The organism is Pseudomonas sp. Van50, assembly GCF_055390755.1.
Window position 1 is genome coordinate 6,351,394 of the sequence record NZ_AP024343.1, and the last position, 56,101, is coordinate 6,407,494.

A 56,101-nucleotide genomic window follows, 5' to 3' on the forward strand; every position below is an offset into this window, starting at 1 on the left:
ACTACGGTCAACGCAGTGAAAGTGAAGATACGGCCGCCTTTAACGGTTTTGGCTACGCGGTTAACTTGAACCAGCTTCTCGATGTAGCCTTCGTCGCGCTTTTGGTCGTTATTTGACATAACTTAGAACTCCAGCCCAGCTTCACGAGCAGCATCAGCCAGCGCCTTGACGCGGCCGTGGTACTTGAAGCCAGAGCGGTCGAAAGCCACCTGCGAGACGCCAGCGGCTTTAGCACGCGTAGCGACCAGCTGGCCAACCTTAGTGGCCGCGTCGATGTTGCCAGTGGCGCCATCACGCAGTTCTTTATCCAAAGTCGAGGCACTTGCCAGGACTTTGTTGCCGTCGGCCGAAATGACCTGGGCGTAGATGTGCTGCGACGAGCGGAACACGCAGAGACGCACGACTTCGAGTTCGTGCATTTTCAGGCGTGCTTTGCGAGCGCGACGCAGTCGAGTAACTTTTTTGTCGGTCATTTGCTATGCCCTACTTCTTCTTGGCTTCTTTACGACGGACGACTTCGTCCGCGTAGCGCACACCTTTGCCTTTGTACGGCTCTGGTGGACGGAAGTCGCGGATCTCGGCGGCCACTTGACCTACCAGCTGCTTGTCGATGCCCTTGATCAGGATATCGGTCTGGCTAGGAGTCTCAGCGGTGATGCCTTCCGGCAGTTCATAATCCACTGGGTGCGAGAAGCCAAGAGCCAGGTTCAGCACTGTGCCTTTTGCTTGCGCTTTGTAACCAACACCGACCAGCTGGAGCTTGCGCTCGAAGCCTTGGCTTACGCCTTGGACCATGTTGTTTACCAACGCACGAGTGGTACCAGCCATTGCGCGAGTCTGTTGATCGCCATTGCGAGCAGCGAAACGCAGCTCACCAGCTTCTTCAACGATCTCAACGGACGAATGGATGTTCAGTTGCAGAGTGCCCTTGGCACCCTTCACCGAAAGCTGTTGGCCTGCGAATTTGACTTCGACACCGGCTGGCAGCTTAACGGGGTTCTTAGCGACGCGTGACATGCTTATCCCCCCTTAGAACACAGTGCAAAGAACTTCGCCGCCGACACCGGCAGCGCGCGCAGCACGATCCGTCATCACACCTTTGTTGGTGGAGACGATAGACACGCCCAGGCCGCCACGAACTTTTGGCAGATCCTCGACGGACTTGTACTGACGCAGGCCAGGACGGCTAACGCGCTTCACTTCCTCGATGACCGGACGGCCTTCGAAGTACTTCAGCTCGATGGACAGCAGAGGCTTGATTTCGCTGCTGATCTGATAACCCGCAATGTAACCTTCGTCCTTCAGGACTTTGGCAACAGCTACCTTCAACGTAGAAGATGGCATGCTTACGACGGACTTTTCAGCCATCTGGGCATTACGGATACGAGTTAGCATGTCCGCTAACGGGTCCTGCATACTCATGGGCTAGACGCTCCTAATACACAAAAAATTAGCCTTTCGGCTAGTACGTGTCGCCGAGCACATCCGCGCAATAAAAACACGGGCTCAGGCGAGCCGGGTATTCTAGACACACCCCACAAATGAATCAAGCCCCAATAGGGGCTTGATTCAAGTTCAAGGTCACCGACGGTCAGGATCTTGCGATCCCGAACGCCGCGACTTTGACAGTGCTTACCAGCTGGCTTTAACCAGACCTGGAACGTCACCACGCATTGCAGCTTGACGCAGCATGTTACGGCCAAGGCCGAACTTGCGGTACACGCCGTGCGGACGACCAGTCAGGCGGCAGCGGTTACGCATGCGCGAGGCGCTTGCGTCACGTGGCTGCTTCTGCAGGGCTACGGTAGCTTCCCAACGTGCTTCTGGACTTGCGTTCAGATCAACGATGATAGCTTTCAGCGCTGCACGCTTGGTGGCGTACTTGGCAACGGTGAGCTGACGCTTCAGCTCACGGTTCTTCATGCTCTTCTTGGCCATTTTCCTACTCCAATCAGTTGCGGAACGGGAATTTGAAAGCGCGCAGCAGTGCGCGACCTTCGTCATCCGTCCGAGCAGTGGTGGTCAGGGTAATGTCCAGACCGCGGAGAGCGTCGATCTTGTCGTAATCGATTTCCGGGAAAATGATCTGCTCTTTAACGCCCATGCTGTAGTTGCCACGACCATCGAAGGACTTGGCATTCAGGCCGCGGAAGTCGCGAACCCGAGGCAGGGAGATCGACAGCAGACGATCCAGGAACTCGTACATACGCTCACGGCGCAGGGTCACTTTGACGCCGATCGGCCAACCTTCACGGACTTTAAAGCCAGCGATGGATTTCCGAGCGTAAGTCACGACGACTTTCTGACCGGTGATCTTTTCCAGGTCAGCAACAGCGTGCTCGATGACTTTTTTGTCGCCGATCGCTTCGCCCAGACCCATGTTCAGGGTGATTTTGGTAACGCGCGGAACTTCCATCACGTTCGAAAGCTTAAGTTCTTCCTTAAGTTTCGGTGCGATTTCCTTCCGGTAAATCTCTTTTAGTCGTGCCATGGTCTTCTACCTAGCAGTGTTCAAGCATCAACCGCTTTTTGGGTCGACTTGAAGACACGAATTTTCTTACCGTCTTCTACTTTGAAACCAACGCGGTCAGCCTTGTTGGTTTCGCCGTTGAAGATGGCGACGTTGGAAGCGTGCAGTGGCGCTTCTTTCTCGACGATACCGCCCTGTACGCCCGACATCGGGTTAGGCTTGGTATGACGCTTGACCAGGTTCAGACCACCAACAACCAGACGGTTGTCAGCAAGAACCTTCAGCACCTTACCGCGCTTACCTTTGTCTTTGCCGGCGATCACGATGATCTCGTCGTCACGACGAATCTTTTGCATGTCGGATCTCCTTACAGCACTTCTGGGGCGAGCGAGACGATCTTCATGAACTTCTCAGTACGAAGTTCACGGGTCACTGGCCCAAAGATACGGGTGCCGATCGGCTCTTGCTTGTTGTTCAACAGAACAGCAGCGTTGCCATCAAAGCGGATGATGGAGCCGTCAGCACGACGAACGCCATGGCGAGTGCGGACTACGACAGCAGTCATCACTTGGCCTTTTTTCACCTTACCGCGAGGAATTGCTTCCTTGACGGTAACTTTGATGATGTCACCGATACCAGCGTAACGACGATGGGAGCCACCCAGCACCTTGATGCACATAACACGGCGAGCGCCGCTGTTATCGGCCACATCGAGCATGGATTGAGTCTGAATCATATAATTTCTCCGACCCCTAGCCCTTAGACTTCCACAGCGCGTTCGAGAACATCAACCAGCGCCCAAGACTTGGTCTTGGCCATCGGACGAGTTTCACGAATAGTGACTTTGTCGCCGATGTGGCACTGATTGGTTTCGTCGTGCGCGTGCAGCTTAGTCGAACGCTTAACGTATTTACCGTAGATCGGGTGCTTAACGCGACGCTCGATCAGAACGGTGATGGTTTTGTCCATCTTGTCGCTGACAACACGGCCAGTCAGCGTACGGACAGTTTTTTCGGCTTCAGCCATGATTACTTACCTGCCTGCTGGTTGAGCACAGTTTTCACGCGAGCGATATCACGCTTAACTTGCGAGAGCAGATGAGACTGCCCCAACTGGCCAGTTGCTTTCTGCATACGCAGATTGAACTGGTCGCGCAGCAGGCCGAGCAGTTGCTCGTTCAGCTGCTGTGCTGATTTTTCACGAAGTTCATTCGCTTTCATCACATCACCGTCCGTTTAACAAAGGCGGTGGCGAGCGGCAGCTTTGCAGCAGCCAGGGCAAAAGCCTCACGCGCCAGCTCTTCAGTTACACCCTCGATTTCATACAGGACTTTGCCTGGCTGAATCTGGGCAACCCAGTATTCGACGTTACCCTTACCTTTACCCATCCGAACTTCGAGTGGCTTCTTGGAAATAGGCTTGTCCGGGAATACACGGATCCAGATCTTGCCGCCACGTTTTACGTGACGGGTCAGAGCACGACGCGCTGACTCGATCTGACGAGCGGTGAGACGACCACGAGCAACAGACTTCAGCGCGAACTCGCCGAAGCTGACTTTGCTACCGCGCAATGCCAGGCCACGGTTGTGACCGGTCATTTGCTTGCGGAACTTCGTACGCTTTGGTTGCAACATTTGGCGTACCCCTTACTTAGCAGCTTTTTTACGAGGCGCTGGTGCTTGTGGCTTCAGTTCTTCTTGGCGACCACCAATTACTTCGCCTTTGAAGATCCAAACCTTTACACCGATCACACCGTAGGTGGTGTGAGCTTCGTAGTTGGCATAGTCGATGTCGGCACGCAGGGTGTGCAGTGGCACACGACCTTCGCGATACCATTCAGTACGTGCGATTTCAGCACCGCCGAGACGACCGCTCACTTGGATTTTGATGCCTTTGGCACCAATGCGCATGGCGTTCTGTACAGCGCGCTTCATAGCGCGACGGAACATTACGCGACGCTCCAGCTGCTGAGCTACGCTCTGCGCAACCAGCATACCGTCGAGCTCCGGCTTGCGGATCTCTTCGATATTGATGTGCACAGGCACACCCATTTGCTTGGTCAGGTCCTGACGCAGTTTCTCAACATCTTCACCTTTCTTCCCGATAACGATACCTGGACGAGCGGTGTGGATGGTGATACGTGCAGTCTGCGCCGGACGATGGATATCGATACGGCTTACGGACGCGCTTTTTAGTTTGTCTTGGAGATACTCACGCACCTTCAGATCAGCGAACAAGTAGTCCGCATAAGTCCGACCGTCTGCGTACCAGACGGAGGTGTGCTCCTTGACGATTCCCAGGCGAATGCCAATGGGATGTACTTTCTGACCCATCTCTTCGACTCCGTTACTTGTCAGCAACCTTGACAGTGATATGGCAAGACCGCTTGACGATGCGATCAGCACGGCCTTTGGCACGTGGCATGATGCGCTTCAGCGAACGCCCTTCGTTGACGAAAACGGTGCTGACCTTCAGGTCATCAACGTCTGCGCCTTCGTTATGCTCGGCGTTGGCTACGGCCGACTCCAGCACTTTCTTCATGATCTCGGCGGCTTTCTTACTGCTGAAAGCCAACAGGTTGAGCGCTTCGCCCACCTTCTTCCCGCGGATCTGGTCGGCGACCAAGCGGGCTTTCTGGGCGGAGATTCGAGCGCCCGACAACTTAGCGGCTACTTCCATTTCCTTACCCCTTAACGCTTGGCTTTCTTGTCAGCCACGTGCCCACGGTATGTGCGGGTACCGGCAAACTCGCCCAGTTTGTGGCCGACCATGTCTTCGTTCACGAGAACTGGGACGTGTTGGCGACCGTTGTGTACTGCGATGGTCAGACCGACCATTTGTGGCAGGATCATCGAACGACGCGACCAGGTCTTAACTGGTTTGCGATCGTTCTTTTCCGCCGCCACTTCGATCTTCTTCAGTAGGTGAAGATCAATAAAAGGACCTTTTTTCAGAGAACGTGGCACTGTCGTATCCCTCTATTTACTTGCGACGACGGACGATCATTTTGTCGGTACGCTTATTACCACGAGTCTTCGCGCCCTTAGTCGGGAAGCCCCATGGCGATACCGGATGACGACCACCAGAGGTACGACCTTCACCACCACCATGTGGGTGGTCAACCGGGTTCATGGCAACACCACGAACGGTTGGGCGAACGCCACGCCAGCGCTTGGCACCAGCTTTACCCAACGAACGCAGGCTGTGCTCGGAGTTCGAGACTTCGCCCAGGGTCGCACGGCATTCAGCCAGTACTTTACGCATCTCACCAGAACGCAGACGCAGGGTCACGTAGACACCTTCACGAGCGATCAGCTGAGCCGAAGCACCAGCGGAACGAGCGATCTGTGCGCCTTTACCTGGCTTCAATTCGATGCCGTGTACGGTGCTACCAACTGGAATGTTACGCAGTTGCAGAGCGTTGCCCGGCTTGATCGGTGCCAGGGCACCTGCGATCAGCTGGTCGCCAGCACTCACGCCTTTAGGGGCGATGATGTAGCGACGCTCGCCATCTGCGTACAGCAGCAGAGCGATGTGAGCAGTACGGTTTGGATCGTATTCGATACGCTCGACAGTGGCAGCGATGCCATCCTTGTCGTTGCGACGGAAGTCGACCAGACGATAATGCTGCTTATGACCACCACCGATGTGACGAGTGGTAATACGGCCATTGTTGTTACGACCACCAGACTTCGATTTTTTCTCGAGCAGCGGTGCGTGAGGAGCGCCTTTATGCAGCTCCTGGTTGACCACCTTGACCACAAAACGGCGGCCAGGGGAAGTCGGTTTGCATTTAACGATTGCCATGATGCACCCCTTCCTTACTCAGCACTGCTGCTGAAATCGAGATCTTGGCCTGGCTGAAGGGAGATAACTGCCTTCTTCCAGTCATTACGCTTGCCCAGACCGCGAGCAGTGCGCTTGCTTTTACCCAGAACGTTCAGGGTAGTCACGCGCTCTACTTTCACGCTGAACAGGCTTTCGACGGCCTTCTTGATTTCCAGCTTGGTTGCGTCGGTAGCAACCTTGAAAACGAACTGGCCTTTCTTGTCTGCCAGAACCGTAGCCTTCTCGGAAACGTGCGGGCCAAGCAGAACTTTAAATACGCGTTCCTGGTTCATCCCAGCAGCTCCTCGAATTTCTTCACGGCCGACACGGTGATCAACACCTTGTCGTATGCGATCAGACTGACCGGATCGGAACCCTGCACGTCACGAACGTCGACGTGTGGCAGGTTGCGAGCAGCCAGGTACAGGTTCTGATCAACAGCGTCAGACACGATCAGGACGTCAGTCAGGCCCATGCCGTTCAGCTTGTTCAGCAGATCTTTGGTTTTCGGTGCTTCAACAGCGAAGTCCTGAACCACGACCAGACGATCAGTACGCACCAGCTCAGCAAGGATGGAACGCATTGCTGCGCGATACATCTTCTTGTTCAGCTTCTGGGAGTGATCCTGAGGACGAGCTGCGAAAGTGGTACCGCCGCCACGCCAGATTGGGCTACGGATAGTACCGGCACGAGCACGGCCAGTACCTTTCTGACGCCATGGGCGCTTGCCGCCACCGGAAACGTCGGAACGGGTCTTTTGCTGCTTGCTACCTTGACGGCCGCCGGCCATGTAGGCCACGACTGCTTGGTGAACCAGCGTCTCGTTGAATTCGCCGCCAAATGTCAGTTCGGAAACTTCGATCGCTTGAGCGTCATTTACATTTAATTGCATGTCAGCTTCCCCTTAACCGCGAGCCTTGGCTGCTGGACGTACAACCAAGTTGCCGCCAGTAGCGCCAGGAACAGCGCCCTTGACCAACAACAGATTGCGTTCAGCGTCCACGCGCACTACTTCGAGGGACTGCACGGTCACGCGCTCAGCGCCCATATGACCGGACATTTTTTTGCCCTTGAATACACGACCAGGAGTCTGGCACTGGCCGATAGAGCCTGGAACGCGGTGGGATACGGAGTTACCGTGGGTGTTATCTTGCCCGCGGAAGTTCCAACGCTTGATCGTACCCTGGAAGCCTTTACCCTTGGACTGACCGGTTACATCAACCAGTTGGCCAGCGGCGAAGATTTCAGCGTTGATCAGATCGCCGGCCTGGTACTCGCCTTCTTCAAGGCGGAATTCCATTACGGTACGACCAGCGGCAACGTTCGCCTTGGCGAAGTGGCCAGCCTGAGCTGCTGTTACACGCGAAGCACGACGCTCGCCGACAGTGACTTGCACTGCACGATAGCCATCGGTCTCTTCAGTTTTGAACTGGGTGACGCGATTCGGCTCGATCTCAATGACCGTGACCGGAATGGAGACACCTTCTTCGGTGAAAATACGGGTCATACCGCATTTACGACCGACTACACCAATAGTCATGTTGTAAACCTCATGAGTGTACGGGGCTTTCACCCGCTATGGCCGCCCATTTCAGAGCGTTACACGACTAAGACCGAGTCTTAGCCGAGGCTGATCTGCACTTCCACACCGGCCGCAAGATCAAGCTTCATAAGAGCATCAACGGTTTTATCCGTTGGCTGGACGATGTCCAGAACGCGCTTATGAGTACGGATCTCGTACTGGTCACGCGCGTCTTTGTTGACGTGCGGGGAGACCAGAACGGTGAACCGCTCTTTACGGGTAGGCAGTGGAATTGGACCACGCACTTGAGCACCAGTACGTTTCGCGGTTTCCACGATTTCCTGGGTGGATTGGTCGATCAGGCGATGGTCAAAAGCCTTCAACCTGATACGGATTTGCTGATTTTGCATTGGATTTCAGACTCCGGCTGCTATTCCCACCGGGCGCAATACGCCCGTTAAAAGGAGGCGCAATTCTATAGACGCCCCTGATAGGTGTCAACCCAATAAAAAAGCCCCCGCTAGGCGGGGGCTTTTCAACTCATCAAGCTGACTCTAAAAGAGACTTACTCGATGACTTTAGCTACGACGCCAGCGCCGACGGTACGACCGCCTTCACGGATAGCGAAACGCAGACCGTCTTCCATCGCGATGGTCTTGATCAGGGTAACAGTCATCTGAATGTTGTCACCTGGCATTACCATTTCAACGCCTTCTGGCAGCTCGCAGTTACCAGTCACGTCAGTTGTACGGAAGTAGAACTGTGGACGGTAGCCTTTGAAGAACGGAGTGTGACGGCCGCCTTCCTCCTTGCTCAGAACGTAGACTTCTGCGGTGAACTTGGTGTGCGGCTTGACGGTGCCTGGCTTGACCAGAACCTGGCCACGCTCAACGTCGTCACGCTTGGTGCCGCGCAGCAGTACGCCGCAGTTCTCGCCAGCACGACCTTCGTCGAGCAGCTTGCGGAACATTTCAACGCCGGTGCAGGTAGTTTTCTGAGTGTCGCGCAGACCGACGATCTCAACTTCTTCCTGGATACGGACGATGCCACGCTCAACACGACCAGTCACAACAGTACCGCGACCGGAGATCGAGAATACGTCTTCGATTGGCATCAGGAACGGCTTGTCGATAGCGCGCTCTGGCTCTGGGATGTAGCTGTCCAGAGTTTCCACCAGCTTCTTGACGGCAGTGGTGCCCATTTCGTTGTCGTCTTGGCCGTTCAGAGCCATCAGAGCCGAACCGATGATGATTGGAGTGTCATCACCTGGGAAGTCGTAAGTGCTCAGCAGGTCGCGCACTTCCATCTCAACCAGTTCCAGCAGCTCAGCGTCGTCAACCATGTCAGCCTTGTTCAGGAAGACAACGATGTACGGAACGCCTACCTGACGGGACAGCAGGATGTGCTCACGGGTTTGCGGCATCGGACCATCAGCGGCCGAGCAAACCAGGATCGCGCCGTCCATCTGGGCAGCACCGGTGATCATGTTTTTTACGTAGTCGGCGTGACCTGGGCAGTCAACGTGTGCGTAGTGACGCACGGCCGAATCGTATTCAACGTGAGCGGTGTTGATGGTAATACCGCGAGCTTTCTCTTCCGGGGCGCTGTCGATCTTGTCGAAGTCAACCTTGGCCGAACCGAAAACTTCGGAGCAGACACGGGTCAGAGCAGCGGTCAGCGTGGTTTTACCGTGGTCAACGTGACCGATGGTGCCAACGTTGACGTGCGGTTTGTTCCGTTCAAATTTTTCTTTAGCCACGACAATTAACTCCTAGCTTAAAGGGGCTGAATCAGCCTTGCTTTTTGGTAACAGTCTCGACGATATGCGACGGAGCTGTATTGTATTTTTTGAATTCCATAGAGTAGCTTGCGCGACCCTGAGACATGGAACGAACGTCGGTTGCGTAACCGAACATCTCGCCCAACGGCACCTCGGCACGAATCACTTTGCCGGAAACCGTATCTTCCATACCCAGAATCATGCCACGACGACGGTTAAGGTCGCCCATGACATCACCCATGTAGTCTTCAGGCGTAACGACTTCCACCGCCATGATCGGCTCAAGCAACTCACCGCCACCCTTCTGGGCCAGCTGCTTGGTTGCCATGGAGGCAGCCACCTTAAACGCCATCTCGTTGGAGTCGACGTCATGGTAAGAACCATCGAACACAGTCGCCTTCAGGCCGATCAGCGGATAGCCGGCGACAACGCCGTTCTTCATCTGCTCTTCGATACCCTTCTGGATCGCCGGGATGTATTCCTTAGGAACCACACCACCTACGACTTCGTTCAGGAATTGCAGACCTTCCTGACCTTCGTCAGCCGGTGCAAAACGAATCCAGCAGTGACCGAACTGGCCACGACCGCCGGACTGGCGAACGAACTTGCCTTCGATTTCACAGCTCTTCGTGATGCGCTCACGATAGGAAACCTGAGGCTTACCGATGTTGGCTTCGACGTTGAACTCACGGCGCATCCGGTCAACCAGGATGTCCAGGTGCAACTCGCCCATGCCGGAGATGATCGTTTGACCAGTCTCTTCATCGGTCTTGACGCGGAAAGACGGGTCTTCCTGAGCAAGCTTGCCCAGAGCGATACCCATTTTTTCCTGGTCATCCTTGGTCTTAGGCTCAACGGCAACCGAAATAACCGGCTCCGGGAAGTCCATGCGAACCAGGATGATTGGCTTGTCAGCGTTGCACAAAGTTTCACCGGTGGTGACGTCCTTCATGCCGATCAAGGCCGCGATGTCGCCAGCGCGTACTTCCTTGATTTCTTCACGGGCGTTTGCGTGCATCTGCACCATACGACCCACACGCTCTTTCTTGCCTTTTACCGAGTTGATCACGCCGTCGCCGGAGGCCAACACGCCCGAGTAAACTCGAACAAAGGTCAAGGTACCCACGAATGGGTCGGTAGCGATCTTGAACGCCAAAGCCGCGAACGGCTCGTCGTCACTTGCGTGACGCTCCATTTCCTCTTCCTCGTTATCCGGGTTGGAACCCTTGATAGCAGGAATGTCGGTTGGAGCAGGCAGGAAGTCGATAACGGCGTCGAGAACCAGGGGAACACCCTTGTTCTTGAAGGAAGAACCGCAAACAGCCAGAACGATCTCACCAGCGATAGTACGCTGACGCAGAGCGGCCTTGATTTCCTCGTTGGTGAGCTCTTCACCTTCGAGGTACTTGTTCATCAGCTCTTCGCTGGCTTCGGCCGCAGCCTCAACCATGTTGCTGCGCCATTGCTCGGCTTCTTCCAACAGCTCGGCAGGAATGTCCTTGCGAACAGGGACCATGCCCTTGTCGGAATCGTTCCAGTAGACAGCTTGCATGTTGATCAGATCGATCTGACCCTGGAAGTTGTCTTCGGAACCGATAGCCAGCTGGATCGGCACCGGAGTGTGACCCAGGCGCTGCTTGATCTGAGCGATCACGCGCAGGAAGTTGGCACCAGCACGGTCCATCTTGTTTACGTAAACAAGACGTGGAACGCCGTATTTGTTGGCCTGACGCCATACGGTTTCCGACTGAGGCTCAACACCCGAAGTACCACAGAACACAACGACAGCGCCGTCGAGTACGCGCAGGGAACGTTCAACTTCGATGGTGAAGTCTACGTGGCCCGGGGTATCGATAACGTTGAAGCGGTGCTCGTGCGGGTACTGCTTCTCGGAACCTTTCCAGAAGGCGGTGATAGCAGCAGAAGTAATGGTAATACCACGCTCCTGCTCCTGCACCATCCAGTCTGTGGTCGCGGCGCCGTCATGCACCTCGCCCATTTTGTGACTCTTGCCGGTGTAAAAAAGGACGCGCTCGGTGGTGGTGGTTTTACCAGCATCCACGTGAGCAACGATACCGATGTTACGGTAGCGGTTAATCGGTGTAGTACGAGCCATAAAGCCCTCGCAAATTGAGTGACGCTAAAATTAGAAGCGGTAGTGCGAGAAAGCCTTGTTGGCTTCAGCCATACGGTGCACGTCTTCACGCTTCTTAACTGCAGCACCTTTACCTTCAGCAGCGTCCAACAGTTCACCAGCCAAACGCAGAGCCATGGACTTCTCGCCGCGCTTGCGGGCGAAGTCTACCAGCCAGCGCATTGCCAGGGCGTTACGACGGGACGGACGAACTTCGACCGGAACCTGGTAAGTAGCACCGCCTACACGGCGCGACTTCACTTCGACCAGCGGAGCGATGGCGTCGAGAGCTTTCTCGAAGATTTCCAGGGGATCGCTGTTCTTGCGTTCCTTAACTTTGTCCAGTGCGCCATAAACAATACGCTCGGCAACGGCTTTCTTGCCGCTTTCCATTACGTGGTTCATGAACTTGGCGAGAATCTGGCTTCCGTATTTCGGATCGTCCAGAATCTCACGTTTGGCTGCTACGCGACGTCTTGGCATTGATAAGCCCTCAAACGGTCTTCAGGTTAGCCCGGGACAGCGGATGCGTGCCCGACCTTACTCTTATCGACTCAATAAAATTAAAAACTGCTAAACGGCCGATTATTTCGGACGCTTGGTACCGTACTTCGAACGACCTTGGTTACGACCTTTAACGCCGGAAGTATCCAAAGAGCCGCGAACGGTGTGGTAACGAACACCTGGCAAGTCTTTTACACGACCGCCGCGGATCAGGACCACGCTGTGTTCTTGCAGGTTGTGGCCTTCACCGCCGATGTACGAGGAAACCTCGAAACCGTTGGTCAGACGCACACGACATACTTTACGCAGTGCCGAGTTAGGTTTTTTCGGCGTGGTGGTATACACACGGGTGCATACGCCACGACGTTGCGGGCAGTTCTGCAGCGCAGGCACGTCGGATTTCTCGACGATACGCTTACGCGGCTGACGTACCAGCTGGTTGATAGTTGCCATCTACTAGCTCCACTGTTGTCTTGCGACGCTATTGTCTTACAAGAAAAGCAAAATGGCAGGAACGAATTCCCGCCAAATTTAGGGGATCAAGAGTCTAAAGAGGATCTTGTCCCCAGTCAAGGCAAGGCCCCGACCTCCCCGCCCGCCGGATCTCGACAATTTGTCTCGATCCGCCGAACGGGGCGACCAGGGCCAGGCACTCAATTACCGCAGAACTCAGTTACCACTCGAGTTCAGTGCTTCGGTCAGTGCAGCTTCCACTTCACTGGCGCTTACGCGCAACGGCTTGTCGGCATCACGGCGACGCTTGCGCTCGCTGTGATAGGCCAAACCGGTACCGGCCGGGATCAGACGACCCACGACCACGTTTTCTTTCAGGCCGCGCAGGTAATCGCGCTTGCCGGTTACCGCCGCTTCGGTCAGTACACGGGTGGTTTCCTGGAAGGAAGCCGCCGAGATGAACGATTCGGTGGACAACGACGCCTTGGTGATACCCAGCAGCACGCGAGTGAACTTGGAGACAAACTTGTCTTCGGTCGCCAGGCGCTCGTTTTCCACCAGTACGTGAGTCAGTTCCATCTGGTCGCCCTTGATGAAACTCGAGTCGCCGGATTCAGCGATCTCGACCTTACGCAGCATCTGACGCAGGATGGTCTCGATGTGCTTGTCGTTGATCTTCACGCCTTGCAGACGGTAAACGTCCTGGATCTCGTTCACGATGTACTTGGCCAGCGCACTCACACCCAGCAGACGCAGGATGTCGTGTGGATCGCTCGGGCCGTCCGAGATAACTTCGCCGCGGTTTACCTGTTCGCCTTCGAAGACGTTCAGGTGACGCCACTTCGGAATCAGCTCTTCGTACGGATCGCTACCGTCGTTCGGTGTAATGACCAGGCGGCGCTTGCCCTTGGTCTCTTTACCGAACGCGATGGTGCCGCTGACTTCAGCCAGAATCGAGGCTTCTTTCGGACGACGGGCTTCGAACAAGTCGGCAACACGCGGCAGACCACCGGTGATGTCGCGGGTTTTCGAAGTTTCCTGCGGGATACGGGCGATAACATCACCGATCGCGATCCGCGCACCGTCCGCTACACCGACCAGGGCGTTGGCTGGCAGGAAGTACTGAGCGATTACGTCAGTGCCTGGCAGCAACAGATCCTTGCCGTTGTCGTCGACCATCTTCACGGCCGGACGGATGTCCTTGCCGGCAGCTGGACGGTCTTTCGCGTCGAGTACTTCAATGTTGGTCATACCGGTCAATTCGTCGGTCTGACGCTTGATCGTGATGCCTTCTTCCATGCCCACGTAGGTCACGGTACCTTTCATCTCGGTCACGATCGGGTGGGTGTGCGGATCCCACTTGGCCACGATGGCGCCAGCGTCGACCTTGTCACCTTCCTTGACCGAAATCACAGCACCGTAAGGCAGCTTGTAGCGCTCGCGCTCGCGACCGAAGTCGTCAGCGATGGCCAGCTCACCGGAACGGGATACAGCCACCAGGTGACCGTCCACGCGCTCTACGTGCTTGAGGTTGTGCAGACGGACAGTACCGCCATTCTTCACCTGGACGCTGTCGGCAGCGGAGGTCCGGCTTGCCGCACCACCGATGTGGAACGTACGCATCGTCAGCTGGGTACCCGGCTCACCGATGGACTGGGCAGCGATAACGCCGACCGCTTCACCGATGTTCACCTGGTGACCACGTGCCAGGTCGCGACCGTAGCACTTGGCGCAGATGCCATAGCGGGTTTCGCAGCTGATCGGCGAACGTACGATCACTTCGTCGATGCTGTTGAGTTCGATGAACTCGACCCACTTCTCGTCAACCAGGGTGCCGGCAGGAACGATCACGTCCTCGGTACCCGGCTTGAATACGTCACGGGCGATGACACGACCCAATACGCGCTCACCCAACGGCTCTACAACGTCACCGCCTTCAATGTGCGGCGTCATGACCAGGCCATGTTCGGTGCCGCAATCGATCTCGGTCACGACCAGATCCTGCGCGACGTCTACCAGACGACGAGTCAGGTAACCGGAGTTCGCGGTTTTCAACGCGGTATCCGCAAGACCCTTACGAGCACCGTGAGTGGAGATGAAGTACTGGAGTACGCTCAAGCCTTCACGGAAGTTCGCCGTAATCGGGGTCTCGATGATGGAGCCGTCCGGCTTGGCCATCAGGCCACGCATACCGGCGAGCTGACGGATCTGCGCAGCAGAACCCCGTGCGCCCGAGTCGGCCATCATGTACATCGAGTTGAACGACTCCTGGTCGACTTCGTTGCCATGACGGTCGATGACTTTCTCTTTCGAGAGGTTGGCCATCATCGCCTTGGAGACTTCGTCGTTCGCCTTGGACCAGAGGTCGATTACCTTGTTGTACTTCTCGCCCTGGGTTACCAGGCCGGAGGCGTACTGGCTTTCGATCTCTTTCACTTCCTCGGTGGCAGCACCGATGATGCGGGCTTTTTCATCCGGGATAACGAAGTCGTTAACGCCGATGGAAACGCCGGAAATGGTCGAATAGGCAAAACCGGTGTACATCAACTGGTCAGCGAAGATCACGGTCTCTTTCAGACCAACCACGCGGTAGCACTGGTTGATCAGCTTGGAGATCGCCTTCTTCTTCATCGGCAGGTTGACGACGTCGAAGGACAGGCCTTTTGGCACAACCTGGAACAACAGCGCACGGCCGACGGTGGTGTCGACGATACGGGTGTTGGTCACGCTGCCGCCATCACGGTCGTTCACGGTTTCGTTGATCCGCACCTTGACCTTGGCATGCAGTGCGGCTTCGCCGGCACGGAACACACGGTCAACTTCCTGCAGATCCGCGAACACACGACCTTCGCCCTTGGCGTTGATCGCCTCACGAGTCATGTAGTACAGACCCAATACAACGTCCTGCGACGGAACGATGATTGGCTCACCGTTGGCTGGCGACAGGATGTTGTTGGTCGACATCATCAACGCGCGCGCTTCGAGCTGGGCTTCCAGCGTCAGCGGCACGTGCACGGCCATTTGGTCGCCGTCGAAGTCGGCGTTGTACGCAGCACAGACCAGCGGGTGCAGCTGGATAGCCTTACCTTCGATCAGTACCGGTTCAAACGCCTGGATACCCAGACGGTGAAGGGTCGGTGCACGGTTGAGCAACACTGGGTGTTCGCGAATCACTTCAGCGAGAACGTCCCAGACTTCTGGCAGCTCGCGCTCGACCATTTTCTTGGCCGCTTTGATGGTGGTAGCGAGACCACGCATTTCCAGCTTGCCGAAAATGAACGGCTTGAACAGTTCCAAGGCCATTTTCTTAGGCAGACCGCACTGGTGCAGACGCAGGGTCGGGCCTACGGTAATAACCGAACGACCGGAGTAGTCAACACGCTTACCGAGCAAGTTCTGACGGAAACGACCCTGCTTACCCTTGATCATGTCAGCCAGGGATTTCAGAGGACGCTTGTTGGAACCGGTGATAGCGCGGCCACGACGACCGTTGTCGAGCAATGCGTCGACCGCTTCCTGCAACATACGCTTTTCGTTGCGCACGATGATGTCCGGAGCGGACAGATCGAGCAGGCGCTTCAAGCGGTTGTTACGGTTGATCACTCGACGATACAGATCGTTGAGGTCGGAAGTCGCGAAGCGACCGCCATCGAGCGGAACCAGTGGACGCAGGTCTGGCGGCAGTACCGGCAGAACGGTCAGCACCATCCACTCTGGCAGGTTGCCGGAACCCTGGAAGGCTTCCATCAACTTCAGACGCTTGGACAGCTTCTTGATCTTGGTTTCGGAGTTGGTTTGCGGAATTTCTTCGCGCAGGCGGCCAATCTCGTGTTCCAGGTCGATAGCGTGCAGCAGTTCGCGGACAGCTTCGGCACCCATGCGGGCATCGAAATCGTCGCCGAATTCTTCCAGCGCTTCGAAGTACTGCTCGTCGTTCAGCAACTGACCTTTTTCAAGGGTGGTCATGCCTGGATCGATAACGACGTAGCTCTCGAAGTAGAGAACACGTTCGATATCACGCAGGGTCATGTCCATCAGCAGGCCGATACGGGACGGCAGCGATTTCAGGAACCAGATGTGGGCAACCGGCGAGGCCAGCTCGATGTGCGCCATGCGCTCACGACGAACTTTTGCCAGCGCGACTTCAACGCCGCACTTCTCGCAGATCACACCACGGTGCTTCAAGCGCTTGTACTTACCGCACAGGCACTCGTAATCCTTTACCGGGCCAAAGATCTTGGCGCAGAACAGGCCGTCACGCTCAGGTTTGAACGTACGGTAGTTGATGGTTTCCGGCTTTTTAACTTCACCGAACGACCACGAACGGATCATCTCAGGCGAGGCCAATCCAATACGGATGGCGTCGAACTCTTCGACTTGACCCTGGTTTTTCAGCAAATTCAGTAGGTCTTTCAAGGCCTTTCCTCCTGGCGGAGCAGAGAGCGGGCAAAACAGCCCCGCTCTCGATTCGCGTCACGTGTTATTCGGTTTCCAGATCGATATCGATGCCGAGGGAACGAATTTCCTTGATCAACACGTTGAAAGACTCGGGCATGCCCGGCTCCATACGGTGATCGCCGTCCACGATGTTTTTGTACATCTTGGTCCGGCCGTTCACATCGTCCGACTTCACTGTGAGCATTTCTTGCAGAGTGTATGCAGCACCGTACGCTTCCAGTGCCCAGACCTCCATCTCCCCGAAACGCTGACCACCGAACTGCGCCTTACCACCCAGCGGCTGCTGGGTAACCAGGCTGTAAGAACCGGTAGAACGAGCGTGCATCTTGTCGTCTACCAAGTGGTTCAGCTTCAGCATGTACATGTAGCCAACGGTAACCGGGCGCTCGAACTTGTTGCCGGTACGGCCGTCGAACAGCTGCATCTGGCCACTTTCCGGCAGGTCTGCCAGTTTCAGCATGGCCTTGATTTCGCTTTCCTTGGCACCGTCGAACACCGGAGTAGCCATTGGAACGCCGCCGCGCAGGTTCTTCGCCAGGTCCAGGATTTCCTGGTCGGAGAAGGTGTCCAGCTCTTCGTTGCGTCCGCCGATTTCGTTGTAGATCTCGTGCAGGAACTTACGCAGGTCAGCGACCTTGCGCTGCTCTTCGATCATCCGGTTGATCTTCTCGCCCAAGCCCTTGGCCGCGAGGCCCAGGTGGGTTTCAAGGATCTGACCAACGTTCATACGCGAAGGTACGCCCAACGGGTTGAGGACCACATCGACCGGGGTGCCATTGGCATCGTGCGGCATGTCTTCAACCGGCATGATCACAGAGACCACACCCTTGTTACCGTGACGACCGGCCATCTTGTCGCCCGGCTGGATGCGACGACGGATTGCCAGGTAAACCTTGACGATTTTCAGCACGCCTGGAGCCAGGTCATCGCCTTGCTGCAGTTTGCGCTTCTTGTCTTCGAACTTGTCGTCCAGCAGACGGCGGCGATCAACGATATAGGCCTGGGCCTTCTCGAGCTGCTCGTTCAGAGCATCTTCAGCCATGCGCAGTTTGAACCACTGGCCATGCTCAAGACCGTCGAGGACTTCGTCGGTGATTTCCTGACCTTTCTTCAGACCGGCGCCGCCTTCGGCTTTGTGGCCGACCAGGGCGGAACGCAGACGCTCGAAAGTTGCGCCTTCGACAATACGGAACTCTTCGTTCAGGTCCTTGCGGATCTCGTCGAGCTGAGTCTTCTCGATGGACAGTGCACGAGCATCACGCTCAACACCGTCGCGAGTGAAGACCTGTACGTCGATGACGGTACCTTTGGTGCCGGTAGGCACGCGCAGGGAGGTGTCTTTAACGTCGCTGGCTTTTTCACCGAAGATGGCACGCAGCAGTTTTTCTTCCGGAGTCAGCTGGGTCTCGCCTTTCGGAGTGACCTTGCCCACCAGGATGTCGCCTGCGCCGACTTCGGCACCTACATAAACGATACCGGCTTCGTCCAGCTTGTTCAGTGCGGCTTCACCCACGTTCGGGATGTCCGCAGTGATTTCCTCTGGGCCAAGCTTGGTGTCACGGGCCACACAGGTCAGTTCCTGGATGTGGATCGTGGTGAAGCGGTCTTCCTGAACCACACGCTCGGACAGGCAGATGGAGTCTTCGAAGTTGAAGCCGTTCCATGCCATGAACGCGATGCGCATGTTCTGACCCAACGCCAGTTCACCCATATCGGTGGACGGACCATCGGCCATGATGTCGCTGCGCTGAACCCGATCACCCTTGCTTACCAGCGGACGCTGGTTGATGCAGGTGTTCTGGTTGGAGCGGGTGTATTTGGTCAGGTTGTAGATGTCGACACCGGCTTCGCCAGTTTCAACTTCGTCATCGGCAACACGAACCACGATACGGCTGGCATCGACGGAATCGATCACGCCACCACGACGAGCCACGACGCAAACGCCGGAGTCACGGGCAACGTTACGCTCCATGCCGGTACCCACCAGCGGCTTGTCGGCACGCAGCGTTGGTACAGCTTGACGCTGCATGTTCGAACCCATCAACGCACGGTTGGCGTCGTCGTGCTCGAGGAACGGGATCAGCGACGCTGCAACCGACACTACCTGCTTCGGCGATACGTCCATCAAGGTGACGTCTTCCGGCGCCTTGACAGTGAACTCGTTCAGGTGACGAACAGCTACCAGCTCGTCGACCAGGACCTTCTTGTCGTTCATCGTGGCCGAAGCCTGGGCGATCACGTGATCGGCTTCTTCGATGGCGGACAGGAACACGATCTCGTCGGTAACCAGGGCGTCTTTCACCACGCGGTACGGGCTCTCGAGGAAGCCGTACTGGTTGGTGCGCGCATAGGCCGCCAGGGAGTTGATCAGACCGATGTTCGGACCTTCCGGCGTTTCGATCGGGCAGACACGACCGTAGTGAGTCGGGTGTACGTCTCGAACTTCGAAGCCTGCACGCTCACGGGTCAGACCGCCTGGGCCGAGTGCGGAGACACGACGCTTGTGGGTGATCTCGGACAGCGGGTTGTTCTGGTCCATGAACTGGGACAGCTGGCTCGAACCGAAGAACTCCTTCACCGCCGCAGCCACAGGCTTGGCGTTGATCAGGTCTTGCGGCATCAGGCCTTCGCTTTCAGCCATCGACAGACGTTCCTTGACCGCGCGCTCTACGCGCACCAGGCCAACACGGAACTGGTTCTCGGCCATCTCGCCTACACAGCGAACACGACGGTTACCCAGGTGGTCGATGTCATCGACGATGCCTTTGCCGTTACGGATGTCGACCAGGGTCTTGAGGACCGCAACGATGTCATCCTTGTTCAGCACGCCCGAACCTTCGATCTCGGTACGACCGATACGACGGTTGAACTTCATCCGGCCGACCGCAGACAGGTCATAGCGCTCAGGGCTGAAGAACAGGTTGTTGAACAGGGTCTCGGCTGCATCCTTGGTTGGCGGCTCGCCAGGACGCATCATGCGATAGATCTCGACCAGGGCTTCCAGCTGGTTGCCGGTGGAGTCGATCTTCAGCGTGTCGGAGATGAACGGACCGCAGTCGATGTCGTTGGTGTACAGGGTTTCGATACGAACGACCTGGGCCTTGGCGATTTTCGCCAGGATCTCGGTGGTCAGCTCGGTATTGCACTCTGCAAGGATTTCGCCGGTGGCCGGATGCACGATGACCTTGGCCGTGGTGCGACCCAGGACGTAGTCGATCGGTACCTGCAGCTCTTTGATCCCGGCTTTTTCCAGCTGGTTGATGTGGCGAGCGGTGATACGACGGCCCTGCTCGACAATAACCTTGCCTTTGTCATCCTGGATATCGAGGACAGCGATTTCACCGCGCAGGCGCTGAGGCACCAGTTCCAGGCTGAGGTTTTCACCTTGCACGTGGAAGACGTTGGTGGTGTAGAACGCGTCCAGCACTTCTTCGGTGGTATAGCCGAGCGCGCGCAGCAGTACCGATGCAGGCAGCTTGCGACGACGGTCGATACGCACGAATACGCAGTCTTTCGGGTCGAACTCGAAGTCCAGCCACGAACCGCGGTAAGGAATGATGCGCGCGGAGTAAAGCAGTTTGCCGGAGCTGTGCGTCTTGCCACGGTCGTGGTCGAAGAACACGCCCGGGGAACGGTGCAGCTGGGAAACGATTACACGCTCGGTACCGTTGATTACGAAGGTACCGTTTTCAGTCATCAGGGGGATTTCACCCATGTAGACTTCTTGCTCTTTGATGTCCTTGATCGCTTTGTTCGACGATTCTTTGTCGAAAATGATCAGGCGCACTTTTACCCGCAAAGGTACGGCGTAAGTAACACCGCGCAATACGCATTCTTTGACATCAAATGCCGGTTCGCCCAGGCGATAACCGACGTACTCCAGCGCAGCATTGCCGGAGTAGCTGATGATCGGGAAAACGGATTTGAAGGCCGCATGCAGGCCCACGTCGCGGAACTGATCTTTAGTCGCTCCCGCTTGCAAGAATTCACGATACGAATCCAGCTGGATGGCCAGGAGGTACGGCACATCCATGACGTCCGGCAACTTGCTAAAGTCCTTGCGGATACGTTTTTTCTCAGTATATGAGTAAGCCATCAGCGTTCCCCAGCTTGGTCACCTGCTTGTTTGGCCCCTCCCGACGGGAGCAGCCAGAAAATCGTGCAAACCCCATGGTTTGCGCCACCACATCGGGTGGTTACAGCTCGCTATCGGCGCCGACCCAGTCGGCTGCCAATAACGGAAAAAGGCCGGTGGCAAGAGCCACCAGCCATCAGCCTGTCGCTTAACGCTCGGGCTGGAGACGCAAAGTCGATGCTTACTTCAGCTCGACTTTAGCGCCTGCTTCTTCCAGAGCGGCCTTGGCTTTGTCAGCTGCGTCTTTGGCAACAGCTTCCAGAACCATGGCAGGAGCGCCGTCAACTACAGCCTTGGCTTCTTTCAGGCCCAGACCGGTCAGTTCACGTACTGCCTTGATCACGTTTACTTTCTTCTCGCCAGCTTCGGTCAGCATGACGTTGAATTCGGTTTGCTCTTCAACAACGGCGGCAGCAGCAGCTGGACCGGCGGAAGCAGCGGCAGCGGAAACGCCGAATTTTTCTTCGAAAGCTTTGATCAGCTCAACAACCTGCAGAACCGACATTTCAGCTACGGCGTTGAGGATATCGTCTTGGGAGATAGACATTGCTGTATTTCCTGAATTGGGGGACGGCCTACGCGGCCATCGAAATAAACAAAAATACGCGAGAGAAAATGCTCAGCCTTAGGCTGCGGCAGCTTCTTTTTGCTCGCGAACTGCAGCCAGAGTACGAGCCAGCTTGCTGGTAGCGCCTTGAATCACGCTCATCAGCTGCGAAATGGCTTCGTCGCGGGTCGGCAGTGTTGCCAGTACGTCGATTTGGTTAGCTGCGAGGAACTTGCCCTCGAACGCAGCTGCCTTGATCTCGAACTTATCCTGACTCTTGGCGAATTCCTTGAACAAACGGGCAGCAGCGCCTGGATGATCCTTGGAGAACGCGATCAGAGTCGGGCCAGTGAACACGTCGTTGAGAACACTGTATTCAGTGCCAGCAACGGCGCGCTTGAGCAGGGTGTTACGTACAACACGTACGTATACGCCAGCTTCACGAGCCTCTTTACGGAGTCCGGTCATAGCGCCTACCGTCACACCGCGGGCATCAGCCACAACAGCGGACAGAGCGACTTTGGCAGCCTCGTTGACTTCAGCGACGATGGCCTTCTTGTCTTCGAGATTAATTGCCACGGGTTTAACTCCTGCTTGTTACCGTTTCATTCGGTCGAAACCGAATGTCGTTTTGGTGTCTGATTCGGTAAGGAACCGGGAGCACCATCTGCGTAGGCTTGTGGTTTAAGACTTGCGTCGCCTACGGTCTTGGACAGCCCCCGCCAGGCAGGGACCCCAATTTTTTGATTGGCGCGATTGCTCGCGCCAACCCGAGTCTTACGCGTCGAGCGAGCTCTGGTCGATGACCAGACCTGGGCCCATGGTGGTGCTCAGGGTAACGCGCTTGACGTAGATGCCTTTCGAAGAAGCTGGCTTGATACGCTTCAGATCAGCGATCAGGGCTTCAACGTTTTCCTTCAGCTTGACGGCGTCGAAGCCGATCTTGCCAACGGAAGTGTGGATGATGCCGTTTTTGTCGGTGCGATAACGAACCTGACCAGCCTTGGCGTTTTTAACCGCGGTGGCTACGTCTGGCGTTACGGTGCCGACTTTAGGGTTAGGCATCAGACCACGTGGACCGAGGATCTGACCCAACTGGCCTACAACGCGCATGGCATCCGGAGATGCGATCACTACGTCATAGTTCAGGTCGCCGCCTTTCATTTCGGCAGCCAGATCGTCCATGCCGACGCGATCAGCGCCAGCAGCCAGAGCAGCTTCAGCTGCTGGGCCCTGGGTGAAGACAGCTACACGAACGGTCTTGCCAGTGCCGTGTGGCAGCACGGTAGCGCTACGAACGACCTGGTCGGATTTACGTGGGTCAACGCCCAGGTTCACAGCAACGTCGAACGACTCGCTGAACTTGACAGTCGACAGCTCAGCCAGCAGAGCGGCGGCGTCTACAAAGTTGTAGGCCTTGCCTGCTTCGATTTTGCCGGCGATAGCCTTTTGACGCTTGGTCAGCTTAGCCATTACACACCCTCCACGTTAAGGCCCATGCTACGAGCAGAACCGGCGATAGTACGCACGGCTGCATCCATATCAGCTGCAGTCAGATCCGCGTTTTTGGTTTTCGCGATTTCTTCCAGCTGAGCACGGGTAACGGTGCCAACCTTAACGGTGTTTGGACGAGCGGAACCGCTGGTCAAACCTGCAGCCTTCTTCAGCAGAACCGAAGCTGGGGTGCTTTTTGTTTCGAAGGTGAAGCTACGGTCGCTGTAGACAGTGATGATCACTGGAGTCGGCAGACCTGGCTCAAGACCCTGAGTACGGGCGTTGAAGGCCTTGCAGAATTCCATGATGTTCACGCCGTGCTGACCCAGTGCAGGACCAACAGGTGGGCTTGGGTTAGCCTGAGCGGCCTTCACTTGCAGCTTGATGTAAGCGGTAATTTTCTTGGCCATGAGGCACTCCAATTACGGGTTCGAACGCCTCGAAAGGCTCCCCGGTTACTTGCGCGTTTATCCCAGTGACGACAAAACCCCACAGCCTTGGGCTGCGGGGTTGGGATGCCTGCTCAATCAGACCTTTTCGACCTGACTGAACTCTAGCTCTACCGGAGTAGAGCGACCGAAAATGAGCACTGCCACTTGGATCCGGCTCTTTTCGTAGTTAACTTCTTCAACCGTGCCATTGAAGTCGGCGAATGGACCGTCGGTGACACGTACAACCTCACCCGGTTCAAACAACGTCTTCGGCTTCGGCTTGTCGCTACCATCAGCGACGCGACGCAGAATCGCTTCTGCCTCTTTATCCGTGATCGGCGCGGGCTTGTCGGCAGTACCGCCGATGAAACCCATCACCCGAGGGGTATCCTTGACCAAGTGCCAAGTCCCTTCGTTCATATCCATCTGTACCAGCACGTAGCCCGGAAAGAACTTGCGTTCACTTTTGCGTTTCTGGCCATTACGCATTTCAACCACTTCTTCAGTGGGGACCAGAATCTCGCCAAAGCCGTCTTCCATGCCAGCCAGCTTTACGCGCTCTACCAGCGAGCGCATGACATGCTTCTCGTAACCCGAGTAAGCATGCACAACGTACCAACGCTTAGCCACGGGACACCCTTAGCCAACAATCAAGGAAACAAGCCAGCCGAGCAGGGAATCGAGCCCCCACAACAGCAACGCCATTACCAGAACAACAGCCACAACGATCAACGTGGTCTGCGTGGTTTCTTGGCGAGTCGGCCATACGACTTTACGAATCTCGGTGCGAGCTTCCTTAGCGAGTACAAAGAAAGACTTGCCCTTGGCCGTCTGCAAGCCTACAAAGGCAGCAACAGCAGCAATGGCGAGCAATGCAAGTACACGGTACAGGATCGGCGAAGCAGAATAATACTGATTGCCAACAACGCCAATAATCACCAAAGCGACTACCACTAGCCACTTGAGCAGATCGAAGCGAGAGCCTTGAGCTTCAGCTTTAGGAGTCATCTATGAAGATCCTGTGAAAAGAAAGCCAGACACACTGAGTGAATCTGGCAGGTCAGGAGGGAATCGAACCCCCAACCTACGGTTTTGGAGACCGTCGCTCTGCCAATTGAGCTACTGACCTAAAACAAAATCAGGCCGACCATTATGCCGGCCCGAAAAAGACATTACAACTGTTTACTCGATGACTTTAGCTACGACGCCAGCGCCGACGGTACGACCGCCTTCACGGATAGCGAAACGCAGACCGTCTTCCATCGCGATGGTCTTGATCAGGGTAACAGTCATCTGAATGTTGTCACCTGGCATTACCATTTCAACGCCTTCTGGCAGCTCGCAGTTACCAGTCACGTCAGTTGTACGGAAGTAGAACTGTGGACGGTAGCCTTTGAAGAACGGAGTGTGACGGCCGCCTTCCTCCTTGCTCAGAACGTAGACTTCTGCGGTGAACTTGGTGTGCGGCTTGACGGTGCCTGGCTTGACCAGAACCTGGCCACGCTCAACGTCGTCACGCTTGGTGCCGCGCAGCAGTACGCCGCAGTTCTCGCCAGCACGACCTTCGTCGAGCAGCTTGCGGAACATTTCAACGCCGGTGCAGGTAGTTTTCTGAGTGTCGCGCAGACCGACGATCTCAACTTCTTCCTGGATACGGACGATGCCACGCTCAACACGACCAGTCACAACAGTACCGCGACCGGAGATCGAGAATACGTCTTCGATTGGCATCAGGAACGGCTTGTCGATAGCGCGCTCTGGCTCTGGGATGTAGCTGTCCAGAGTTTCCACCAGCTTCTTGACGGCAGTGGTGCCCATTTCGTTGTCATCTTGGCCGTTCAGAGCCATCAGAGCCGAACCGATGATGATTGGAGTGTCATCACCTGGGAAGTCGTAAGTGCTCAGCAGGTCGCGCACTTCCATCTCAACCAGTTCCAGCAGCTCAGCGTCGTCAACCATGTCAGCCTTGTTCAGAAAGACAACGATGTACGGAACGCCTACCTGACGGGACAGCAGGATGTGCTCACGGGTTTGTGGCATCGGACCATCAGCGGCCGAGCAAACCAGGATCGCGCCATCCATCTGGGCAGCACCGGTGATCATGTTTTTTACGTAGTCGGCGTGACCTGGGCAGTCAACGTGTGCGTAGTGACGCACGGCCGAATCGTATTCAACGTGAGCAGTGTTGATGGTAATACCGCGAGCTTTCTCTTCCGGGGCGCTGTCGATCTTGTCGAAGTCAACCTTGGCCGAACCGAAAACTTCGGAGCAGACACGGGTCAGAGCAGCGGTCAGCGTGGTTTTACCATGGTCAACGTGACCGATAGTACCAACGTTGACGTGCGGCTTATTACGTTCGAACTTTTCCTTAGCCATCGAAATCACCCCTAGGAGAAGAATTTAGCGAGTCACACAAGCCATTAAAACAAAGGCAGATATTTGCATATCTGCCTTGTAATATGGAGCTCTTGAGCGGATTTGAACCGCTGACCTCACCCTTACCAAGGGTGTGCTCTACCAACTGAGCTACAAGAGCAAAACACTTTGCACAACCTGCAAACTTGGAGCGGGTAGCGGGAATCGAACCCGCATCATCAGCTTGGAAGGCTGAGGTTCTACCACTAAACTATACCCGCGGAGCTTGCAGCTCACGCTAAAAATGGTGGAGGGGGAAGGATTCGAACCTTCGAAGTCGTAGACGTCAGATTTACAGTCTGATCCCTTTGGCCGCTCGGGAACCCCTCCTAAGCGAGCCGGCATTCTATATCATGCCAGCCTTCTGTCAAGCATTTTCTCATTAAAAACCTGAGGTTAGCTGCGTTGACATCGCTTCGTGGCGCTTACCTTTAAAGGTCTTCGCTGCGAAGCGGGCGCCATTCTATGCAAACTACCCTGCGGGTGCAACCCCTTCGCATGGCATTATTTTATGTTTTAACTCATTGAATTCTTTAGAAAGGTTTTGGAGCAGCGTTTCATTCACCTTTCCCGCGCCTTCCTGGGAAACCTGAACCCAGAAACCTCCTCCCTCAGGGAGATTTTGCGTGCTCGACGCCACAGGACGACCTACGATCCCCAAAGCCGCCAGGCGCTGCTCCAGTTGCCTGGCCAGCTCCGGACGAGCAAAACCACCCAGGTAGACACAAGTTTTGAGCGCCTCAGCAGACTTAGCCGAATCGCGCCTGACAAGGGCATCCGCCGTTTCGCTCAAGAGATGAATATCCTGTTGCGATCCGCGATATAAACTCAGCGGCGTGACATCCTTGGCGCGAAGCGGGGCCTCCTGCTGATGCCAGATGTAGTAGAAGACATTCAAAACCAGCAATAACAGAAACAGCCACCGCATAGAAACCTCAGGACAAAGGACAGGCCATCGCCAAACCAACGAAAACCAGGTCAGGCACCACCCTGGCATCTGGAACGACCCCGGAAACCAGATTGGCATCCCCCCAGTAAGAAACACCACGAAATCCTTTCCCCAATATTGCTCCGCCAATTCAAGCTGGGTCAGGACAAACCCCCTGAGCATCAGCATGCAACCGCGCTCGACCGCCTCGACAGTCGCACGACCTGGAGCAAGGCTCTCATGGGCTCGCTCCGCCGCTATATCGTCATAACGAATTTTCCGCGTGTGGGTACGCAACTGATTACGCATCAGAGGCATACCAGGACAAATGAACCCTCCCAGATGCCCACCATCCGCAGCCACGAAATCGGCCGTGACGGCAGTACCAAAATCCAGCACCAGGCACGCCCCCGAAGCGAGATGAAAACCACCAAGCAGAGCCAACCATCGATCAAGGCCAAGCCGGTCGTAATCCTCGTAGCCGTTTCTCACACCCGCCATTTCCCGGGAGGGCACAGCACGAACGACCGATACCCCGAACACATCGACCAGCGAAGCGACCAATGAATCCGTCTCCGCCTGGGTCCTCACGCTAACAAGACGACACTTCTTGAGCTGGAACTTCTTCGCGTCATTCAGGCTCGCGAGCAAATCGTCGTCAGAGCCGACCACACCACCCTCGACCGGCGTTATCCCGTCAGGGCGCAGAACGCGCCATTTGATAAAGCTGTTGCCGCAGTCGAGCTCAAGAATCATCACGCAACCTCAAACTGAGCTCACCACCGCTAAAGTTTTTTTCCACACCATCCACCTTCAAACGCAGCGCACCCTGGTGATCAATGCCCAGCACAATGCCGTCAATTTTATTAACACCGGCAATCAGAGACACAGCCCGCCCCTGCCAAAGATGGTATTGCTCCCATTCCGACTGGATCGCAGCAAACCCCGATACGTGATGAAGCTCCAGATATTGCTGCAGCTTCGCACCCAATCGTGCCACCAGCTCATTTCGATCAAAATCCCTGCCCGCTTCAAGGCACATCGATGTCCATTGCTGGTCGACCTCATCAGTCGATTGCATATTCACATTGATCCCTACGCCCAGGACAACATGGCAAACGTCTGCAGGATCTCCAACCAATTCAAGCAAAATGCCGGCGATCTTTTTCTCACCCACCAAGACATCATTAGGCCATTTCAGCCCCGCAGCCGCGATCCCCATATCGCGCAAGACATGCATGACCGCAAGCCCGACAACCAAGCTCAGACCTTCGATTTGTCGCATACCACCATCAATGCGTAACACCAGGCTGTGGTAGAGGTTTTCTGCAAATGGGCTGACCCACTTACGGCCACGACGACCACGGCCCGCTATCTGTCGCTCAGCCAAAACCATGAACGGCGCCACTCCTCCGCGCTCAATGAAACGCAGCGCCTCGGCGTTAGTGGAATCGATAGAGTCAAATATATGGACAGGCCATCCATGAAGGCCCTTTGCGCAGATATCTGTCGCATCCAAAAGCAGCAGGGGCTTAGCCAACTGATAGCCCCTACCTCGAACTTTATGAACAGACAGCCCTAAATCCGCCTCCAAGTGCTGCAACTGCTTCCATACAGCACTACGACTGATACCCAGTGCAGCACCCAGCGCTTGCCCCGAATGAAAGCGGCCATCCTTCAGAAGTTTTAGCAACGTGAGCATGCGGACTGCGCCCTGATAATGAGGCCCGCATGATAGCCATGCGCAAGACAGTTGCATAGAAACACAAAATGACTTTCCTGCGGGCAAAACAAAACCCCTACCTGCATCAGCAGATAGGGGTTTCGGAATTTAATCTTGACGATGACCTACTCTCACATGGGGAAACCCCACACTACCATCGGCGATGCATCGTTTCACTTCTGAGTTCGGGATGGGATCAGGTGGTTCCAATGCTCTATGGTCGTCAAGAAATTCGGTAGCCAGCGCGTGCCTTGCGGTCACGTTCCAGCGAATGGGTATGCGATAGTTTGTGTGTTGCAATCGAGCGTCGCGAACTTTCGGTTCGTTTCGTCTTCACACACCGCAATCTGGTCTCGTTCGCCTTGCGGCTCGGAGTTTACAAATTGCTTGGGTGTTATATGGTCAAGCCTCACGGGCAATTAGTACAGGTTAGCTCAACGCCTCACAGCGCTTACACACCCTGCCTATCAACGTCGTAGTCTTCGACGGCCCTTCAGGGGACTCAAGGTCCCAGTGAGATCTCATCTTGAGGCAAGTTTCCCGCTTAGATGCTTTCAGCGGTTATCTTTTCCGAACATAGCTACCCGGCAATGCCACTGGCGTGACAACCGGAACACCAGAGGTTCGTCCACTCCGGTCCTCTCGTACTAGGAGCAGCCCCTCTCAAATCTCAAACGTCCACGGCAGATAGGGACCGAACTGTCTCACGACGTTCTAAACCCAGCTCGCGTACCACTTTAAATGGCGAACAGCCATACCCTTGGGACCGGCTTCAGCCCCAGGATGTGATGAGCCGACATCGAGGTGCCAAACACCGCCGTCGATATGAACTCTTGGGCGGTATCAGCCTGTTATCCCCGGAGTACCTTTTATCCGTTGAGCGATGGCCCTTCCATACAGAACCACCGGATCACTAAGACCTACTTTCGTACCTGCTCGACGTGTCTGTCTCGCAGTCAAGCGCGCTTTTGCCTTTATACTCTACGACCGATTTCCGACCGGTCTGAGCGCACCTTCGTACTCCTCCGTTACTCTTTAGGAGGAGACCGCCCCAGTCAAACTACCCACCATACACTGTCCTCGATCCGGATAACGGACCTGAGTTAGAACCTCAAAGTTGCCAGGGTGGTATTTCAAGGATGGCTCCACGCGAACTGGCGTCCACGCTTCAAAGCCTCCCACCTATCCTACACAAGCAAATTCAAAGTCCAGTGCAAAGCTATAGTAAAGGTTCACGGGGTCTTTCCGTCTAGCCGCGGATACACTGCATCTTCACAGCGATTTCAATTTCACTGAGTCTCGGGTGGAGACAGCGCCGCCATCGTTACGCCATTCGTGCAGGTCGGAACTTACCCGACAAGGAATTTCGCTACCTTAGGACCGTTATAGTTACGGCCGCCGTTTACCGGGGCTTCGATCAAGAGCTTCGCGTTAGCTAACCCCATCAATTAACCTTCCGGCACCGGGCAGGCGTCACACCCTATACGTCCACTTTCGTGTTTGCAGAGTGCTGTGTTTTTAATAAACAGTCGCAGCGGCCTGGTATCTTCGACCGGCGTGGGCTTACGCAGCAAGTGCTTCACCCTCACCGGCGCACCTTCTCCCGAAGTTACGGTGCCATTTTGCCTAGTTCCTTCACCCGAGTTCTCTCAAGCGCCTTGGTATTCTCTACCCAACCACCTGTGTCGGTTTGGGGTACGGTTCCTGGTTACCTGAAGCTTAGAAGCTTTTCTTGGAAGCATGGCATCAACCACTTCGTCACCCAAAGGGTAACTCGTCATCAGCTCTCGGCCTTAGAATCCCGGATTTACCTAAGATTCCAGCCTACCACCTTAAACTTGGACAACCAACGCCAAGCTGGCCTAGCCTTCTCCGTCCCTCCATCGCAATAACCAGAAGTACAGGAATATTAACCTGTTTTCCATCGACTACGCTTTTCAGCCTCGCCTTAGGGACCGACTAACCCTGCGTCGATTAACGTTGCGCAGGAAACCTTGGTCTTTCGGCGTGGGTGTTTTTCACACCCATTGTCGTTACTCATGTCAGCATTCGCACTTCTGATACCTCCAGCAAGCTTCTCAACTCACCTTCACAGGCTTACAGAACGCTCCTCTACCGCATCACTTGCGTGATACCCGTAGCTTCGGTGTATGGTTTGAGCCCCGTTACATCTTCCGCGCAGGCCGACTCGACTAGTGAGCTATTACGCTTTCTTTAAAGGGTGGCTGCTTCTAAGCCAACCTCCTAGCTGTCTAAGCCTTCCCACATCGTTTCCCACTTAACCATAACTTTGGGACCTTAGCTGACGGTCTGGGTTGTTTCCCTTTTCACGACGGACGTTAGCACCCGCCGTGTGTCTCCCATGCTCGGCACTTGTAGGTATTCGGAGTTTGCATCGGTTTGGTAAGTCGGGATGACCCCCTAGCCGAAACAGTGCTCTACCCCCTACAGTGATACATGAGGCGCTACCTAAATAGCTTTCGAGGAGAACCAGCTATCTCCGAGCTTGATTAGCCTTTCACTCCGATCCACAGGTCATCCGCTAACTTTTCAACGGTAGTCGGTTCGGTCCTCCAGTCAGTGTTACCTAACCTTCAACCTGCCCATGGATAGATCGCCCGGTTTCGGGTCTATTCCCAGCGACTAGACGCCCTATTAAGACTCGCTTTCGCTACGCCTCCCCTATTCGGTTAAGCTCGCCACTGAAAATAAGTCGCTGACCCATTATACAAAAGGTACGCAGTCACCCAACAAAGTGGGCTCCCACTGCTTGTACGCATACGGTTTCAGGATCTATTTCACTCCCCTCTCCGGGGTTCTTTTCGCCTTTCCCTCACGGTACTAGTTCACTATCGGTCAGTCAGTAGTATTTAGCCTTGGAGGATGGTCCCCCCATATTCAGACAAAGTTTCTCGTGCTCCGTCCTACTCGATTTCACTTCTAAGATCCTTTCGCGTACAGGGCTATCACCCACTATGGCCGCACTTTCCAGAGCGTTCCGCTAAAATCAAAGAAGCTTAAGGGCTAGTCCCCGTTCGCTCGCCACTACTAAGGGAATCTCGGTTGATTTCTTTTCCTCAGGGTACTTAGATGTTTCAGTTCCCCTGGTTCGCCTCTTGCACCTATGTATTCAGTACAAGATAACCATCTTATGATGGCTGGGTTCCCCCATTCAGACATCTCCGGATCACAGTCTGTTTGCCGACTCCCCGAAGCTTTTCGCAGGCTACCACGTCTTTCATCGCCTCTGACTGCCAAGGCATCCACCGTATGCGCTTCTTCACTTGACCATATAACCCCAAGCAATCTGGTTATACTGTGAAGACGACATTCGCCGAAAATTCGATCTTGCTCAAAGAGCAACTCACAAATTTTACCTTAGCCTGATCCGTTACCAGTGAAAGTAACGTTCAGTCTATCTTTCTATCACATACCCAAATTTTTAAAGAACGATCTAATCAAAAGACTAGAAATCAACATTCACCATCACCTTGATGGAATGCTCATTTCTAAGCTTTCAGAAGCAGTTTATGGTGGAGCCAAGCGGGATCGAACCGCTGACCTCCTGCGTGCAAGGCAGGCGCTCTCCCAGCTGAGCTATGGCCCCATTACAAAATTGGTGGGTCTGGGCAGATTCGAACTGCCGACCTCACCCTTATCAGGGGTGCGCTCTAACCAACTGAGCTACAGACCCAATTTCGAGCTTGTAACTGTTAGCTGTGAGCTATCAGCTTGGAGCTTAAAGCTGCTTCTATCGTCTTCTTCAATGAATCAAGCAATTCGTGTGGGAGCTCATGAAGCAGCTGCGGTCGTCGATTAAGGAGGTGATCCAGCCGCAGGTTCCCCTACGGCTACCTTGTTACGACTTCACCCCAGTCATGAATCACACCGTGGTAACCGTCCCCCGAAGGTTAGACTAGCTACTTCTGGTGCAACCCACTCCCATGGTGTGACGGGCGGTGTGTACAAGGCCCGGGAACGTATTCACCGCGACATTCTGATTCGCGATTACTAGCGATTCCGACTTCACGCAGTCGAGTTGCAGACTGCGATCCGGACTACGATCGGTTTTGTGGGATTAGCTCCACCTCGCGGCTTGGCAACCCTCTGTACCGACCATTGTAGCACGTGTGTAGCCCAGGCCGTAAGGGCCATGATGACTTGACGTCATCCCCACCTTCCTCCGGTTTGTCACCGGCAGTCTCCTTAGAGTGCCCACCATTACGTGCTGGTAACTAAGGACAAGGGTTGCGCTCGTTACGGGACTTAACCCAACATCTCACGACACGAGCTGACGACAGCCATGCAGCACCTGTCTCAATGCTCCCGAAGGCACCAATCCATCTCTGGAAAGTTCATTGGATGTCAAGGCCTGGTAAGGTTCTTCGCGTTGCTTCGAATTAAACCACATGCTCCACCGCTTGTGCGGGCCCCCGTCAATTCATTTGAGTTTTAACCTTGCGGCCGTACTCCCCAGGCGGTCAACTTAATGCGTTAGCTGCGCCACTAAGAGCTCAAGGCTCCCAACGGCTAGTTGACATCGTTTACGGCGTGGACTACCAGGGTATCTAATCCTGTTTGCTCCCCACGCTTTCGCACCTCAGTGTCAGTATCAGTCCAGGTGGTCGCCTTCGCCACTGGTGTTCCTTCCTATATCTACGCATTTCACCGCTACACAGGAAATTCCACCACCCTCTACCATACTCTAGCTCGACAGTTTTGAATGCAGTTCCCAGGTTGAGCCCGGGGCTTTCACATCCAACTTAACGAACCACCTACGCGCGCTTTACGCCCAGTAATTCCGATTAACGCTTGCACCCTCTGTATTACCGCGGCTGCTGGCACAGAGTTAGCCGGTGCTTATTCTGTCGGTAACGTCAAAACACTAACGTATTAGGTTAATGCCCTTCCTCCCAACTTAAAGTGCTTTACAATCCGAAGACCTTCTTCACACACGCGGCATGGCTGGATCAGGCTTTCGCCCATTGTCCAATATTCCCCACTGCTGCCTCCCGTAGGAGTCTGGACCGTGTCTCAGTTCCAGTGTGACTGATCATCCTCTCAGACCAGTTACGGATCGTCGCCTTGGTGAGCCATTACCTCACCAACTAGCTAATCCGACCTAGGCTCATCTGATAGCGCAAGGCCCGAAGGTCCCCTGCTTTCTCCCGTAGGACGTATGCGGTATTAGCGTCCGTTTCCGAGCGTTATCCCCCACTACCAGGCAGATTCCTAGGCATTACTCACCCGTCCGCCGCTCTCAAGAGGTGCAAGCACCTCTCTACCGCTCGACTTGCATGTGTTAGGCCTGCCGCCAGCGTTCAATCTGAGCCATGATCAAACTCTTCAGTTCAAACATCTTTGGGTTTTGAGAAAACCCTAAACTTGGCTCAGCAATCGTTGGTTACATCTTTGATTTCTCGCGGAGTAACTTGTGATGCTGATAATCTGTTGACTAGCAGTCTGACTCCACAAGCACCCACACGAATTGCTTGATTCAGTTGTTAAAGAGCGGTTGGCTGAGTCTTTCGTCTCAACCGAGGCGCGCATTCTACAGCGCCCCGTGCATCTGTCAAGCGGTTATTTTCAGAAGTTTTCAAAGTTTCCTTTTCAACTTCAACCACTTGCGCTTCCGATCTCTCGTTAGCGGGAGGCGAATTCTACAGCGTTACTCGCTGCTGTCAACACCTCTTTTTCACCGCTTTCGACCGAGAAGATCGAACCGCACATAGAGCCAAACAACACCACTCTATCTGCTCCTTCCTGGCTTCGATGAACTGAAGCCCTGCACCTTCGAAACCTACTTAACTCGTTGAATCTCAAGGAGTTTTCCGTTTCGACTGCGCCGGAAGTGGGGCGAATTATAGACGTCCAGAATTTGCCGTCAACCCTTAATTTCGCTTTATTCAGATTTCAGCGTAATACGGGCGAAAGCCTTCTTGCCGGCCTGGCATACATGAGTAGAGCCCAGCTCATATATATAGGTGCGATCCACAACCTCACCATCTATACGCACGCCACCCGAACCCAGGAGATCTCGCGCCACCGCCGCATTCTTGACCAGGCCAGCCTTATTAAGAACCGCCGCGATTGGCATATTCTCAGCCGCAGTCAACTCGATCTCCGGCAGATCATCCGGCAGCTCGCCATCTTTCATACGATTACCCGCCGCACGATGAGCATTGGCCGCAGCCTCCTCACCATGGAAACGCGCAACGATCTCTTCAGCCAGCTTGATCTTGATGTCCCGCGGGTTGGCCCCGGCCTCTACATCAGCACGGAACGCATTGATCTCATCCATGGACCGGAAGCTCAACAGCTCGAAGTAACGCCACATCAGCACATCAGGAATGGAGACCAGCTTGCTGTACATGACGCCCGGCGCTTCCTGGATGCCCACGTAGTTGCCCAACGACTTGGACATCTTCTTCACGCCGTCCAGACCTTCCAGCAATGGCATGGTCAGGATGCACTGCGCCTCCTGACCATAACCACGCTGCAACTCACGCCCCATCAACAGGTTGAACTTCTGGTCGGTACCGCCAAGCTCAACGTCAGCGCGCAACGCGACCGAGTCATAACCCTGAACAAGCGGGTAGAGGAACTCATGGATGGCGATTGGCTGATTGGTTGTATAGCGCTTGTCGAAATCATCGCGCTCGAGCATGCGAGCCACGGTGTACTGGGACGTCAGGCGAATGAAATCCGCCGGCCCCATCTGATCCATCCAAGTGGAGTTGAATGCCACTTCGGTCTTGGCCGGATCAAGAATCTTGAAAACCTGAGTCTTGTAGGTCTCGGCGTTATCGAGAACCTGCTCGCGGGTCAGCGGCGGGCGCGTCGCACTCTTCCCGCTCGGATCACCGATCATGCCGGTGAAGTCCCCTATAAGGAAGATGACCTGGTGCCCCAGATCCTGGAACTGGCGCAGCTTATTAATAAGCACGGTATGACCCAGGTGCAGATCGGGTGCCGTCGGATCGAAGCCAGCCTTGATACGCAGCGGCTGCCCGCGCTTGAGCTTTTCGATCAGCTCGGACTCGACCAACAGTTCTTCCGCACCACGTTTGATCAGCGCTAGCTGCTCTTCAACCGACTTCATAACAGACCCGTAAGGCTCAGATTCAAAGGGCCCCAACCATACAAGATCGTGCACCAAATACAAGGTTTGCCCGGCGCACGGACGCCGATCCACAGAACAGAGCATTCGCGGGCTTGCTTCGCAGGGGTTTTGGTTATATTTTATACAGTTATTTCATCTTCATCATGTCATTCATCTTTTCCAATTCATCTTTTCAAAAGTCAAAATTACTTATGACCACAGAACCGTCTAAAGCGCCGCCGCTTTACCCAAAGACCCACCTGCTTGCCGCCAGTGGCATCGCAGCCCTCCTAAGCCTGGCGCTCCTGGTGTTTCCCTCCAGCGATGTTGAAGCCAAAAAGACGACTCTGAGTCTTGAACTGGAAAGCCCTGCTGAACAACTGACACAAGAACAAGACGCCGCCGAAGCCGTTCAAGCCACAAACGAACCGGCCGCCTCTCCTTTTGCGCAGATTGAAAACAGCCCGGAAGACACTGCCCAGGCCGCCGCTCCGGTAGAAGCGCCTGTCGTGGAAGAAAAGAAAGGACCGGAACATCGCGAAGTGATTGTTGCCAAGGGCGACACGCTTTCCACCCTCTTCGAAAAGGTTGGCCTGCCCTCCACATCGGTCCACGAAATCCTGGCCAGCGACAAGCAAGCCAAGCAGTTCACTCAACTGCAACGCGGTCAGAAGCTCGAATTCGAACTCAATCCAGATGGACAGCTGAACAATCTGCACACCAAGCTGAGCGACCTGGAAAGCATCACCCTGACCAAAAATGACAAGGGTTACGTATTCAACCGCGTCACCGCCAAGCCCACCGTTCGCTCGGCCTATGTCCATGGTGTCATCAACAGTTCATTGTCCCAGTCAGCTGCCCGCGCCGGCCTTTCCCATAGCCTGACCATGGACATGGCCAGCGTCTTCGGCTACGACATCGACTTCGCCCAGGACATTCGCCAGGGTGACGAATTCGACGTCATCTATGAGCAGAAAGTGGTCAATGGCAAGAGCGTCGGCAACGGCCCGATCCTTTCCGCGCGCTTCACCAACCGCGGCAAGACATACACCGCGGTGCGCTACACCAACAAACAAGGCAACAGCAGCTACTACACCGCCGACGGCAACAGCATGCGCAAGGCATTCATCCGTACACCGGTTGATTTCGCCCGCATCAGCTCGAAGTTCTCCGCCGGCCGCAAGCATCCGATTCTGAACAAGATCCGCGCCCATAAAGGTGTCGACTACGCAGCCCCCCGTGGTACGCCCATCAAGGCGGCCGGCGACGGCAAGGTATTGTTGGCCGGACGTCGCGGCGGTTATGGCAATACCGTGATCATCCAGCACGGCAACACCTATCGCACGCTGTACGGCCACATGCAGGGCTTCGCCAAAGGCGTGAAGACTGGCGGCACCGTCAAGCAAGGCCAGGTGATCGGATACATCGGTACCACCGGGTTGTCCACCGGACCGCACTTGCACTATGAGTTCCAGGTCAACGGCGTCCATGTCGATCCGCTTGGCCAGAAGTTGCCGATGGCCGATCCGATCGCCAAGGCCGAGCGCGCGCGTTTCCTGGCGCAAAGCCAACCCTTGATGGCTCGCATGGATCAAGAGAAAGCCACCATGCTGGCCTCGAGCAAGCGCTAAGCCATGGCGCTCTATATCGGTGTGATGTCCGGGACCAGCCTGGATGGCTTGGATATCGCACTGATCGAACTGGCCCCGGCGATCAAATTGATTGCCACGCACTACATCCCCATGCCCGCCGCCCTGCGCGCCGAATTACTCGGACTGTGCAGCAGCGGGCCCGATGAAATCGCCCGCTCTGCCATTGCCCAGCAAAACTGGGTAAAGCTGGCCGCCCAGGGTATCCATACCCTACTCGACGAACAGAAACTCAAGCCTGAAGACATCACGGCGATTGGCAGCCACGGCCAGACCATCCGCCATGAACCAGCCCGTGGGTTTACCGTGCAAATCGGCAATCCGGCCCTGTTGAGCGAATTGACCGGCATCGCCGTCGTCAGCGATTTCCGCAGCCGTGATGTTGCCGCTGGCGGACAAGGCGCCCCACTGGTACCGGCGTTTCACGAAGCACTGTTCGAAGAACGAGCTGGTAATCGTGCCGTATTGAATATCGGTGGCTTCAGCAATCTCAGCCTGATAGAGCCCGCAAAACCTGTAGCCGGTTTCGACTGTGGTCCAGGCAACGTCTTGCTCGATGCCTGGATACATCAACAACGAGGCGACCATTTCGACCGTGACGGCCAGTGGGCTGCCAGCGGGAAAGTCGAGCCAGCCCTGCTCAAGGCACTGCTCAGCGATCCGTTCTTCGTCACCAAGGGGCCGAAAAGTACTGGCCGCGAGGTATTCAACCTGCCTTGGCTGAGCCAGCATTTGTCGCAGTTGCCAACCTTCGCCCCGCAAGACGTACAGGCGACGTTGCTCGAACTGACCGCCCTGACCATCGTCGAATCACTGCAGCATGCCCAATCGAATACCCAGGAGTTGCTGATTTGCGGCGGCGGCGCGCACAACCAGGCGCTCATGAAACGCCTGGCTGAGTTGCTGCCGGGTACCAAGGTCAGCAGTACGGCGGTGCATGGCGTGGACCCGGATTGGGTCGAAGCCATGGCTTTCGCCTGGCTCGCCCATTGCTGCCTTGAAGGCATTCCGGGCAATCGGCCGAGTGTCACTGGCGCCCGTGGCTTGCGCGTACTCGGCGCCATCTACCCGGCCTGAGATCAGGATTACGGACAAAAAAACGCCGCAGGACCGTAAGGCACTGCGGCGTTTTTATTGGAGCTGTCTCAGATCGAGAACGAAGAACCGCACCCACAGGTCGTGGTGGCGTTAGGGTTCTTGATCACGAAACGCGACCCTTCCAGACCTTCCTGATAATCCACCTCGGCACCTGCCAGGTACTGGAAGCTCATCGGATCGACCACCAGGCTGACCCCTTCGCGCTCGACGATGGTGTCGTCTTCAGCCACTTCCTCATCGAAAGTGAAGCCATACTGGAAACCGGAACAACCGCCACCCGTAACAAATACGCGCAGCTTCAAACGATCATTGCCCTCTTCATCGACCAGGCTCTTCACCTTGTGCGCGGCACCGTGGGTGAATTGCAAAGCCGTGGGGGTGAAGGTTTCGACGCTCATGCTGAATATCTCCCGGCGCTTACGCCGCCATAATGCGTGATGGCGGGCATTATCCGCTTCTCCTACAAAATCGGTCAACTATTTGCGGAGCTGCGGCAAACTGCTTTTAAGGCAACATCCCCGCATGGGACAGCCCCAGGCGCTCATCCAGGCCGAACAGGATGTTCAGGTTCTGCACCGCCTGGCCGGACGCGCCCTTGACCAGGTTATCGATGACCGACAATACCACCACCAGGTCACCGTCCTGCGGGCGATGCACAGCGATCCGGCAAACGTTCGCACCGCGCACGCTACGGGTCTCTGGATGGCTGCCAGCGGGCATTACATCGACAAACGGTTCGTTGGCGTAACGCTTTTCAAACAATGCCTGCAGGTCCACCGAACGATCGACGACGGTCGCATAGAGGGTGGAGTGAATGCCACGAATCATCGGCGTCAAGTGCGGCACGAAGGTCAGGCCGACGTCCTTACCCGCAGCCCGGCGCAACCCCTGGCGAATTTCCGGCAGGTGGCGATGCCCCTTGACCGCGTACGCCTTCATGCTTTCCGACGTCTCGGAATACAGCGAGCCGACACTGGCGCCACGCCCGGCGCCGCTGACCCCGGATTTGCAGTCGGCAATCAGACGCGAAGTATCGGCAAGACCGGCCTCAAGCAACGGCAAGAAGCCCAACTGTGTCGCGGTCGGATAGCAACCCGGTACGGCGATCAGTCGAGCCTGCTTGATTTTCTCGCGATTGACTTCCGGCAAGCCGTAGACCGCCTCCTCGAGCAACTCCGGCGCACCGTGGGGCTGACCGTACCATTTGGCCCACTCATCGGCGTCCTGCAGACGGAAGTCCGCCGACAGGTCGATCACCTTGGTCCCGGCGGCCAGCAGTTCACCGGCCAGGGCGTGGGCGACACCGTGGGGCGTGGCGAAGAACACCACATCGCAGGCACCGAGGGTCTTGACGTCCGGAACGCTGAACGCCAGGCCGTCGTAATGGCCGCGCAGGTTCGGATACATGTCGGCGACGGCCAGGCCGGCCTCGGATCGGGAAGTGATGACCACCACCTCAGCCTGCGGATGCTGTGCCAGAAGACGCAGCAGTTCGACACCGGTGTAACCCGTGCCGCCGACGATACCGACCTTGACCATAAACCTGCCCTCAACGAACCCACTGGAAAGCCGTCGATGATAGGGGCCGCAGGGCGTGGCGACAACCGTCAAGGTGACGTGTGGCCGCTCTAACCTCTACTATCGGGCTACCGTGAATCGAGGAATAACTAAAAATGCTCTATCTGTGGCTCAAAGCACTTCACATTGTCAGCATGGTCTGCTGGTTCGCCGGCCTGTTCTACCTGCCTCGCCTGTTTGTCTATCACGCCCAAAGCGAAGACAGTGTCAGCAAAGAGCGCTTCAGCGTCATGGAGCGCAAGCTGTACCGCGGCATCATGGGCCCGGCGATGATTGCCACTTTAGTATTCGGCATCTGGTTGCTCAGCCTCAATGCCGGCGCCTACTTCACCCAGGGAGGCTGGATGCACGCCAAGTTGACCCTGGTCGTGCTGCTGATCGGTTACCACCATATGTGCGGCGCCCAGGTAAAGCGCTTCGCCCGTGGCGAAAACACCCGCAGCCATGTCTTTTATCGCTGGTTCAATGAAGTGCCGGTTCTGATATTGCTGGCTATCGTAATTCTGGTCGTCGTTCGACCGTTCTAACCTCCAATCAGCATCCATTTCCGGGGTACTTCCCATGTCGTTGCCCGCTCTGCTTGAACAACGCTTGCGACTGCCCGTCGTGGCGGCGCCAATGTTCCTGATTTCCAATCCACAACTGGTGCTGGCCTGCTGCCGCAATGGCATTGTCGGCAGCTTTCCGGCGTTGAACCAACGCGAAAGCAGCGGCTTCAAGGCCTGGCTGGAAGAAATCGAAGCCGGCTTGGCAACCCTGGAAAACCCGGCGCCCTACGCGGTAAACCTGATTGTTCATCACAGCAATCCGCGACTTCAGGCCGACCTGGCCATCTGCATCGAACACAAGGTGCCGATTGTCATCACCAGCCTGGGTGCGGTGAAAGAGCTGGTGGACGCGGTTCACGGTTACGGCGGCCTGGTGTTCCATGACGTGACGACCCGACGGCATGCCGAGAAAGCCGCCGAAGCCGGTGTCGATGGCTTGATCGCCGTTGCCGCTGGCGCAGGCGGGCACGCCGGGACCTGGAGCCCGTTTTCACTGATCGCCGAGATCCGGCAGTTTTTCGATAAGACCCTGCTGCTGGCAGGATGCCTGAACCACGGCCATCAGATCTTGGCCGCACAATTGCTCGGCGCGGATCTGGCCTACTTCGGTACACGCTTCATCGGTACGAGCGAAAGCCACGCACCTGACGCTTATAAAGAGATGTTGCTCACATCCAGAGCCGCAGACATCGTGCATACTCCTGCTGTATCCGGGGTGCCGGCCAGTTTCATGCGCCAGAGCCTGGAGAACGCCGGTTTCGATCTGGCCGCCCTGCAGAACAAAGGCGCCGTGGATTTCGGCTCGAAACTCAAACCGCTGAACGATGAAGCCAAGGCCTGGAAAACCGTATGGTCCGCTGGCCAGGGCGTGGGTGAAATCGATGATTTGCCCAGTGTCGATCAGTTGGTGGCACGTCTGGATGAAGAATACCGTCAGGCACAAGCCCGGGTGACGCAGCTTGGCGGGCAATGGCCCCGCTGAATCAGCCTGAACAAAACAACCAATCAACTTATTAGAGACAAGGATGCCAGGCATGAGCGAAACCCGTTTCAACATCGTATTCGACGGCGGCCTGATGCCGGGCGTCGATACCACCACCGCCAAACTCAACCTCGCCGAGCTGTTCAAAAGCGATGTCAGCGCCATTGAACGGCTGTTCACCGGTCGCAAGGTAGCCCTCAAGAGCAACCTGTCCCAGAGTGAGGCGCAGCAGTACCTGGAAGCGCTCAACAAAAGCGGAATCGATGCCAGGATCGAAGCCGAACCCGTCGTCCAATTGAACCTTGGCGAGGTACAGGAGGCACCACGGCAACCGAGTGGACGCCATCCCAATTCGGTCGTCGAGCCCGTCTCGCCATACGCGCCTCCGCGCGCCCAAGTCGGTGAAGCGCTTGCCGAGTACGGCACACTCAAGCCCTTCAGCTTCGATGGGCGTATCGGCCGTCTACGCTACCTGGCCTGGACCATGGTGTTGACCCTGGCCCTACTGCCCCTGGTCGGCATAGGCTTCTGGCTGTCCACGGCCTGGCTGCTGGCTTCCGACTCCGTCGCGGGACTCATCGTCGGCGGCCTGCTCGCCGCAGTCGTCGTGCTAGCCTTTGCCTTCGTGAGCATCCAGTTCAACGTCCAGCGCCTGCATGATCTCGGTTGGTCGGGATGGTTGTGGCTGATCAACCTGGTTCCATTCGTGGGCAGCATCTTCCCCTTCATCCTCATCATCGCTCCGGGCAATACCGGCGCAAACCAGTACGGCCCCCCGCCGCCGCGCAATACCACAGCGGTCAAATTGCTGGCCTCGCTCTGGCTGGTGATGATCGTCCTGATTTTCATGGCCACCTTCGCCGGCATCTTCGGAGCCCTTCAGGAGGACTACGACAGCAGCAGCCTGAGCAGCTATGAAAGCAGCGAATCCAGCAACGAAACCTCTGAAGAGCCCGCCGTCGAGGCAGCCGAGCCCGCTCCGCCTTCTGTAGACTATGAAGAAGAAGAGGAACAATAAGCGCGCTTCATGCCGGTGACAGCCCAGTCAACTGGCGGCGGGCTGTTGCGATGGAGAACTGCATGACCCGTTACGCACTGATCACTGGCGCTTCCAGCGGTATCGGCCTGGCCATGGCCGAAGCGCTGGCCCGGCGCGGCCGCAACCTGATACTGGTGGCTCGACAGCGTGATCGGCTGGAAAGTATTGCAATCGAACTGACTCAGCGGTTTGGCGTGGAAGTATTGTTCCGGGCCTGTGACCTGGGCGAACCGCTGAGGCTTTCAGGCTTTCTGCTGGAACTGGAGGAAGGCGAGCGACAGATCGATCTGCTGGTCAATTGTGCTGGCATCGGCACCAGCGGGCCGTTCCTGGGCCAGGACTGGATGACCGAGCAGGACCTGATCGAAGTCAACATCCTCGCCCTGACACGGCTTTGTCACGCCGTCGGTAATAGCATGGCGCTGCTCGGCGGCGGCCAGATCCTCAACGTTGCCTCGATCGCCGCCTTCCAACCCGGCCCCTGGATGAGTACTTACTACGCCAGCAAGGCCTATGTACTGCACTTCTCCGAAGCCCTGCGAGTTGAACTGAAGAAATGCGCGATCAAGGTCTCGGTGCTTTGCCCTGGGCCGACCCGGACCGGCTTTTTCGCCAGGGCGCAGATGGACGAACAGAAACTCATCGACAGCAAGTTGCTGATGAGCCCGGAGGAAGTTGCCTTGTACGCCGTACGCGCACTGGACAAGAACCGCGCCATCATCATTCCTGGACGCCGCAATCGCTGGCTGGCCGCACTGCCGCGACTGGGATCGCGATGGCTGGTCCGGAACATCGCCGGCATGATCAACAAGGCTTACTGCCCGCGCTGATCCCTTCACGTTGAACAACCAGGCGCCTCAACCGGAGCCTTCATGACATCGGACCTCGACGAACCCAATGGAGAAAACAGCCGTGGATACTCTGTTTACCAAGATCATCAACCGGGAAATCCCGGCAAAGATCATCTACGAGGATGACCAGGTACTGGCCTTCCACGACATCGCCCCGCAAGCACCCGTGCATTTTTTGGTCATTCCGAAAAAACCGATCCGTACGCTCAATGACCTCACCGAAGCAGACAAGGGCCTGGCCGGGCACATTCTGTTCACTGCCCAGCGCCTGGCGCTGGAGTTGGGCTGCGAAGAAGGTTTTCGCGTGGTGATGAATTGCAATGAACTGGGTGGGCAGACGGTCTATCACATTCATATGCATGTGCTGGGTCAGCGCCAGATGCACTGGCCGCCGGGCTGATAGCCCTGACCCAACGCAAATCTTCGGCGGCCGATTGGGTTAAACTGGCCGCTGTGATTTTTCCCGGAGGTAAGCATGACTACCCAACGTCACTACTCGCCGATTGACCGTCTGTTGCTGCAAGCCGATACCGCGATGCGCACCCTGCTGCCCTTCAGTGGCCAGCCGTACCGCCCATCACCGGCTATCGTGCAGCCGGACGCGCAACTGAGTGACGAGCAAACCCGCCACGTCGCCGGCCTGATGCGTATCAACCACACCGGCGAAGTCTGTGCCCAGGCGCTGTATCAGGGCCAGGCGCTGACAGCGAAGCTGCCCCAGGTGCGTGAGGCAATGGAACACGCCGCCGAGGAAGAAATCGACCATCTGGTCTGGTGTGAACAACGCATTCGCCAGCTGGGCAGCCACACCAGCGTCCTGAACCCGCTGTTCTATGGGATGTCATTCGGGATCGGCGCCGTCGCCGGCCTGATCAGCGATAAAGTCAGCCTCGGCTTCGTTGCCGCGACCGAGCATCAGGTGTGCAAGCACTTGAACGAACACCTGGAGCAACTGCCGGCCGAGGATGAAAAGTCCCGGGCGATCCTCGAGCAGATGCGCGTGGATGAAGAACACCATGCCGAAAGTGCGCTTGACGCCGGTGGCTTCCGTTTTCCGGGCCCGGTGAAGTTCGGCATGAGCCTGCTGGCCAAGGTCATGACCAAGAGCACCTATCGGATTTGACGCCATTGCAACACCAATGAAAAAGGCGACTTCCCGCGGGAGTCGCCTTTTGCATTAGCTCAGGATTTCAACGCGGCGAGTTGCGGGCTTCGCCATCGAGATCGACTCAACCCAATTCGATGATTTCATAATCGTGGGTGATTTCGACGCCGGCGGCGCCGAGCATGATCGAAGCCGAGCAGTATTTCTCGGCGGACAGCTCAATGGCCCGCTTGACCTGGGCTTCCTTCAAGGCTCGCCCCTTCACTACGAAATGCATGTGGATCTTGGTAAATACCTTTGGATCTTCGGTGGCACGCTCCGCTTCCAGGAACGCTTCGCAGCTTTCGACGGCCTGGCGGGACTTTTTAAGAATGCTGACCACGTCGAAATTGCTGCAACCGCCTACGCCCAACAGGAGCATTTCCATCGGCCGAACACCCAGGTTCCGACCACCGGCCTCTGGCGGGCCGTCCATGACGACCACATGACCACTGCCTGACTCACCGAGGAACATGGCTTCGCCAGCCCATTGGATGCGTGCCTTCATCGCCAAGACTCCACTGTTAAAAAAGGGTCGCCAGCTTAGCACAGCGCTTCGCCATGACCGCTCTTCGTCTTAGAGCCCCGTCCTGCCAGCCTGTAGGTAAATTCTCAAATCTATTAAGGACGCCTCTGTTAAGCTGGCGCCAACTCGCTGGCGTATGGCCAGCTTTTAGCGATAGCTATTCGCCTTCATACAAAAACAAACCACCACACCGCGCAGTCTTTCGGGATACAACCATGGTTGCCATTACTCCCACGTTCAAGATCAAGAATCTCGACAAGCTCTTGATGCATTGCCAGCGCCGCCGCTACCCAGCCAAACACAACATCATTTGTGCGGGAGATCGTTCCGAGACGCTGTTTTTCATCATCAAGGGCTCGGTCACTATCCTGATAGAAGATGATGACGGTCGGGAAATGATCATCGCCTACCTCAATTCCGGAGATTTTTTCGGTGAGCTGGGGTTGTTCGAACAGGCGGGCAAGGAACAGGAACGCAGTGCCTGGGTGCGGACCAAGATTGAATGTGAAGTTGCGGAAATCAGCTACGCCAAATTCCGAGAACTGTCCCTGCAAGACCCGGACATTCTTTACGTCCTCAGCGGACAAATCGCACAGCGCCTGCGCAATACCACCCGCAAGGTCGGCGATCTCGCATTTTTCGACGTCACTGGACGTGTCGCACGTTGTCTGTTGGAGCTGTGCAAGCAGCCCGATGCCATGACCCACCCGGACGGCATGCAGATCAAGGTGACCCGCCAGGAGATTGGCCGGATTGTCGGTTGCTCCCGTGAAATGGTCGGTCGCGTACTCAAGGACCTGGAAGAGCGCAACCTGGTCAGCGTCAAAGGCAAGACCATGGTGGTGTTCGGAACGCGTTAAGCACCCAGCAGCTGGGTCAGCAGTTCCCGGTACAGCGCCTCGAGCCGCTCCAATGCGTGAGGCGCCGGGAATTTTTCACGCAAGGCAATGTGGCTCTCGGCACGCACTCGCTGCTCCAGGCCACAGGCCTCATTGAAGCGATTGACCGCCGCGACCATGGACTCGCGCTCGTTCTCCAGCAAAAGCGCGCCATGCACCAGCCCCACCGGACGCTGGCCACCTTTGCTCTGGCGCCAGCGTTGAGCGGTGCCGACCATTTTCCGGCCGTCGAGGTTGACGTTGAAGCGCCCGTCGCAAAAGGCCCCTTCCACTTCTCCCAGCGAAGCCACCCCGCCCAATTCATCCAACAGCTGGCAGATGGGATCGCACAACCGGCGATACCCGGTTTCGATGCGGCCATGGTCGCCTTCGCTGCGCGGTGGCGCGTAGACCAAGGCGATATTGACCGTAGCGACCGATTGCGGCACCGGCTCACCACCGGTTTCACGCAGCAGGACTGGCCAGCCTTGGCCGGCCGATACTTCACTGGCGTGCTCGAACCCCGGCAGTCGACTCAAGCGGCGCGGCATGACCAGCGCGCGGTCATTGGGCTGCCAGAACAGCAGGCCGAACTCGGCGTCGCCCGCGCAGATGCTGGCCAACAGGTCCTGTTCGGCTTGCAGGCCAGCTTCGACGCTGAGGGAAATCACAGGCGACATGGATCAGTCCAGCGTCGAGCCGCTCACCGGCAGGCCTCGTTCAGGAAAGAACAGTCGCTGCAATTCAGTACCCGGGTTCTCGGCCCGCATGAACGCCTCGCCCACCAGGAACGAGTACACATCGCTGACTTCCATCAACTCGACATCGGCCCGGTTGAGGATGCCGCTTTCGGTGATGACCAAGCGATCACGCGGGATGCGTGGCAACAGGTCCAGGGTGGTTTCCAGGCTGACTTCAAACGTGTGCAGGTTGCGGTTGTTCACGCCGACCAGTTTGGTATCGAGGGTTTTCAGGGCTCGCTCCAACTCGTCGCCATCATGGACTTCCACCAGGACATCCAGCCCGACACTCTTGGCCACGGCCGCCAGCTCGGCCATTTTCACGTCATCCAGGGCAGAGACGATCAACAGCACACAATCGGCGCCCAGCGCACGCGCCTCGACGATCTGGTACGGGTCGATCATGAAATCCTTGCGGATCACCGGCAACTTGCACACCGCCCGGGCCTGCTTCAGGTAGTCGTCGGCCCCTTGGAAAAAGTCGACGTCGGTCAGCACCGAGAGGCAGGTCGCACCGCCTTTCTCGTAGCTCCGTGCGATGTCGGCCGGAACGAAGTGTTCACGAATCACGCCCTTGCTGGGAGAGGCCTTCTTGATTTCAGCAATGACCGCCGGCTGTTTTTTCTTGGCCTGATCGATCAGCGCCTTGGCAAAACCGCGCGGCGCATCCGCTGAACGCGCCAGGTTTTCCAGCTCGGCCAGACTGACGCGAGCACTGCGCTCAGCCACTTCCTGGACCTTGCGAGCCAGAATGTTTTCCAGAACCGTTGGCACGCTCATCCTTCGTTCTCCACTTTGAATACGGCGGTAAATGCACCCAACTCTTCGAGTTTTTCCCTGGCCAGGCCAGTGTGCAGTGCGTCATGGGCCAGTTCCACGCCTTGCTTGAGGCTGCTGGCGTGGTCGGCGGCGTACAACGCAGCACCGGCATTGAGCACGATCATCTCGGCGGCTTTCTGGCCATTCTCGGTCTTGCGACGTCCCAGGGCATCGCGGATCAGCTCCAGCGACTGGGCCGGGCCATCGACCGCTAGGCCATGCAAGCTCTGGCTTTTCATGCCGAGGTCTTCAGGTTCGACCCAATACTCACTGATCTGATCATTTTTTAGTTCGGCCACGAATGTGGGCGCCGCCAGGCTGAATTCATCCAGGCCATCCTTCGAATGAACCACCAGCACGTGCTTGCTGCCCAGGCGTTGCAAGACTTCGGCCAATGGCCGGCACAACGCCTGGCTGAACACCCCAACCACTTGATGCTTCACGCCGGCCGGATTCGTAAGCGGGCCGAGCATGTTGAACAGCGTACGCAGGCCCAGGTCACGGCGCGGCGCGGCAGCGTGTTTCATGGCGCGATGGTGGGTCTGGGCAAACATGAAACCAATGCCGACATTGTCGATACAGCGCGCCACTTGAATCGGCGTCAGGTTCAGGTAGATGCCGGCTGCCTCCAGCAAATCGGCACTGCCGCTCTTGCCTGAGACCGCGCGGTTGCCGTGCTTGGCTACGGTGCAACCGGCCGCCGCGACCACAAACGACGAGGCGGTGGAAACGTTGAAGATATTGGCGCCATCACCACCGGTGCCGACCACATCGACCACACCGTCCAGCGTCTTGAGTTCGACCTTGTCCGCCAGTTCGCGCATCACCGACACGGCGCCGACGATTTCATCGATGCTCTCGCTCTTCATGCGCATGGCCATCATGAACGCACCGATCTGCGCATCCGTGCATTGGCCGGTCATGATCTCGCGCATCACGTCGCGCATCTCGTCGGTGCTCAGGTCGAGATGGCCGACGATACGGCTCAGGGCTGTCTTGATATCCATGAAAAGTCCTTAGCGCGTGCCGCCGGTTTGTTTGAGGAAGTTGGCGAACAGCTCGTGGCCCTGCTCGGTGAGAATAGACTCGGGATGAAATTGCACACCCTCGATATTCAATGTCTTGTGGCGCAGCCCCATGATTTCATCGACCGAGCCGTCTTCAAGCTGGGTCCAGGCCGTCAACTCCAGGCAGTCAGGCAGCGTTTCGCGCTTGACGATCAAAGAGTGGTAGCGGGTTACGGTAAGCGGACGATTCAGTCCCTCGAACACGCCCTTGTCCTCGTGGAATACCGGGCTAGTCTTACCGTGCATGACTTGTCGGGCGCGCACCACATCGCCACCGAACGCTTGGCCGATCGACTGATGCCCCAGGCAGACGCCCAGGATCGGCAGCTTGCCGGCGAAATACTTGATGGCCTCGATGGAAATGCCCGCCTCGGTCGGCGTGCATGGGCCGGGGGAAACCACGATGCGCTCAGGCTTGAGGGCTTCGATTTCGGCGATGGTCAGTTCGTCGTTGCGCACGACCTTGACCTCGGAGCCCAGCTCGCCAAGGTATTGCACAACGTTGTAGGTAAAAGAGTCGTAGTTATCGATCATCAGCAACATGGCTAAGCAACCTATTGAATTCACTGACTTTGAACACAGCCTTCAGAGAGTGACCCGCACGCTGTTGCGCTTGGCGAGGCGGTTGATGCCCCGGCGAAGCGGTTCTACAGCGGGTAAAGAAGGCAAATCGGTACAGGTCCGGCGAAGCCGGCGGAGAATGTTCAGGCGCGCCAACGCCAACGGGCGTGTGCCTTGATCATTTGATCCAGAAGTTTGCTGGCAATCGACACAGGGGAAGTCTCGTTCATACGTTCCGGCACAGTAGCTTAGCTGGGCGGAGCACGCAATATGACCGTTCCCGAAGGGCTTTGAAACAATCGCGACGTTCCGGATAGATGGCAAAATGCCGAAAGTTTTTGGTACTGTCGTTTCGTTTTCTAACAACAATAAAATAAAAACGGATTTTCCCATGATCAAAAAGACGTTGTTCGTACCGATTGCCGGTTGCCTGCTGGCGATGGCCTGCGCCCAGGCGAGCGCCGCCCCCAACCCGTACTCCAAATTCATTGTGTTCGGCGACAGCCTCAACGACGCAGGCCAGTTCGCCGACCCGAATGGCCCGCCCGGCTCGACCGAGCGCTATACCAACCGAACCGGTCCGATCTACACGGACGGCAGCGGTGAAGCCTATTCGGCCAACTCCACCCAACTGCTCGGCGGGCGCCTGGGCTATTCCGCCGACGAGACGGCCGCCTCCACCTCGGCGGTCCGCGCCGACCAAGGGCTGGCAGACGGCAACAACTGGGCGGTGGGCGGTTATCGTACCGACCAGATCCTCGAATCGATCACCGGTGTATCCGACACCGGCGAGCGCAGCCGTCCCGGCTACCTGCAGTCCAATGGCCTGCGGGCCGATCCGAATGCGCTGTATTACCTTTCCGGTGGCGGTAACGACTTCCTTCAAGGCCGGGTATTGAACACCGCGCAAGCGAACGCCGCCGCGGACCGCCTGGCCGACAGCGTCCAAGTGCTGCAAACGGCCGGTGCCCGCTATGTGATGGTCTGGCTGTTGCCCGACCTGGGCCTGACGCCGGCCCTCAACGGCGGCCCCTTGCAGGACACCTTTTCGCAACTGGGCAATCAGTTCAACCAACAACTGATCACACGCCTGCAAGGCATCGACGCTGAAATCATTCCACTGAACATTCCGCTCTTGCTGAAGGAAAGCTTCGCCGATCCGGCAAGATTCGGCCTCGCCACCGGGGAGAACCTGACTGCAACCTGCTTCAGCGGCAACGGCTGCACGGAAAACGCCACTTATGGCATCAACAGTGCCACGCCAGACCCCAGCAAGCTGATCTACAACGACGCGGTCCATCCAACCGAAACCGGGCAGAAGCTGATCGCCGACTACGCCTTTTCCCTGCTCGCGGCGCCCTGGGAACTGACGTTGCTGCCGGAAATGGCCCACTCGACCCTGCGTGCCCACCAGGATGAGTTGCGCAGCCAGTGGCAATCGGACTGGGAGGACTGGCAGGCGGTCGGCCAGTGGCGAGCCATCGTGGCAGGTGGCGGCCAACACTTGGACATGGACAGCCAGGGCAGCGGCGCCAGCGCCGATGGCAGTGGCTACAGTCTGAACATTGGCGGCAGCTATCGCCTCAACGAGGCTTGGCGCGTAGGTGTCGCCGCCGGCCTCTACCGCCAGGACATGGAAGCAGGCCATAACGATTCGCAGTACAAGCTCAACAGCTACCTGGCCACCGCCTTCGCCCAGTTCCAGCAAAACCGCTGGTGGGCCGATGCGGCACTGACTGGCGGCAAGCTCGACTACGACAACCTGGAACGCAAGTTCGACCTGGGCGTCAACGAAGCCCAAGAGAAAGGCGACACCGACGGCCATCTCTGGGCATTCAGCACACGGGTGGGCTACGACATTGCCCAGCCGGGCAGCGAATGGCACCTCTCGCCGTTTATCAGCGCTGACTATGCGAAGGTGGAAGTCGATGGCTACTCGGAAAAGAGCAACCGCTCCACGGCCCTGACCTTCGATGACCAGACCCGCGACTCGAAACGCCTGGGCATTGGCTTGCAGGGCAAATACAACATCACCCGGCAGACCCAGGTATTTGGCGAATATGCCCACGAGCGCGAGTACGAAGACGACACGCAAAAGGTCAACATCGCCCTCAACAGCCTGCCAGCCAACGATTTCACGCTGGAAGGCTACACGCCACAGAGCCACCTGAACCGCCTGAGCCTGGGGGTCAGCCACAAATTGACCAACGACCTGGCGCTGCGGGGCGGTTATACGTTGCGCAAGGATGATGACTTGACCCAGCAGGGGGTGAGCCTGGGCGTCAGCCTGGACTTCTGATCGAGGCGAGCCGGTGGGAGCGAGCTTGCTCGCGATAGCGGACTGTCAGGCGACCTATGGGTTGAATATGACAGCCTCATCGCGAGCAAGCTCGCTCGCACATTTTGATCGAGTCGCTGAAGGACCTGTGGCGAGGACGTTCGCTCCCTCGCCACAGTTGTTGGAGGTTTTCAGTCGTTCGAGGTCTGCTCGGCCAGCGCCACGGCGCGGAACATCGCCCGGCGTTTGTTCAGGGTTTCTTCCCATTCCAATACCGGCACCGAGTCGGCGACGATGCCGCCGCCGGCCTGCACGTGCAGTTCGCCGTTCTTGATGACCGCGGTGCGGATAGCAATCGCGGTGTCCATGTTGCCGTTCCAGGCGAAATAACCCACGGCCCCGCCGTACACCCCCCGCTTGACCGGCTCCAGTTCGTCGATGATTTCCATCGCGCGGATTTTCGGCGCGCCGGACAAGGTGCCCGCCGGCAGGATCGCCCGCAAGGCATCCATGGCCGTCAGCCCGGCCTTCAATTGGCCGGTGACGTTGGAGACGATGTGCATCACGTTGGAATAGCGCTCGATGACCATCTTCTCGGTGAGTTTCACCGAACCGATTTCCGAGACCCGCCCGGTATCGTTGCGCCCCAGGTCGATCAGCATCAGGTGCTCGGCGATTTCCTTGTCGTCCGACAGCAGGTCCTCTTCCAGCGCCCGGTCAGCCTCCTCCGTGGCGCCACGAGGGCGAGTGCCGGCGATCGGTCGCACGGTGATCAGGTTGTCTTCGACCCGCACCAGCACTTCGGGCGAACTGCCGACGACATGGAAGTCGCCGAAGTTGAAGAAATACATGTAGGGCGTCGGGTTGAAGCAGCGCAGCGCCCGGTAGAGATCGATGGGCGCGGCTTTGAAGTCGATGGACATCCGTTGCGACGGCACCACCTGCATGCAGTCGCCCGCCAGGATGTATTCCTTGATGGTATCGACGGCGCGTTCGTAATCGTCCTGGGTGAAACTGGAACGGAACACCGGGTCGGCGGCCGACTGCTTGCTGAAATCCAGGCCCGGACGCGGCGTGATCGGCTGACGGAGTTTTTCCAACAGCGCCTGCAGGCTTTTCTGACCTTGCTCGTAGGCATCTTCCCGGGACGGGTCAGCCAGGACGATGGCGTGCATCTTGCCGGCGAGGTTATCGAAGACCACGACGGCGTCGGAGACCATCAGCAAGATATCCGGCACGCCCAGGGGATCGGGGTTCGGGCAGGTGCCAAGGCGTTTTTCCACGTAGCGCACGCAGTCGTAGCCGAAATACCCCACCAGGCCACCGTTGAAGCGCGGCAGGCCAGGGATGGTCGGCACGTTGTAGCGGGCCTTGAAGGTTTCGACGAATGCCAGCGGGTCTTCGACGTCGAGGCTTTCGATTTCGACGCCGTCGTGGGTCACGCTGATGCGATGGTCATGGACCCGCAGCACCGTACGGCACGGCAGGCCGATGATGGAATAACGGCCCCACTTTTCCCCGCCCTGTACCGATTCGAGCAGGTAGGAGTTGGGCTGGTCGGCCAGCTTGAGGTAGATCGACAGCGGCGTGTCGAAGTCGGCCAGGGTTTCGCAGGCAAGGGGGATGCGGTTGTAGCCGGCTGCGGCTAGACGCAGGAATTCTTCACGGATCATGGGGTGCCTCGTGGCAAGAGGAGCTGACAGTCAGGTATGCAAACGCGCCGGATAACCGGCCAGGATCACGTCAGGCGCGCCAACGCCAGCGGGCCAGGGCCTTCATGACTTTCATCCAGAGTTTGCGAGTGACCACCACGATGGCGTTTCCAGAAGAGGATTGAACAGCGTCGGGCAACGTTATCTCAGCGGCCGGGTCCAGGCAACCGGGAATTAACAGGCGCAAATCGTCGATCACCAGCGTCGGAAACTCTTCGGCGATGGGCCGGCCGTGGTTGTAGCCGTAACTCAGCGCCACGCATTTGACCCCTGCCGCCTTGGCCGCCAGCACATCGCTGCGCGAGTCGCCGACGAACAAGGATTGGGAGGCCGGGATGCTGGCCATTTTCATCACGAAGAACAGCGCGGCCGGGTCAGGTTTTTTCTGTGGCAAGGTATCGCCGCCGATGATCCAGCGGAAATAGCGGCCGATTTTCATCTGGTCCAGCAACGGCGCAACGAAGCGCTCCGGCTTGTTGGTAATCAGGGCCATTTCCACACCCTGCTTTTTCAGCCACTTGAGCGTGGAGCGTACACCGGGGTAGACCACCGTCAGCTCATGGTTGCCTTCGTAGGCTTCGTTGAACAGCTCCAGCGCCCGCTCGGCCTCGGCGTCATCGACGCCCTGGGCATCGATGTGATTGGCCAGGGCCCGGCGCACCAGCATGGGCGCGCCGTTGCCCACCCAGTGGCGCACCGAGTCGATGCCGGCGGACGGACGCCCGAGCTTGAGCAGCATACTGTCCACGGCCGCCGCGAGATCCGGGACCGAATCGACCAATGTGCCATCGAGGTCGAACATCACCAGACGCGGCAAGCTGCCGGGGAACAGCTGCTCGAAGCCGCTCATGGACGCGCCAGGGCCAGTTCGGCGCGCATTTTTGCAATCACCTCGTTGTAGTCGGGGGCGTTGAAGATCGCCGAGCCCGCGACGAACGTGTCGGCGCCGGCCGCGGCGATTTCACGGATATTGCTCACGTTCACGCCACCGTCGATTTCCAGGCGGATGTCACGCCCCGAGGCGTCGATCAGCGCCCGGGCTTCGCGCAACTTGTCGAGGGTGCCCGGGATGAACTTCTGGCCGCCGAAGCCAGGGTTGACGCTCATCAGCAGGATCATGTCGACCTTGTCCATCACGTACTTGAGCACGTCCAGGGGCGTCGCCGGGTTGAACACCAGGCCGGCCTTGCAACCGCCCTCGCGGATCAACTGCAGGGAGCGGTCGATGTGCAGCGTGGCTTCTGGGTGGAAGGTGATGTAGGTGGCACCGGCTTCAATGAAGTCACCGACGATGCGGTCCACCGGGCTGACCATCAGGTGCGCGTCGATCGGCGCGGTGACGCCGTACTTGCGCAGCGCCGCGCAGACCATCGGGCCGATGGTCAGGTTGGGTACATAGTGGTTGTCCATGACATCGAAGTGCACGATGTCGGCCCCGGCGGCCAGAACGTTGTCCACTTCCTCGCCCAGGCGGGCGAAGTCGGCGGAGAGAATCGACGGAGCAATAGCGAAGGGCTGCATGACGCACCTGTTTTGAGCGAAATCACGATGGCGCGCATTGTATACCTCAAGATTTGGCGCGCCCACCGTGACCGTCGATCAATACGCCGCGCGGTAGATCTTCTCGATGTCGCTGGCGGTCAGCTTGCGTGGATTGTTGCGCATCAGCCGCTCGATCCCCACGGCCTCCAGGGCCATGGACGGAATCACGTCCTCGGTCACGCCCAGGGTACTCAGGCCCTTGGGAATTTCCACGGCGGCGCACAAGGCGACCATGGCTTCCACGGCTTCGTCGGCGGCCTCCATATCGCTCAGATGGGCAGTCCTGATGCCCATGGCTTCGGCGATGTCACGCATGCGCTCGACGCACGCCATCTTGTTCCACGCCATGACGTACGGCAGCAACAGTGCATTGGCGACGCCGTGAGAAACGTGAAAGCGCCCACCTAACGGATAGGCCAGCGCGTGCACCGCGCCAACCCCGGCATTGCCGAAGGCCATGCCGGCCATCAGGCTGGCCGTGGCCATGTCCTCACGGGCTTGCAGATGCGCGGGGTTGGCGTAGGCCTTGGGCAACGCCTTGCTGATCAGCTTGACCGCGCCGATAGCCAGGGCATCGGTGATCGGCGACGCATTGAGCGACAGGTAGGCCTCGATGGCATGGACCAGCGCGTCGACACCACTGGACGCCGTTACGCCACGGGGGCACGTGAGGGTCATCTGCGGGCTGACCAGCGCCACGTCCGGCAACAGAAAATCGCTGACGATGCCTTTTTTCAGCTGCGCGGCCTTGTCGGAAAGGATCGCCACATTGGTGACTTCCGAACCGGTCCCGGCTGTGGTGGGGATGGCAATCATGGGCGGGCCTTTGCGCGGCACCTGATCGACGCCGAACATATCTTGCAGCTCGCCGTGGTACCCGGCATAGACGCCCACGCACTTGGCAATGTCGATAGCACTGCCGCCGCCCAGGCCGATCAGGCCATCATGACCACCGTCGCGGTAGGCTTGCATGCAATCCTCGACGATGGCGATTTCCGGGTCCGGCATGACCCGGTCGAAAATCTCGTAGTCGCGTCCTCCCAGATGTTGCAGGGCCAGTTCCACAGTGCCGGACTGGACCAACGCCGCATCGGTCACGATCAGCGGGTTGTCGACGTCCAGGCGCGTCAACTCGGCGGCCAGTTGCTCGATGGCAGCGGCACCGG

57 protein-coding genes, 6 tRNA genes, 3 rRNA genes and 1 pseudogene (2 of these 67 running past the window's edge) are annotated in these 56,101 nt (G+C 57.0%); 10 read left to right on the forward strand and 57 right to left on the reverse strand.

Features of this window, described 5'->3' with window-relative positions; all coding sequences use genetic code 11:
- The 45 genes and pseudogenes from rpsE to tyrS all read right to left on the reverse strand — a co-directional run.
- Positions 1-119: the beginning of a 30S ribosomal protein S5 gene (gene rpsE / locus ACZ5M5_RS27490; RefSeq protein WP_003186035.1), read on the reverse strand. Its footprint begins 382 nt before the window's first position; the window shows 119 of its 501 coding nt (coding positions 1-119); the start codon lies at positions 117-119; the stop codon falls past the left edge of the window.
- A 3-nt stretch (positions 120-122) separates the two neighbouring features.
- On the reverse strand, positions 123-473 hold the full coding sequence (rplR, locus tag ACZ5M5_RS27495; RefSeq protein WP_003186037.1) for a 50S ribosomal protein L18: 351 nt from the start codon (positions 471-473) through the stop codon (positions 123-125).
- 10 nt (positions 474-483) lie between these two features.
- The gene (gene rplF / locus ACZ5M5_RS27500; RefSeq protein ID WP_003186039.1) at positions 484-1,017 is read right to left on the reverse strand and encodes a 50S ribosomal protein L6; all 534 of its coding nucleotides are present in this window, start codon (positions 1,015-1,017) and stop codon (positions 484-486) included.
- A gap of 12 nt (positions 1,018-1,029) precedes the next feature.
- On the reverse strand, positions 1,030-1,422 hold the full coding sequence (gene rpsH, locus ACZ5M5_RS27505) for a 30S ribosomal protein S8 (protein ID WP_017848802.1): 393 nt from the start codon (positions 1,420-1,422) through the stop codon (positions 1,030-1,032).
- Between the two features lie 210 nt (positions 1,423-1,632).
- A complete protein-coding gene (gene rpsN / locus ACZ5M5_RS27510; protein WP_003186042.1) occupies positions 1,633-1,938 on the reverse strand; it encodes a 30S ribosomal protein S14 in 306 nt (101 codons plus the stop codon).
- Between the two features lie 13 nt (positions 1,939-1,951).
- Positions 1,952-2,491, reverse strand: coding sequence for a 50S ribosomal protein L5 (gene rplE / locus ACZ5M5_RS27515; protein ID WP_003186044.1), 540 nt, complete (start codon positions 2,489-2,491; stop codon positions 1,952-1,954).
- A 20-nt stretch (positions 2,492-2,511) separates the two neighbouring features.
- Positions 2,512-2,826: a 50S ribosomal protein L24 gene (gene rplX / locus ACZ5M5_RS27520; protein ID WP_003186046.1), complete on the reverse strand. Its 315-nt coding sequence runs from the start codon at positions 2,824-2,826 to the stop codon at positions 2,512-2,514.
- An 11-nt stretch (positions 2,827-2,837) separates the two neighbouring features.
- Positions 2,838-3,206, reverse strand: coding sequence for a 50S ribosomal protein L14 (gene rplN, locus ACZ5M5_RS27525; RefSeq protein ID WP_002555479.1), 369 nt, complete (start codon positions 3,204-3,206; stop codon positions 2,838-2,840).
- A 23-nt stretch (positions 3,207-3,229) separates the two neighbouring features.
- The gene (gene rpsQ, locus ACZ5M5_RS27530) at positions 3,230-3,496 is read right to left on the reverse strand and encodes a 30S ribosomal protein S17 (protein WP_003194644.1); all 267 of its coding nucleotides are present in this window, start codon (positions 3,494-3,496) and stop codon (positions 3,230-3,232) included.
- Positions 3,497-3,498: 2 nt separating this feature from the next.
- A complete protein-coding gene (gene rpmC, locus ACZ5M5_RS27535) occupies positions 3,499-3,690 on the reverse strand; it encodes a 50S ribosomal protein L29 (protein WP_002555481.1) in 192 nt (63 codons plus the stop codon).
- Entirely contained in the window at positions 3,690-4,103 is a 414-nt protein-coding gene (gene rplP, locus ACZ5M5_RS27540) for a 50S ribosomal protein L16 (protein WP_025215754.1), read from the reverse strand. Before rplP ends, rpmC begins: the two co-directional genes overlap by 1 nt.
- Before the next feature lie 12 nt (positions 4,104-4,115).
- Complete coding sequence (gene rpsC / locus ACZ5M5_RS27545) at positions 4,116-4,802, reverse strand: 30S ribosomal protein S3 (protein ID WP_003176422.1); 687 nt, start codon at positions 4,800-4,802, stop codon at positions 4,116-4,118.
- Positions 4,803-4,815: 13 nt separating this feature from the next.
- Complete coding sequence (rplV, locus tag ACZ5M5_RS27550; RefSeq protein WP_003103908.1) at positions 4,816-5,148, reverse strand: 50S ribosomal protein L22; 333 nt, start codon at positions 5,146-5,148, stop codon at positions 4,816-4,818.
- An 11-nt stretch (positions 5,149-5,159) separates the two neighbouring features.
- Positions 5,160-5,435 (reverse strand): 30S ribosomal protein S19, encoded by a 276-nt coding sequence (gene rpsS / locus ACZ5M5_RS27555; RefSeq protein WP_002555486.1) that lies wholly within the window; start codon positions 5,433-5,435, stop codon positions 5,160-5,162.
- 16 nt (positions 5,436-5,451) lie between these two features.
- The gene (gene rplB / locus ACZ5M5_RS27560; protein WP_003186055.1) at positions 5,452-6,276 is read right to left on the reverse strand and encodes a 50S ribosomal protein L2; all 825 of its coding nucleotides are present in this window, start codon (positions 6,274-6,276) and stop codon (positions 5,452-5,454) included.
- A gap of 14 nt (positions 6,277-6,290) precedes the next feature.
- Complete coding sequence (rplW, locus tag ACZ5M5_RS27565; protein ID WP_002555488.1) at positions 6,291-6,590, reverse strand: 50S ribosomal protein L23; 300 nt, start codon at positions 6,588-6,590, stop codon at positions 6,291-6,293.
- Positions 6,587-7,189, reverse strand: a complete 603-nt coding sequence (gene rplD, locus ACZ5M5_RS27570) for a 50S ribosomal protein L4 (protein WP_003186057.1) — start codon at positions 7,187-7,189, stop codon at positions 6,587-6,589. Before rplD ends, rplW begins: the two co-directional genes overlap by 4 nt.
- Before the next feature lie 12 nt (positions 7,190-7,201).
- Positions 7,202-7,837, reverse strand: coding sequence for a 50S ribosomal protein L3 (gene rplC / locus ACZ5M5_RS27575; RefSeq protein ID WP_003186059.1), 636 nt, complete (start codon positions 7,835-7,837; stop codon positions 7,202-7,204).
- An 80-nt stretch (positions 7,838-7,917) separates the two neighbouring features.
- Positions 7,918-8,229: a 30S ribosomal protein S10 gene (gene rpsJ / locus ACZ5M5_RS27580; RefSeq protein ID WP_003186070.1), complete on the reverse strand. Its 312-nt coding sequence runs from the start codon at positions 8,227-8,229 to the stop codon at positions 7,918-7,920.
- A 155-nt stretch (positions 8,230-8,384) separates the two neighbouring features.
- Positions 8,385-9,578 carry an elongation factor Tu gene (gene tuf, locus ACZ5M5_RS27585; protein ID WP_003186103.1) on the reverse strand — a complete coding sequence of 398 codons (1,194 nt, stop codon included), beginning with the start codon at positions 9,576-9,578 and terminating at the stop codon, positions 8,385-8,387.
- A 31-nt stretch (positions 9,579-9,609) separates the two neighbouring features.
- The gene (gene fusA / locus ACZ5M5_RS27590; RefSeq protein WP_060740393.1) at positions 9,610-11,715 is read right to left on the reverse strand and encodes an elongation factor G; all 2,106 of its coding nucleotides are present in this window, start codon (positions 11,713-11,715) and stop codon (positions 9,610-9,612) included.
- 30 nt (positions 11,716-11,745) lie between these two features.
- The gene (rpsG, locus tag ACZ5M5_RS27595) at positions 11,746-12,216 is read right to left on the reverse strand and encodes a 30S ribosomal protein S7 (RefSeq protein WP_003186074.1); all 471 of its coding nucleotides are present in this window, start codon (positions 12,214-12,216) and stop codon (positions 11,746-11,748) included.
- Between the two features lie 102 nt (positions 12,217-12,318).
- On the reverse strand, positions 12,319-12,690 hold the full coding sequence (rpsL, locus tag ACZ5M5_RS27600) for a 30S ribosomal protein S12 (protein WP_003186084.1): 372 nt from the start codon (positions 12,688-12,690) through the stop codon (positions 12,319-12,321).
- A gap of 216 nt (positions 12,691-12,906) precedes the next feature.
- Positions 12,907-17,106, reverse strand: a complete 4,200-nt coding sequence (gene rpoC / locus ACZ5M5_RS27605; protein WP_047230482.1) for a DNA-directed RNA polymerase subunit beta' — start codon at positions 17,104-17,106, stop codon at positions 12,907-12,909.
- Positions 17,107-17,170: 64 nt separating this feature from the next.
- Complete coding sequence (gene rpoB / locus ACZ5M5_RS27610) at positions 17,171-21,244, reverse strand: DNA-directed RNA polymerase subunit beta (protein ID WP_060740392.1); 4,074 nt, start codon at positions 21,242-21,244, stop codon at positions 17,171-17,173.
- Positions 21,245-21,464: 220 nt separating this feature from the next.
- Positions 21,465-21,830 carry a 50S ribosomal protein L7/L12 gene (gene rplL / locus ACZ5M5_RS27615; RefSeq protein ID WP_027617682.1) on the reverse strand — a complete coding sequence of 122 codons (366 nt, stop codon included), beginning with the start codon at positions 21,828-21,830 and terminating at the stop codon, positions 21,465-21,467.
- Positions 21,831-21,908: 78 nt separating this feature from the next.
- Positions 21,909-22,409 (reverse strand): 50S ribosomal protein L10, encoded by a 501-nt coding sequence (gene rplJ / locus ACZ5M5_RS27620; protein WP_060740391.1) that lies wholly within the window; start codon positions 22,407-22,409, stop codon positions 21,909-21,911.
- A gap of 198 nt (positions 22,410-22,607) precedes the next feature.
- On the reverse strand, positions 22,608-23,303 hold the full coding sequence (gene rplA, locus ACZ5M5_RS27625) for a 50S ribosomal protein L1 (RefSeq protein ID WP_003186095.1): 696 nt from the start codon (positions 23,301-23,303) through the stop codon (positions 22,608-22,610).
- Positions 23,303-23,734, reverse strand: a complete 432-nt coding sequence (gene rplK / locus ACZ5M5_RS27630) for a 50S ribosomal protein L11 (protein WP_003176435.1) — start codon at positions 23,732-23,734, stop codon at positions 23,303-23,305. Before rplK ends, rplA begins: the two co-directional genes overlap by 1 nt.
- A gap of 117 nt (positions 23,735-23,851) precedes the next feature.
- Positions 23,852-24,385, reverse strand: a complete 534-nt coding sequence (nusG, locus tag ACZ5M5_RS27635; RefSeq protein ID WP_003186097.1) for a transcription termination/antitermination protein NusG — start codon at positions 24,383-24,385, stop codon at positions 23,852-23,854.
- 9 nt (positions 24,386-24,394) lie between these two features.
- A complete protein-coding gene (gene secE, locus ACZ5M5_RS27640; RefSeq protein WP_464738245.1) occupies positions 24,395-24,763 on the reverse strand; it encodes a preprotein translocase subunit SecE in 369 nt (122 codons plus the stop codon).
- Between the two features lie 45 nt (positions 24,764-24,808).
- Positions 24,809-24,884 (reverse strand) — tRNA-Trp (locus ACZ5M5_RS27645).
- 53 nt (positions 24,885-24,937) lie between these two features.
- On the reverse strand, positions 24,938-26,131 hold the full coding sequence (gene tuf / locus ACZ5M5_RS27650; protein WP_003186103.1) for an elongation factor Tu: 1,194 nt from the start codon (positions 26,129-26,131) through the stop codon (positions 24,938-24,940).
- Between the two features lie 84 nt (positions 26,132-26,215).
- Positions 26,216-26,291, reverse strand: a tRNA-Thr gene (locus ACZ5M5_RS27655).
- A gap of 26 nt (positions 26,292-26,317) precedes the next feature.
- Positions 26,318-26,391, reverse strand: a tRNA-Gly gene (locus ACZ5M5_RS27660).
- Between the two features lie 24 nt (positions 26,392-26,415).
- Positions 26,416-26,500: transfer RNA gene (locus ACZ5M5_RS27665), tRNA-Tyr, on the reverse strand.
- A 142-nt stretch (positions 26,501-26,642) separates the two neighbouring features.
- Positions 26,643-27,098, reverse strand: coding sequence for a hypothetical protein (locus ACZ5M5_RS27670; protein ID WP_464738246.1), 456 nt, complete (start codon positions 27,096-27,098; stop codon positions 26,643-26,645).
- A 7-nt stretch (positions 27,099-27,105) separates the two neighbouring features.
- Positions 27,106-27,854: pseudogene (locus ACZ5M5_RS27675) on the reverse strand (pantothenate kinase).
- Complete coding sequence (birA, locus tag ACZ5M5_RS27680; protein ID WP_103308222.1) at positions 27,844-28,800, reverse strand: bifunctional biotin--[acetyl-CoA-carboxylase] ligase/biotin operon repressor BirA; 957 nt, start codon at positions 28,798-28,800, stop codon at positions 27,844-27,846. The pseudogene ACZ5M5_RS27675 and the gene birA overlap by 11 nt, the downstream one beginning before the upstream one ends.
- 133 nt (positions 28,801-28,933) lie before the next feature.
- A 5S ribosomal RNA gene (gene rrf, locus ACZ5M5_RS27685) occupies positions 28,934-29,049 on the reverse strand.
- 170 nt (positions 29,050-29,219) lie between these two features.
- Positions 29,220-32,111, reverse strand: a 23S ribosomal RNA gene (locus tag ACZ5M5_RS27690).
- 241 nt (positions 32,112-32,352) lie between these two features.
- Positions 32,353-32,428: transfer RNA gene (locus ACZ5M5_RS27695), tRNA-Ala, on the reverse strand.
- A 10-nt stretch (positions 32,429-32,438) separates the two neighbouring features.
- A tRNA-Ile gene (locus tag ACZ5M5_RS27700) sits at positions 32,439-32,515 on the reverse strand.
- A 123-nt stretch (positions 32,516-32,638) separates the two neighbouring features.
- Positions 32,639-34,174 (reverse strand): 16S ribosomal RNA (locus ACZ5M5_RS27705).
- Together the 16S, 23S and 5S rRNA genes with 2 tRNA genes alongside form the textbook arrangement of a ribosomal RNA operon.
- Before the next feature lie 549 nt (positions 34,175-34,723).
- Positions 34,724-35,923 (reverse strand): tyrosine--tRNA ligase, encoded by a 1,200-nt coding sequence (gene tyrS / locus ACZ5M5_RS27710; RefSeq protein WP_060740387.1) that lies wholly within the window; start codon positions 35,921-35,923, stop codon positions 34,724-34,726.
- Positions 35,924-36,135: 212 nt separating this feature from the next.
- On the opposite strand from tyrS, the gene ACZ5M5_RS27715 reads away from it, so the two are divergent.
- Together ACZ5M5_RS27715 and ACZ5M5_RS27720 are read left to right on the forward strand one after the other, a co-directional pair.
- Entirely contained in the window at positions 36,136-37,554 is a 1,419-nt protein-coding gene (locus tag ACZ5M5_RS27715) for a peptidoglycan DD-metalloendopeptidase family protein (protein WP_464739465.1), read from the forward strand.
- Positions 37,555-37,557: 3 nt separating this feature from the next.
- Complete coding sequence (locus ACZ5M5_RS27720) at positions 37,558-38,649, forward strand: anhydro-N-acetylmuramic acid kinase (protein ID WP_464738247.1); 1,092 nt, start codon at positions 37,558-37,560, stop codon at positions 38,647-38,649.
- 68 nt (positions 38,650-38,717) lie between these two features.
- Here ACZ5M5_RS27720 and erpA read toward each other — a convergent pair whose 3' ends face one another.
- Positions 38,718-39,068, reverse strand: a complete 351-nt coding sequence (gene erpA, locus ACZ5M5_RS27725) for an iron-sulfur cluster insertion protein ErpA (protein WP_003177727.1) — start codon at positions 39,066-39,068, stop codon at positions 38,718-38,720.
- Between the two features lie 106 nt (positions 39,069-39,174).
- Positions 39,175-40,209 carry an N-acetyl-gamma-glutamyl-phosphate reductase gene (gene argC, locus ACZ5M5_RS27730; RefSeq protein WP_060740384.1) on the reverse strand — a complete coding sequence of 345 codons (1,035 nt, stop codon included), beginning with the start codon at positions 40,207-40,209 and terminating at the stop codon, positions 39,175-39,177.
- A gap of 134 nt (positions 40,210-40,343) precedes the next feature.
- On the opposite strand from argC, the gene hemJ reads away from it, so the two are divergent.
- The 6 genes from hemJ to coq7 all read left to right on the forward strand — a co-directional run bounded on the left by hemJ (position 40,344) and on the right by coq7 (position 44,791).
- Positions 40,344-40,775 (forward strand): protoporphyrinogen oxidase HemJ, encoded by a 432-nt coding sequence (hemJ, locus tag ACZ5M5_RS27735; protein WP_003206117.1) that lies wholly within the window; start codon positions 40,344-40,346, stop codon positions 40,773-40,775.
- 34 nt (positions 40,776-40,809) lie between these two features.
- Positions 40,810-41,778, forward strand: a complete 969-nt coding sequence (locus ACZ5M5_RS27740; RefSeq protein WP_464738248.1) for an NAD(P)H-dependent flavin oxidoreductase — start codon at positions 40,810-40,812, stop codon at positions 41,776-41,778.
- A gap of 52 nt (positions 41,779-41,830) precedes the next feature.
- A complete protein-coding gene (locus ACZ5M5_RS27745) occupies positions 41,831-42,796 on the forward strand; it encodes a DUF805 domain-containing protein (protein WP_464738249.1) in 966 nt (321 codons plus the stop codon).
- Positions 42,797-42,858: 62 nt separating this feature from the next.
- Complete coding sequence (locus ACZ5M5_RS27750; protein WP_060740381.1) at positions 42,859-43,647, forward strand: SDR family NAD(P)-dependent oxidoreductase; 789 nt, start codon at positions 42,859-42,861, stop codon at positions 43,645-43,647.
- Between the two features lie 82 nt (positions 43,648-43,729).
- On the forward strand, positions 43,730-44,068 hold the full coding sequence (locus tag ACZ5M5_RS27755) for a histidine triad nucleotide-binding protein (RefSeq protein ID WP_060743122.1): 339 nt from the start codon (positions 43,730-43,732) through the stop codon (positions 44,066-44,068).
- A 75-nt stretch (positions 44,069-44,143) separates the two neighbouring features.
- The gene (coq7, locus tag ACZ5M5_RS27760) at positions 44,144-44,791 is read left to right on the forward strand and encodes a 2-polyprenyl-3-methyl-6-methoxy-1,4-benzoquinone monooxygenase (protein ID WP_103308219.1); all 648 of its coding nucleotides are present in this window, start codon (positions 44,144-44,146) and stop codon (positions 44,789-44,791) included.
- Positions 44,792-44,897: 106 nt separating this feature from the next.
- On the opposite strand, the gene ACZ5M5_RS27765 is transcribed toward coq7, so the two are convergent.
- Complete coding sequence (locus tag ACZ5M5_RS27765) at positions 44,898-45,320, reverse strand: OsmC family protein (RefSeq protein WP_003206127.1); 423 nt, start codon at positions 45,318-45,320, stop codon at positions 44,898-44,900.
- Positions 45,321-45,553: 233 nt separating this feature from the next.
- On the opposite strand from ACZ5M5_RS27765, the gene crp reads away from it, so the two are divergent.
- Positions 45,554-46,198: a cAMP-activated global transcriptional regulator CRP gene (gene crp / locus ACZ5M5_RS27770; RefSeq protein WP_060740379.1), complete on the forward strand. Its 645-nt coding sequence runs from the start codon at positions 45,554-45,556 to the stop codon at positions 46,196-46,198.
- On the opposite strand, the gene ACZ5M5_RS27775 is transcribed toward crp, so the two are convergent.
- From ACZ5M5_RS27775 to ACZ5M5_RS27795, 5 genes are read right to left on the reverse strand one after another with little or no spacing between them, the layout of a single operon-like run.
- On the reverse strand, positions 46,195-46,896 hold the full coding sequence (locus ACZ5M5_RS27775) for a lipoate--protein ligase family protein (RefSeq protein WP_103308218.1): 702 nt from the start codon (positions 46,894-46,896) through the stop codon (positions 46,195-46,197). The genes crp and ACZ5M5_RS27775 overlap by 4 nt on opposite strands.
- Before the next feature lie 3 nt (positions 46,897-46,899).
- A complete protein-coding gene (gene trpC / locus ACZ5M5_RS27780) occupies positions 46,900-47,736 on the reverse strand; it encodes an indole-3-glycerol phosphate synthase TrpC (RefSeq protein WP_464738250.1) in 837 nt (278 codons plus the stop codon).
- Positions 47,733-48,782 carry an anthranilate phosphoribosyltransferase gene (trpD, locus tag ACZ5M5_RS27785; protein ID WP_060740376.1) on the reverse strand — a complete coding sequence of 350 codons (1,050 nt, stop codon included), beginning with the start codon at positions 48,780-48,782 and terminating at the stop codon, positions 47,733-47,735. Before trpD ends, trpC begins: the two co-directional genes overlap by 4 nt.
- A gap of 9 nt (positions 48,783-48,791) precedes the next feature.
- Positions 48,792-49,385, reverse strand: coding sequence for an aminodeoxychorismate/anthranilate synthase component II (locus ACZ5M5_RS27790; RefSeq protein ID WP_018928869.1), 594 nt, complete (start codon positions 49,383-49,385; stop codon positions 48,792-48,794).
- 42 nt (positions 49,386-49,427) lie between these two features.
- On the reverse strand, positions 49,428-49,796 hold the full coding sequence (locus tag ACZ5M5_RS27795; RefSeq protein WP_464738251.1) for a hypothetical protein: 369 nt from the start codon (positions 49,794-49,796) through the stop codon (positions 49,428-49,430).
- Here ACZ5M5_RS27795 and estP point away from each other — a divergent pair.
- A complete protein-coding gene (estP, locus tag ACZ5M5_RS27800; protein ID WP_103308216.1) occupies positions 49,795-51,702 on the forward strand; it encodes an esterase EstP in 1,908 nt (635 codons plus the stop codon). The two genes, ACZ5M5_RS27795 and estP, sit on opposite strands and share 2 nt — an antisense overlap.
- Positions 51,703-51,872: 170 nt before the next feature.
- Here estP and trpE read toward each other — a convergent pair whose 3' ends face one another.
- The 4 genes from trpE to ACZ5M5_RS27820 all read right to left on the reverse strand — a co-directional run.
- On the reverse strand, positions 51,873-53,354 hold the full coding sequence (gene trpE / locus ACZ5M5_RS27805; RefSeq protein WP_464738252.1) for an anthranilate synthase component I: 1,482 nt from the start codon (positions 53,352-53,354) through the stop codon (positions 51,873-51,875).
- 70 nt (positions 53,355-53,424) lie between these two features.
- A complete protein-coding gene (locus ACZ5M5_RS27810) occupies positions 53,425-54,243 on the reverse strand; it encodes a phosphoglycolate phosphatase (protein WP_464738253.1) in 819 nt (272 codons plus the stop codon).
- Positions 54,240-54,914 (reverse strand): ribulose-phosphate 3-epimerase, encoded by a 675-nt coding sequence (rpe, locus tag ACZ5M5_RS27815; RefSeq protein ID WP_103308215.1) that lies wholly within the window; start codon positions 54,912-54,914, stop codon positions 54,240-54,242. The genes ACZ5M5_RS27810 and rpe overlap by 4 nt, the downstream gene beginning before the upstream one ends.
- A gap of 78 nt (positions 54,915-54,992) precedes the next feature.
- Positions 54,993-56,101: the 3' portion of an iron-containing alcohol dehydrogenase gene (locus ACZ5M5_RS27820; RefSeq protein WP_060740370.1), read on the reverse strand. Its footprint extends 40 nt past the window's final position; the window shows 1,109 of its 1,149 coding nt (coding positions 41-1,149); the start codon falls outside the window, past its right edge — the gene reads right to left on this strand; its stop codon occupies positions 54,993-54,995.

Excerpts from the sequence above, each read along its gene's own strand:
- rplR (WP_003186037.1), bottom strand. The coding sequence starts at position 473 with ATGACCGACAAAAAAGTTACTCGACTGCGTCGCGCTCGCAAAGCACGC.
- rplF (WP_003186039.1), bottom strand. The coding sequence starts at position 1,017 with ATGTCACGCGTCGCTAAGAACCCCGTTAAGCTGCCAGCCGGTGTCGAA.
- rpsH (WP_017848802.1), bottom strand. The coding sequence starts at position 1,422 with ATGAGTATGCAGGACCCGTTAGCGGACATGCTAACTCGTATCCGTAAT.
- rpsN (WP_003186042.1), bottom strand. The coding sequence starts at position 1,938 with ATGGCCAAGAAGAGCATGAAGAACCGTGAGCTGAAGCGTCAGCTCACC.
- rplE (WP_003186044.1), bottom strand. The coding sequence starts at position 2,491 with ATGGCACGACTAAAAGAGATTTACCGGAAGGAAATCGCACCGAAACTT.
- rplX (WP_003186046.1), bottom strand. The coding sequence starts at position 2,826 with ATGCAAAAGATTCGTCGTGACGACGAGATCATCGTGATCGCCGGCAAA.
- rplN (WP_002555479.1), bottom strand. The coding sequence starts at position 3,206 with ATGATTCAGACTCAATCCATGCTCGATGTGGCCGATAACAGCGGCGCT.
- rpsQ (WP_003194644.1), bottom strand. The coding sequence starts at position 3,496 with ATGGCTGAAGCCGAAAAAACTGTCCGTACGCTGACTGGCCGTGTTGTC.
- rpmC (WP_002555481.1), bottom strand. The coding sequence starts at position 3,690 with ATGAAAGCGAATGAACTTCGTGAAAAATCAGCACAGCAGCTGAACGAG.
- rplP (WP_025215754.1), bottom strand. The coding sequence starts at position 4,103 with ATGTTGCAACCAAAGCGTACGAAGTTCCGCAAGCAAATGACCGGTCAC.
- rpsC (WP_003176422.1), bottom strand. The coding sequence starts at position 4,802 with ATGGGTCAGAAAGTACATCCCATTGGCATTCGCCTGGGAATCGTCAAG.
- rplV (WP_003103908.1), bottom strand. The coding sequence starts at position 5,148 with ATGGAAGTAGCCGCTAAGTTGTCGGGCGCTCGAATCTCCGCCCAGAAA.
- rplB (WP_003186055.1), bottom strand. The coding sequence starts at position 6,276 with ATGGCAATCGTTAAATGCAAACCGACTTCCCCTGGCCGCCGTTTTGTG.
- rplW (WP_002555488.1), bottom strand. The coding sequence starts at position 6,590 with ATGAACCAGGAACGCGTATTTAAAGTTCTGCTTGGCCCGCACGTTTCC.
- rplD (WP_003186057.1), bottom strand. The coding sequence starts at position 7,189 with ATGCAATTAAATGTAAATGACGCTCAAGCGATCGAAGTTTCCGAACTG.
- rplC (WP_003186059.1), bottom strand. The coding sequence starts at position 7,837 with ATGACTATTGGTGTAGTCGGTCGTAAATGCGGTATGACCCGTATTTTC.
- rpsJ (WP_003186070.1), bottom strand. The coding sequence starts at position 8,229 with ATGCAAAATCAGCAAATCCGTATCAGGTTGAAGGCTTTTGACCATCGC.
- fusA (WP_060740393.1), bottom strand. The coding sequence starts at position 11,715 with ATGGCTCGTACTACACCGATTAACCGCTACCGTAACATCGGTATCGTT.
- rpsG (WP_003186074.1), bottom strand. The coding sequence starts at position 12,216 with ATGCCAAGACGTCGCGTAGCAGCCAAACGTGAGATTCTGGACGATCCG.
- rpsL (WP_003186084.1), bottom strand. The coding sequence starts at position 12,690 with ATGGCAACTATCAACCAGCTGGTACGTCAGCCGCGTAAGCGTATCGTC.
- rpoB (WP_060740392.1), bottom strand. The coding sequence starts at position 21,244 with ATGGCTTACTCATATACTGAGAAAAAACGTATCCGCAAGGACTTTAGC.
- rplL (WP_027617682.1), bottom strand. The coding sequence starts at position 21,830 with ATGTCTATCTCCCAAGACGATATCCTCAACGCCGTAGCTGAAATGTCG.
- rplA (WP_003186095.1), bottom strand. The coding sequence starts at position 23,303 with ATGGCTAAGCTGACCAAGCGTCAAAAGGCTATCGCCGGCAAAATCGAA.
- rplK (WP_003176435.1), bottom strand. The coding sequence starts at position 23,734 with ATGGCCAAGAAAATTACCGCTTACATCAAGCTGCAAGTGAAGGCCGCT.
- secE (WP_464738245.1), bottom strand. The coding sequence starts at position 24,763 with ATGACTCCTAAAGCTGAAGCTCAAGGCTCTCGCTTCGATCTGCTCAAG.
- tuf (WP_003186103.1), bottom strand. The coding sequence starts at position 26,131 with ATGGCTAAGGAAAAGTTCGAACGTAATAAGCCGCACGTCAACGTTGGT.
- ACZ5M5_RS27670 (WP_464738246.1), bottom strand. The coding sequence starts at position 27,098 with ATGCGGTGGCTGTTTCTGTTATTGCTGGTTTTGAATGTCTTCTACTAC.
- birA (WP_103308222.1), bottom strand. The coding sequence starts at position 28,800 with ATGCTCACGTTGCTAAAACTTCTGAAGGATGGCCGCTTTCATTCGGGG.
- tyrS (WP_060740387.1), bottom strand. The coding sequence starts at position 35,923 with ATGAAGTCGGTTGAAGAGCAGCTAGCGCTGATCAAACGTGGTGCGGAA.
- ACZ5M5_RS27715 (WP_464739465.1), top strand. The coding sequence starts at position 36,136 with ATGACCACAGAACCGTCTAAAGCGCCGCCGCTTTACCCAAAGACCCAC.
- ACZ5M5_RS27720 (WP_464738247.1), top strand. The coding sequence starts at position 37,558 with ATGGCGCTCTATATCGGTGTGATGTCCGGGACCAGCCTGGATGGCTTG.
- erpA (WP_003177727.1), bottom strand. The coding sequence starts at position 39,068 with ATGAGCGTCGAAACCTTCACCCCCACGGCTTTGCAATTCACCCACGGT.
- argC (WP_060740384.1), bottom strand. The coding sequence starts at position 40,209 with ATGGTCAAGGTCGGTATCGTCGGCGGCACGGGTTACACCGGTGTCGAA.
- hemJ (WP_003206117.1), top strand. The coding sequence starts at position 40,344 with ATGCTCTATCTGTGGCTCAAAGCACTTCACATTGTCAGCATGGTCTGC.
- ACZ5M5_RS27740 (WP_464738248.1), top strand. The coding sequence starts at position 40,810 with ATGTCGTTGCCCGCTCTGCTTGAACAACGCTTGCGACTGCCCGTCGTG.
- ACZ5M5_RS27745 (WP_464738249.1), top strand. The coding sequence starts at position 41,831 with ATGAGCGAAACCCGTTTCAACATCGTATTCGACGGCGGCCTGATGCCG.
- ACZ5M5_RS27750 (WP_060740381.1), top strand. The coding sequence starts at position 42,859 with ATGACCCGTTACGCACTGATCACTGGCGCTTCCAGCGGTATCGGCCTG.
- coq7 (WP_103308219.1), top strand. The coding sequence starts at position 44,144 with ATGACTACCCAACGTCACTACTCGCCGATTGACCGTCTGTTGCTGCAA.
- ACZ5M5_RS27765 (WP_003206127.1), bottom strand. The coding sequence starts at position 45,320 with ATGAAGGCACGCATCCAATGGGCTGGCGAAGCCATGTTCCTCGGTGAG.
- crp (WP_060740379.1), top strand. The coding sequence starts at position 45,554 with ATGGTTGCCATTACTCCCACGTTCAAGATCAAGAATCTCGACAAGCTC.
- ACZ5M5_RS27775 (WP_103308218.1), bottom strand. The coding sequence starts at position 46,896 with ATGTCGCCTGTGATTTCCCTCAGCGTCGAAGCTGGCCTGCAAGCCGAA.
- trpC (WP_464738250.1), bottom strand. The coding sequence starts at position 47,736 with ATGAGCGTGCCAACGGTTCTGGAAAACATTCTGGCTCGCAAGGTCCAG.
- trpD (WP_060740376.1), bottom strand. The coding sequence starts at position 48,782 with ATGGATATCAAGACAGCCCTGAGCCGTATCGTCGGCCATCTCGACCTG.
- ACZ5M5_RS27790 (WP_018928869.1), bottom strand. The coding sequence starts at position 49,385 with ATGTTGCTGATGATCGATAACTACGACTCTTTTACCTACAACGTTGTG.
- estP (WP_103308216.1), top strand. The coding sequence starts at position 49,795 with ATGATCAAAAAGACGTTGTTCGTACCGATTGCCGGTTGCCTGCTGGCG.
- ACZ5M5_RS27795 (WP_464738251.1), bottom strand. The coding sequence starts at position 49,796 with ATGGGAAAATCCGTTTTTATTTTATTGTTGTTAGAAAACGAAACGACA.
- trpE (WP_464738252.1), bottom strand. The coding sequence starts at position 53,354 with ATGATCCGTGAAGAATTCCTGCGTCTAGCCGCAGCCGGCTACAACCGC.
- ACZ5M5_RS27810 (WP_464738253.1), bottom strand. The coding sequence starts at position 54,243 with ATGAGCGGCTTCGAGCAGCTGTTCCCCGGCAGCTTGCCGCGTCTGGTG.
- rpe (WP_103308215.1), bottom strand. The coding sequence starts at position 54,914 with ATGCAGCCCTTCGCTATTGCTCCGTCGATTCTCTCCGCCGACTTCGCC.